At 39.4% G+C, this 57,671-nt stretch carries 54 protein-coding genes and 1 other RNA gene (2 of these 55 cut by a window edge); 22 read left to right on the top strand and 33 right to left on the bottom strand.

Features of this window, described 5'->3' with window-relative positions; genetic code table 11:
* Positions 1-601 carry the start of a DNA gyrase subunit A gene (gene gyrA, locus CJ263_RS15215; RefSeq protein ID WP_094998071.1) on the bottom strand. The gene continues 1,889 nt to the left of window position 1, outside the view, so the window shows 601 of its 2,490 coding nt (coding positions 1-601); it begins with the start codon at positions 599-601; its stop codon lies off the left edge, out of view.
* Between the two features lie 258 nt (positions 602-859).
* Here gyrA and CJ263_RS15210 point away from each other — a divergent pair, with 258 nt between their 5' ends.
* On the top strand, positions 860-3,412 hold the full coding sequence (locus tag CJ263_RS15210) for an ATP-dependent Clp protease ATP-binding subunit (RefSeq protein ID WP_094998070.1): 2,553 nt from the start codon (positions 860-862) through the stop codon (positions 3,410-3,412).
* Between the two features lie 211 nt (positions 3,413-3,623).
* Positions 3,624-4,025 carry an STAS/SEC14 domain-containing protein gene (locus tag CJ263_RS15205; protein ID WP_094998069.1) on the top strand — a complete coding sequence of 134 codons (402 nt, stop codon included), beginning with the start codon at positions 3,624-3,626 and terminating at the stop codon, positions 4,023-4,025.
* Between the two features lie 6 nt (positions 4,026-4,031).
* On the opposite strand, the gene CJ263_RS15200 is transcribed toward CJ263_RS15205, so the two are convergent.
* Entirely contained in the window at positions 4,032-5,579 is a 1,548-nt protein-coding gene (locus CJ263_RS15200) for an NAD(P)H-hydrate dehydratase (protein WP_094998068.1), read from the bottom strand.
* 268 nt (positions 5,580-5,847) lie between these two features.
* On the opposite strand from CJ263_RS15200, the gene thrA reads away from it, so the two are divergent.
* From thrA to thrC, 3 genes are read left to right on the top strand one after another with little or no spacing between them, the layout of a single operon-like run.
* Positions 5,848-8,289: a bifunctional aspartate kinase/homoserine dehydrogenase I gene (gene thrA / locus CJ263_RS15195; protein ID WP_094998067.1), complete on the top strand. Its 2,442-nt coding sequence runs from the start codon at positions 5,848-5,850 to the stop codon at positions 8,287-8,289.
* A gap of 2 nt (positions 8,290-8,291) precedes the next feature.
* The gene (locus CJ263_RS15190; protein WP_094998066.1) at positions 8,292-9,212 is read left to right on the top strand and encodes a homoserine kinase; all 921 of its coding nucleotides are present in this window, start codon (positions 8,292-8,294) and stop codon (positions 9,210-9,212) included.
* 32 nt (positions 9,213-9,244) lie between these two features.
* Positions 9,245-10,540, top strand: a complete 1,296-nt coding sequence (gene thrC / locus CJ263_RS15185; RefSeq protein WP_094998065.1) for a threonine synthase — start codon at positions 9,245-9,247, stop codon at positions 10,538-10,540.
* Here the strand turns inward: thrC and CJ263_RS15180 are convergent.
* Positions 10,537-12,147, bottom strand: coding sequence for an aminopeptidase P family protein (locus CJ263_RS15180; RefSeq protein ID WP_094998064.1), 1,611 nt, complete (start codon positions 12,145-12,147; stop codon positions 10,537-10,539). The genes thrC and CJ263_RS15180 overlap by 4 nt on opposite strands.
* A 125-nt stretch (positions 12,148-12,272) precedes the next feature.
* On the opposite strand from CJ263_RS15180, the gene gcvT reads away from it, so the two are divergent.
* From gcvT to CJ263_RS15155, 5 genes are all read left to right on the top strand, one after another.
* The gene (gene gcvT, locus CJ263_RS15175; protein ID WP_094998063.1) at positions 12,273-13,358 is read left to right on the top strand and encodes a glycine cleavage system aminomethyltransferase GcvT; all 1,086 of its coding nucleotides are present in this window, start codon (positions 12,273-12,275) and stop codon (positions 13,356-13,358) included.
* Positions 13,359-14,273: a glutaminase gene (locus tag CJ263_RS15170; RefSeq protein WP_094998062.1), complete on the top strand. Its 915-nt coding sequence runs from the start codon at positions 13,359-13,361 to the stop codon at positions 14,271-14,273.
* A 1-nt stretch (position 14,274) separates the two neighbouring features.
* Positions 14,275-15,096, top strand: coding sequence for a sugar nucleotide-binding protein (locus CJ263_RS15165; protein WP_094998061.1), 822 nt, complete (start codon positions 14,275-14,277; stop codon positions 15,094-15,096).
* A gap of 6 nt (positions 15,097-15,102) precedes the next feature.
* Positions 15,103-15,390: a 4a-hydroxytetrahydrobiopterin dehydratase gene (locus tag CJ263_RS15160; RefSeq protein WP_094998060.1), complete on the top strand. Its 288-nt coding sequence runs from the start codon at positions 15,103-15,105 to the stop codon at positions 15,388-15,390.
* A 79-nt stretch (positions 15,391-15,469) separates the two neighbouring features.
* Positions 15,470-16,183, top strand: a complete 714-nt coding sequence (locus CJ263_RS15155) for a YebC/PmpR family DNA-binding transcriptional regulator (protein WP_094998059.1) — start codon at positions 15,470-15,472, stop codon at positions 16,181-16,183.
* 81 nt (positions 16,184-16,264) lie between these two features.
* Here CJ263_RS15155 and CJ263_RS15150 read toward each other — a convergent pair whose 3' ends face one another.
* The 6 genes from CJ263_RS15150 to CJ263_RS15125 all read right to left on the bottom strand — a co-directional run bounded on the left by CJ263_RS15150 (position 16,265) and on the right by CJ263_RS15125 (position 21,501).
* Positions 16,265-16,807, bottom strand: a complete 543-nt coding sequence (locus tag CJ263_RS15150) for a lysophospholipid acyltransferase family protein (RefSeq protein ID WP_094998058.1) — start codon at positions 16,805-16,807, stop codon at positions 16,265-16,267.
* Positions 16,808-16,857: 50 nt separating this feature from the next.
* Positions 16,858-17,985: an iron-containing alcohol dehydrogenase family protein gene (locus tag CJ263_RS15145; RefSeq protein ID WP_094998057.1), complete on the bottom strand. Its 1,128-nt coding sequence runs from the start codon at positions 17,983-17,985 to the stop codon at positions 16,858-16,860.
* 9 nt (positions 17,986-17,994) lie between these two features.
* Complete coding sequence (locus CJ263_RS15140; protein ID WP_094998056.1) at positions 17,995-18,693, bottom strand: HAD family hydrolase; 699 nt, start codon at positions 18,691-18,693, stop codon at positions 17,995-17,997.
* A complete protein-coding gene (gene kdsB, locus CJ263_RS15135) occupies positions 18,684-19,397 on the bottom strand; it encodes a 3-deoxy-manno-octulosonate cytidylyltransferase (RefSeq protein ID WP_188669457.1) in 714 nt (237 codons plus the stop codon). Before kdsB ends, CJ263_RS15140 begins: the two co-directional genes overlap by 10 nt.
* 25 nt (positions 19,398-19,422) lie before the next feature.
* Complete coding sequence (locus CJ263_RS15130; RefSeq protein ID WP_094998054.1) at positions 19,423-19,992, bottom strand: DUF4126 domain-containing protein; 570 nt, start codon at positions 19,990-19,992, stop codon at positions 19,423-19,425.
* 75 nt (positions 19,993-20,067) lie between these two features.
* Complete coding sequence (locus CJ263_RS15125) at positions 20,068-21,501, bottom strand: ATP-dependent DNA helicase (protein WP_094998053.1); 1,434 nt, start codon at positions 21,499-21,501, stop codon at positions 20,068-20,070.
* A 100-nt stretch (positions 21,502-21,601) separates the two neighbouring features.
* Here CJ263_RS15125 and CJ263_RS15120 point away from each other — a divergent pair, with 100 nt between their 5' ends.
* The 4 genes from CJ263_RS15120 (at position 21,602) to CJ263_RS15105 (ending at position 24,812) form a co-directional block, all read left to right on the top strand.
* Positions 21,602-22,252: a hypothetical protein gene (locus CJ263_RS15120; RefSeq protein WP_094998052.1), complete on the top strand. Its 651-nt coding sequence runs from the start codon at positions 21,602-21,604 to the stop codon at positions 22,250-22,252.
* Complete coding sequence (locus tag CJ263_RS15115; protein ID WP_094998051.1) at positions 22,230-23,066, top strand: DUF3822 family protein; 837 nt, start codon at positions 22,230-22,232, stop codon at positions 23,064-23,066. The genes CJ263_RS15120 and CJ263_RS15115 overlap by 23 nt, the downstream gene beginning before the upstream one ends.
* On the top strand, positions 23,066-23,599 hold the full coding sequence (locus CJ263_RS15110; protein WP_094998050.1) for an RsmD family RNA methyltransferase: 534 nt from the start codon (positions 23,066-23,068) through the stop codon (positions 23,597-23,599). The genes CJ263_RS15115 and CJ263_RS15110 overlap by 1 nt, the downstream gene beginning before the upstream one ends.
* Positions 23,600-23,696: 97 nt before the next feature.
* Entirely contained in the window at positions 23,697-24,812 is a 1,116-nt protein-coding gene (locus CJ263_RS15105) for a DUF2914 domain-containing protein (RefSeq protein WP_094998049.1), read from the top strand.
* On the opposite strand, the gene rnpB is transcribed toward CJ263_RS15105, so the two are convergent.
* An RNA gene (gene rnpB / locus CJ263_RS15100) (RNase P RNA component class A) lies at positions 24,810-25,115 on the bottom strand. The genes CJ263_RS15105 and rnpB overlap by 3 nt on opposite strands.
* A 108-nt stretch (positions 25,116-25,223) precedes the next feature.
* Here rnpB and CJ263_RS15095 point away from each other — a divergent pair.
* Complete coding sequence (locus CJ263_RS15095; protein ID WP_094998048.1) at positions 25,224-27,074, top strand: DNA polymerase III subunit gamma/tau; 1,851 nt, start codon at positions 25,224-25,226, stop codon at positions 27,072-27,074.
* On the opposite strand, the gene CJ263_RS15090 is transcribed toward CJ263_RS15095, so the two are convergent.
* The 7 genes from CJ263_RS15090 to CJ263_RS15060 are packed head-to-tail and all read right to left on the bottom strand — an operon-like array spanning position 27,063 to position 33,830.
* Entirely contained in the window at positions 27,063-27,416 is a 354-nt protein-coding gene (locus CJ263_RS15090; RefSeq protein ID WP_094998047.1) for a transmembrane 220 family protein, read from the bottom strand. The two genes, CJ263_RS15095 and CJ263_RS15090, sit on opposite strands and share 12 nt — an antisense overlap.
* A 5-nt stretch (positions 27,417-27,421) precedes the next feature.
* Positions 27,422-28,798, bottom strand: a complete 1,377-nt coding sequence (locus CJ263_RS15085; protein WP_094998046.1) for an alkaline phosphatase family protein — start codon at positions 28,796-28,798, stop codon at positions 27,422-27,424.
* A 1-nt stretch (position 28,799) separates the two neighbouring features.
* Positions 28,800-29,993: a metabolite traffic protein EboE gene (gene eboE, locus CJ263_RS15080; RefSeq protein ID WP_094998045.1), complete on the bottom strand. Its 1,194-nt coding sequence runs from the start codon at positions 29,991-29,993 to the stop codon at positions 28,800-28,802.
* 7 nt (positions 29,994-30,000) lie between these two features.
* Entirely contained in the window at positions 30,001-31,161 is a 1,161-nt protein-coding gene (locus CJ263_RS15075) for a 3-dehydroquinate synthase (protein WP_094998044.1), read from the bottom strand.
* Positions 31,162-31,165: 4 nt separating this feature from the next.
* Positions 31,166-32,065 carry a UbiA-like protein EboC gene (gene eboC / locus CJ263_RS15070; protein ID WP_094998043.1) on the bottom strand — a complete coding sequence of 300 codons (900 nt, stop codon included), beginning with the start codon at positions 32,063-32,065 and terminating at the stop codon, positions 31,166-31,168.
* Between the two features lies 1 nt (position 32,066).
* Positions 32,067-32,975: a TatD family hydrolase gene (locus CJ263_RS15065; RefSeq protein ID WP_094998042.1), complete on the bottom strand. Its 909-nt coding sequence runs from the start codon at positions 32,973-32,975 to the stop codon at positions 32,067-32,069.
* A 6-nt stretch (positions 32,976-32,981) separates the two neighbouring features.
* Positions 32,982-33,830, bottom strand: a complete 849-nt coding sequence (locus CJ263_RS15060; RefSeq protein WP_094998041.1) for an EboA domain-containing protein — start codon at positions 33,828-33,830, stop codon at positions 32,982-32,984.
* Between the two features lie 99 nt (positions 33,831-33,929).
* Here CJ263_RS15060 and miaE point away from each other — a divergent pair, with 99 nt between their 5' ends.
* Positions 33,930-34,511 (top strand): tRNA-(ms[2]io[6]A)-hydroxylase, encoded by a 582-nt coding sequence (gene miaE / locus CJ263_RS15055; RefSeq protein WP_094999269.1) that lies wholly within the window; start codon positions 33,930-33,932, stop codon positions 34,509-34,511.
* 11 nt (positions 34,512-34,522) lie between these two features.
* Here miaE and ppk1 read toward each other — a convergent pair whose 3' ends face one another.
* The 9 genes from ppk1 to rpsA all read right to left on the bottom strand — a co-directional run bounded on the left by ppk1 (position 34,523) and on the right by rpsA (position 43,082).
* On the bottom strand, positions 34,523-36,595 hold the full coding sequence (gene ppk1, locus CJ263_RS15050) for a polyphosphate kinase 1 (protein WP_094998040.1): 2,073 nt from the start codon (positions 36,593-36,595) through the stop codon (positions 34,523-34,525).
* Complete coding sequence (locus CJ263_RS15045) at positions 36,595-37,080, bottom strand: SixA phosphatase family protein (protein WP_094998039.1); 486 nt, start codon at positions 37,078-37,080, stop codon at positions 36,595-36,597. Before CJ263_RS15045 ends, ppk1 begins: the two co-directional genes overlap by 1 nt.
* 13 nt (positions 37,081-37,093) lie before the next feature.
* Positions 37,094-37,741, bottom strand: a complete 648-nt coding sequence (gene pdxH / locus CJ263_RS15040; protein ID WP_094998038.1) for a pyridoxamine 5'-phosphate oxidase — start codon at positions 37,739-37,741, stop codon at positions 37,094-37,096.
* 101 nt (positions 37,742-37,842) lie between these two features.
* A complete protein-coding gene (locus CJ263_RS15035; protein WP_094998037.1) occupies positions 37,843-38,343 on the bottom strand; it encodes a hypothetical protein in 501 nt (166 codons plus the stop codon).
* A gap of 51 nt (positions 38,344-38,394) precedes the next feature.
* Positions 38,395-39,303 carry a ribonuclease Z gene (locus CJ263_RS15030; protein ID WP_094998036.1) on the bottom strand — a complete coding sequence of 303 codons (909 nt, stop codon included), beginning with the start codon at positions 39,301-39,303 and terminating at the stop codon, positions 38,395-38,397.
* A complete protein-coding gene (locus CJ263_RS15025; protein ID WP_094998035.1) occupies positions 39,300-39,632 on the bottom strand; it encodes a ribonuclease Z in 333 nt (110 codons plus the stop codon). Before CJ263_RS15025 ends, CJ263_RS15030 begins: the two co-directional genes overlap by 4 nt.
* A 5-nt stretch (positions 39,633-39,637) precedes the next feature.
* Positions 39,638-40,567: an aspartate carbamoyltransferase catalytic subunit gene (locus CJ263_RS15020; protein WP_094998034.1), complete on the bottom strand. Its 930-nt coding sequence runs from the start codon at positions 40,565-40,567 to the stop codon at positions 39,638-39,640.
* 6 nt (positions 40,568-40,573) lie between these two features.
* On the bottom strand, positions 40,574-41,113 hold the full coding sequence (gene pyrR, locus CJ263_RS15015) for a bifunctional pyr operon transcriptional regulator/uracil phosphoribosyltransferase PyrR (RefSeq protein WP_094998033.1): 540 nt from the start codon (positions 41,111-41,113) through the stop codon (positions 40,574-40,576).
* A 127-nt stretch (positions 41,114-41,240) separates the two neighbouring features.
* On the bottom strand, positions 41,241-43,082 hold the full coding sequence (gene rpsA, locus CJ263_RS15010; protein WP_094998032.1) for a 30S ribosomal protein S1: 1,842 nt from the start codon (positions 43,080-43,082) through the stop codon (positions 41,241-41,243).
* A 267-nt stretch (positions 43,083-43,349) separates the two neighbouring features.
* On the opposite strand from rpsA, the gene CJ263_RS15005 reads away from it, so the two are divergent.
* Positions 43,350-43,730: a LysM peptidoglycan-binding domain-containing protein gene (locus CJ263_RS15005; protein ID WP_094998031.1), complete on the top strand. Its 381-nt coding sequence runs from the start codon at positions 43,350-43,352 to the stop codon at positions 43,728-43,730.
* A 47-nt stretch (positions 43,731-43,777) separates the two neighbouring features.
* On the opposite strand, the gene cmk is transcribed toward CJ263_RS15005, so the two are convergent.
* From cmk to CJ263_RS14990, 3 genes are all read right to left on the bottom strand, one after another.
* Positions 43,778-44,473 carry a (d)CMP kinase gene (gene cmk / locus CJ263_RS15000; RefSeq protein WP_094998030.1) on the bottom strand — a complete coding sequence of 232 codons (696 nt, stop codon included), beginning with the start codon at positions 44,471-44,473 and terminating at the stop codon, positions 43,778-43,780.
* Between the two features lie 24 nt (positions 44,474-44,497).
* Complete coding sequence (gene lon / locus CJ263_RS14995; RefSeq protein WP_094998029.1) at positions 44,498-46,948, bottom strand: endopeptidase La; 2,451 nt, start codon at positions 46,946-46,948, stop codon at positions 44,498-44,500.
* Positions 46,949-47,157: 209 nt separating this feature from the next.
* Entirely contained in the window at positions 47,158-47,730 is a 573-nt protein-coding gene (locus CJ263_RS14990) for a sugar O-acetyltransferase (protein WP_094999268.1), read from the bottom strand.
* Between the two features lie 116 nt (positions 47,731-47,846).
* On the opposite strand from CJ263_RS14990, the gene CJ263_RS14985 reads away from it, so the two are divergent.
* The 4 genes from CJ263_RS14985 to CJ263_RS14970 are packed head-to-tail and all read left to right on the top strand — an operon-like array spanning position 47,847 to position 50,811.
* Entirely contained in the window at positions 47,847-48,401 is a 555-nt protein-coding gene (locus tag CJ263_RS14985) for an RNA polymerase sigma factor (RefSeq protein WP_094998028.1), read from the top strand.
* Entirely contained in the window at positions 48,401-48,964 is a 564-nt protein-coding gene (locus tag CJ263_RS14980) for a hypothetical protein (protein ID WP_094998027.1), read from the top strand. The genes CJ263_RS14985 and CJ263_RS14980 overlap by 1 nt, the downstream gene beginning before the upstream one ends.
* Positions 48,945-50,039 (top strand): DUF4097 family beta strand repeat-containing protein, encoded by a 1,095-nt coding sequence (locus CJ263_RS14975; RefSeq protein ID WP_094998026.1) that lies wholly within the window; start codon positions 48,945-48,947, stop codon positions 50,037-50,039. The genes CJ263_RS14980 and CJ263_RS14975 overlap by 20 nt, the downstream gene beginning before the upstream one ends.
* A 46-nt stretch (positions 50,040-50,085) precedes the next feature.
* Positions 50,086-50,811 (top strand): head GIN domain-containing protein, encoded by a 726-nt coding sequence (locus CJ263_RS14970; RefSeq protein ID WP_094998025.1) that lies wholly within the window; start codon positions 50,086-50,088, stop codon positions 50,809-50,811.
* A gap of 40 nt (positions 50,812-50,851) precedes the next feature.
* Here CJ263_RS14970 and CJ263_RS14965 read toward each other — a convergent pair whose 3' ends face one another.
* From CJ263_RS14965 to glgB, 4 genes are all read right to left on the bottom strand, one after another.
* Complete coding sequence (locus CJ263_RS14965; RefSeq protein ID WP_094998024.1) at positions 50,852-52,183, bottom strand: MFS transporter; 1,332 nt, start codon at positions 52,181-52,183, stop codon at positions 50,852-50,854.
* Between the two features lie 58 nt (positions 52,184-52,241).
* Entirely contained in the window at positions 52,242-53,051 is an 810-nt protein-coding gene (locus tag CJ263_RS14960) for a M48 family metallopeptidase (protein WP_094998023.1), read from the bottom strand.
* 41 nt (positions 53,052-53,092) lie between these two features.
* Positions 53,093-55,492 carry a glycoside hydrolase family 31 protein gene (locus tag CJ263_RS14955; RefSeq protein ID WP_094998022.1) on the bottom strand — a complete coding sequence of 800 codons (2,400 nt, stop codon included), beginning with the start codon at positions 55,490-55,492 and terminating at the stop codon, positions 53,093-53,095.
* A 98-nt stretch (positions 55,493-55,590) separates the two neighbouring features.
* The gene (gene glgB, locus CJ263_RS14950) at positions 55,591-57,489 is read right to left on the bottom strand and encodes a 1,4-alpha-glucan branching protein GlgB (protein WP_094998021.1); all 1,899 of its coding nucleotides are present in this window, start codon (positions 57,487-57,489) and stop codon (positions 55,591-55,593) included.
* A gap of 161 nt (positions 57,490-57,650) precedes the next feature.
* Here glgB and CJ263_RS14945 point away from each other — a divergent pair, with 161 nt between their 5' ends.
* On the top strand, positions 57,651-57,671 hold the beginning of the coding sequence (locus CJ263_RS14945) for a collagen-like triple helix repeat-containing protein (protein WP_094998020.1). 549 nt of this gene lie beyond the right edge of the window; the window shows 21 of its 570 coding nt (coding positions 1-21); its start codon is at positions 57,651-57,653; the stop codon falls past the right edge of the window.

Here is a 57,671-nt window from a genome sequence, read left to right as displayed (position 1 = left end):
CGTGGTTGTCGATATAAGCTACAGTGCCGTCAACTACTTCAGCGAGATTATGGGGAGGCATGTTGGTAGCCATTCCCACTGCAATACCGGAAGCACCGTTTACCAGAAGATTAGGAATCCGCGTGGGCAATACTGTGGGCTCCTGCAAGGAATCGTCAAAGTTTAACTGATGATCTACGGTATCCTTATCGATATCCGCTAACATTTCATCGGCAATCTTACGCATACGTGCCTCGGTATAACGCATGGCCGCCGGACTATCACCATCGACTGAACCAAAGTTGCCCTGCCCATCGATCAACATATAGCGCAAACTCCACTCCTGTGCCATTCTGACCATGGTATCGTAAACGGAGGTATCTCCATGAGGGTGATACTTACCTAGGACCTCACCTACGATACGTGCCGATTTTTTATGGGCACTTGTACTCCTCACACCAAGTTCATGCATTCCAAAAAGTACCCTTCTGTGAACAGGTTTAAGACCATCTCGCACATCTGGCAGTGCTCGTGACACTATGACCGACATTGAATAATCAATGTAGGCAGATTTCATTTCTTCTTCTATATTGATAGGAATCAATTTTTCTCCTTCAGCCATGGTAAATTTTTAAATGTTTTTTATTAGTAAAAAAGCATGCCAATATACGCAAAATCGAGGGGTCTGAAGAACCCTAAAAAGTATTTATTCAATATTTTATTAACATAAAACCAAGTCGCATCGGTTAATAATTATACGTATTGGGATTTTGATTTAGCGAACTTTTTTCGTCATTTAGAACAACTTTAACGAATATAGGTACGGTATTTGCCTATGATTCATTGATATTTAGTAATTTTATAGTTGATAACTCAATATATGGACGACAATTTTTCACCTAGAGTAAAAGATGTAATTGCTTACAGTAAAGAGGAAGCTTTAAGGCTTGGACACGATTTTATCGGCACCGAGCATTTAATGCTTGGGCTGTTGAGGGATGGAAGTGGAAAAGCAATAAGTATTTTGGATGCCTTGGACGTAGACTTGGATCATTTGCGGAGAAAGGTGGAAATACTTAGTCCTTCCAATCCCAATGCTGGGAACGTACAAAAAGACAAGAAAAATCTTCATCTGACAAGACAAGCGGAACGGGCCTTAAAAACGACCTTTTTAGAGGCCAAGCTATTCCAAAGTTCATCAATAAATACCGCTCATTTGCTGCTATGTATTTTGCGCAATGAAAACGACCCTACAACCAAATTACTTCACAAGCTGAAAGTAGATTATGATGGGGTTAAAGAGCAATTCAAGTTTATGATAACCAGCGATGACGATATAGTGGATTCCCCAACATCGGAATCGTTCCCAAGTGATTCGGATGAATCTAATGAAGGAAAGGAAAGTACTTTTGGAACCAACCCAGGAAACAAAAGCTCCAAAAAATCCAAAACTCCGGTGTTGGACAATTTTGGAAGAGATCTTACCCTTATGGCGGAGGAAAACAGATTGGACCCTGTCGTGGGAAGGGAGAAGGAAATAGAACGTGTTTCACAAATTCTTAGTAGAAGGAAAAAAAACAACCCTCTTCTAATTGGAGAGCCCGGCGTTGGTAAAAGTGCCATAGCCGAAGGGTTGGCCCTAAGAATAATAAACAAAAAAGTATCCCGTATACTTTACAATAAAAGGGTAGTCACTTTAGATTTAGCTTCCTTGGTAGCGGGTACGAAGTATCGTGGCCAGTTTGAGGAACGTATGAAGGCCGTAATGAACGAATTGGAGAAAAACGATGACGTAATCCTGTTCATTGATGAGATACATACGATTGTAGGGGCAGGAGGTGCTACCGGTAGTTTGGATGCCTCCAATATGTTCAAACCTGCTTTGGCCAGGGGTGAAATACAATGTATAGGTGCTACTACGCTAGATGAATACAGACAGTACATCGAGAAAGATGGAGCCTTGGAAAGAAGGTTCCAAAAAGTAATAGTAGAGCCTACAACAGTAGATGAAACCATAGAGATTCTACACAATATTAAAGGCAAGTACGAAGATCACCACAATGTTAGCTATACGGATGAAGCTATTGAAGCCTGCGTTAAGTTAACGAATAGGTATATGACGGACAGATTTCTACCGGACAAGGCCATTGACGCCTTGGACGAGGCAGGTTCCCGAGTCCACATAGTAAATATGGACGTTCCAAAACAAATTTTAGAACTTGAAAAGAAACTGGAAGATGTTAGGGAACTTAAAAATTCGGTAGTTAAAAAGCAAAAGTATGAAGAGGCTGCCAAATTGAGGGACGATGAAAAAAGACTAGAAAAAGATTTGTCCATTGCCCAGGAAAAGTGGGAAGACGAAAGCAAACTTCATAAGGAAACGGTTACTGAGGACAATGTTGCCGATGTAGTTTCCATGATGAGCGGTATTCCCGTAAATAGAATTGCCCAAACCGAAAGTAATAAACTTGCAGGGTTGCCCAAGCTTATTAAAGCCAATGTTATTGGACAAGATGAGGCGGTGGCCAAGGTATCCAAAGCTATTCAAAGGAACAGGGCAGGTTTAAAAGACCCCAACAAGCCTATAGGCTCATTTATATTTTTAGGACAGACAGGTGTGGGTAAAACCCAATTGGCAAAAGTAATGGCCAAGGAGCTTTTTGATTCCGAGGACGCACTTATTCGGATAGATATGAGCGAGTATATGGAGAAATTCGCCATATCAAGATTAGTAGGTGCGCCTCCAGGCTATGTAGGATATGAAGAGGGCGGTCAATTGACTGAGAAGGTTAGGAGAAAACCATATTCGGTGATTCTTTTGGACGAAGTGGAAAAGGCCCATCCAGATGTATTCAACATGTTGTTGCAAGTTTTGGATGATGGCTACCTAACCGATAGTCTTGGACGCAAAATCGACTTCAGAAACACCATAATCATTATGACCTCGAATATTGGGGCCCGACAATTGAAGGATTTTGGCCAAGGAGTAGGTTTTGGAACTTCGGCTAAAAAGGAACAAGCTGACACGCATCAAAAAGGGGTTATAGAAAATGCCTTGAAAAAGGCCTTTGCCCCAGAATTCTTGAACCGAATTGACGATGTCATTGTGTTTAACCCATTGGAAAGGGAACATATCCATCAAATTATAGATATCGAGCTATCCAAATTGTATAACCGAATCAAAGGAATAGGGTATGAATTAAAGCTTTCCGAAGCTGCAAAGGACTACATTGCTGAAAAGGGTTTTGACAAACAATATGGTGCCAGACCTTTAAAAAGGGCAATACAGAAGTATATTGAAGACGCCTTGGCAGAGGAAATAGTCAATTCCAAATTGAAGGAAGGAGATACCATAAACATGGATTTGGATGAGAAGAAAGAAGAGCTTACCATTAAAATCGATAAACCAGAGGAATCTCCAAAATCTGAATAAGAAATTTAAGTAATTGCAAAAATTAAGGAAGGGCATCTCATTCGAGATGCCCTTCCTTATGTTTAATTGAATACGTCAACAACCGTAAGAATTAAAATACAAAATAATAGTCCTCACGTATTACGTGAGATATTTACGCCTTTAATCTAATTATTTATCATCATCAGGAGGATCCATTTATTTTCGTTGCAGACACTATAATATACATAAAATGAAGGTAGGAGCTGTGAACAAAAAAATCATAGTACGGGAGTATAATCTCGAGGTTGGTAAAATTCAGGTTTTTGATGATTATATGGTATCCATTTTTGATGAAGGTGCCACTTTAACCCTAGAGAGAGCGTATCAAATAATAGGGATTTCTGAAATACATTTTAGAAACAAAAATTTTGGCTTTATAAGTCTTAGGAAAAATTCTTATGCCATTGACCCAACCATTTATAACTATTTAAAAGAGCTGGAGAACCTAAAGGCATTCGCCATAGTATCGGTCAAGGAAATAGATATGCACAATTTCAAAATCGAAAAGCTTTTTTACAAAAAACCTATGAAATTTTTCATAGAGTATGATAATGCGCTAAAGTGGATTAAACGAAGGATATCTTCTAAATAACGTGCTTTAATTTTCATTTGTCTCTACTTCTACCGGTGCTTCCTTTTCCGGAGAAGTAAACAAATCGATAAAAGCGCTACCCATACTTTCTATGATATCAGTGGCCGTTAAAGCCTGATACCCCTTATTTGCTATGGATAAATCTGCAGATTTACCATGGATATAAACCCCCAAAATGGCCGCATGTAGGCTTGGGTATCCCTGAGCCACTAAACCGGTAATAATGCCGGTAAGGGTATCCCCGCTACCCGCAGTAGCCATGCCAGGATTACCTGTGGTATTAATATAGCCCCTACCCTTAAAAAAGGTTATGGTATGGGCTCCCTTGATTACCATAACCACATTTTGTTTTTCTGAAAACTCCTTTACCTTTTTTAGCTTTTCAAAGTCATCCTTCCATTTTCCCACAAGCCTTTCCAGCTCCTTTGGGTGAGGTGTTAAAATGGATTCTTTAGGCAAAAATTGCAACAAATTTTGGTTCTTGGACAATATGTTAAGAGCATCCGCATCCACAACCAATGGCATTTTATTTACTTTTAAAAATTTCTCCAGGGCCTTGACCGTTTTATCCTCCGTACCCATACCGATCCCAATACCAATGACCGTTGGTTCTATTTCAAAGTCAATAGCTTCTATTAAGGATTCTCCATTAGTCAAAACCATTACTTCTGGAACCGAAGTCTGTACGATTTGATAACCACACTCCGGGACATAGGCCGTTACCAATCCACTTCCGGCTTTTAAGGCGGATTTACTCGCCAAGGTCACCGCACCAATTTTTCCATAACTTCCACCAATGATCAGGGAATGTCCATAGGTTCCTTTGTGAGAATATTTAGTTCTAGGCCGATAAAATTGAAGCACTTCATTCTTTGCTATCAGTTCATACTCCGTTTCGGTCTCCATTAAATAGGCCGTATCCAATCCAATATCCAAAACCTCCCATTGTTCAACATAAATTCCTGTTTGGGGAAGAAAAAAAACCAATTTTGGAACTTGAAAACTCAGCACATAATTGGACTGTATCACGGAAGCCGAATCTTTTGGAACGCTATCCGTAAAAAGTCCGGATGGAATATCAACCGAAAGTATAAAGGCCTTGGTCTTGTTTAAATGCTGAATCAATTGCGATACCCAATCATCGGGAGTTCTGTTCAGGCCTATTCCAAATATGGCATCTACAATAATATCATCAGGGCCAATACTTGGAAGTTCACTATCGGCATCCAAATAAACCGGCCAGATCTTTCGATCTTTTAACCGGTCCAAATTGGTTAGAAAATCCTTTGAGCGTTTTTCACTATACTTAACGACATAAACGGCAATGTTATAACCGTGTTCCCACAATTGCCTAGCCAAAGCAAGACCATCTCCCCCATTATTACCTATTCCGCAAAACAAATGAATCTTTACCGGTGCTCCTTGCATTCTCAAGTGCATCCAATTAAAAATCTGGGTTGCGGCCCTTTCCATAAGTTCATCGCTAGATATTTGTTGCCTTTCTATGGTTGCCTTATCGGCATTATAAATCTGTTGTGCGGTAAAAACCTTCATTTACTACTATAAATTGATTTAAAAAGTAACGATTCCATAAAAATTTGTGGAATCATTTGAATAGCTAGTCAAATGTACTACTTTTGAACCTCATCATTTTAAAAATGAATTGTACTAGTAAGGACACTATGTTTTTATCCACTTCATTAAAAGAACGTTTTAATGCACTTACAGTATTCTTCACCCCTATGGGGTAAGAAAATATGTACCTCCGTGACTGTGTTTTTTAACACGATTCCTATAAATTCAATTTACATCTTATTCTAGAATGAAAGTCTTGAAATTTGGGGGCTCATCGGTAGCTAGCCCCGAGAATATTATAAAAATCAAAAACATTCTGTCATCCTATGATGATAGAATTATTGTTGTAGTATCTGCCTTTGGTGGAATTACCGATCAACTTTTGCAAGCAGGGGATTTAGCTGCAAGACAAAAAACGGAGTATAAGGAGGTATTAAGAGAAATAGAATCCAGACATTTGGATACTGTTAAGGAATTGATTCCCATTACTTCACAAAGCAAAGCACTGAGCAAGGTTAAATCAGAATTGAACGTTTTGGAAACGTTGCTGGAGGGCGCCTATTTTATAGGTGAGATTACACCAAAACTATCGGATAAAATAGTAAGCTTTGGAGAACTACTTTCCTCATATATCATTAGTGAATATTTGATATCAGAGGAACTGGACGTTGTTTATAAGGATAGCAGGGACTTGATAAAAACATTTAAACTGGCAGGCAAAAACGTGGTAGACTTTGCCGTTACCGATTCCAACTGTAGAGATTTTTTTGCCACCAATACGGCCTCAATAAGTGTCTGCCCAGGATTCATAGCCACATCAAAAAATGATGAAATTACTACTTTGGGCAGAGGAGGTTCCGATTATACTGCAGCTATTTACGCCGCAGCATTGGAAGCGGATATTCTTGAAATATGGACCGATGTAAGTGGTATGTACACGGCAAATCCCAAGTTGGTGAAACAGGCAAAGGCAATTACCCATATTTCCTATGAGGAGGCGATGGAACTTTCACATTTTGGAGCCAAGGTATTATACCCCCCAACAATACAGCCTGTGTTGTCAAAAGGAATATCCATCATCATAAAAAATACCTTTAAACCTGATGAGGCAGGTACCCTAATTACAAAATCCAAAAACGACAGTGGAAAAACGGTTCGTGGTATAAGCCATATTGGAAATATGGCACTTCTATCTTTGGAAGGACCTGGAATGGTTGGAATTCCCGGGATTTCAAAAAGATTTTTCGAAGTATTATCGCAAGCGGATATCAGTGTCGTCCTAATTACCCAAGCATCCTCGGAACACTCTATTTGCGTTGGCATATCAGCCGATGATGTAGAACAATCAGTGGAAATCGTAAACGATGCCTTTGCCTATGAAATAGAGAGAGGTAAAATAAAGCAGGTAATCCCAGAAAAAGGACTCGCGATTGTGGCTCTGGTAGGTGATAATATGAAAAGTCATCAAGGACTCAGCGGTAAGATGTTCAGCACTCTAGGAAAGAACAATGTAAACATAAGGGTTATAGCACAAGGGGCCTCTGAGAGAAATATATCCTGTGTAATTAACGAAAAAGATGTAAAAAAAGCCCTGAACGCCCTTCACGAAGAATTTTTTGAGGAAAACGTCAAACAGCTTAATCTTTTTGTCATGGGCGTTGGCAACGTGGGTGCCAAATTTTTGAATCAAATAAAAGCACAGGAAAAATATTTGAAGAAAAACTTGAAGCTCAATGTACGTGTCATTGGTATGTCCAATTCAAGAACAATGCTTTTTGATGAAAAAGGAATACAGCTCGATAAATGGGAAGAAGTTTTATCCAAAGGTGAAAAAGCAGATAGGCAACTTTTTATACAAAAGGTAAATGACTTGAACTACCGCAACAGCATTTTTGTGGATAATACCGCAAGTGCCGAAATAGCGGAGACCTATCCTTCGTTTTTAGGCAATAGCATATCGGTGGTGACCTGTAATAAAATAGCATGTTCATCTGACTATGAAAACTATTCGAATCTAAAGTCCCTCGCAAGGGAATACAATGCTCCTTTTTTGTTTGAGACCAATGTGGGCGCAGGACTTCCCATAATAGATACATTGAAGAATCTGATTGCCTCCGGAGACAAAATACTTAAGATACAGGCCGTTCTATCTGGCAGTTTAAACTTTGTCTTTAATAATTTCAACGATACCACTACATTTCAGGAAATCGTAAAACGGGCGCAAAAAGAGGGTTATACCGAGCCAGATCCTAAAATAGATTTAAGTGGAATTGACGTTATGCGAAAAATACTCATCTTGGCAAGGGAGAGCGGATATGTTTTGGAAATTGATGATATCAAAAACGATTCCTTTTTACCCGAAGAAAGTTTGGCTACCAAAAACAACGAGGAGTTCTTTGAATCCTTGGCAAAATACGAAGCAGATTTTCAGAAAATATATGGTAATGCCAAGGCCAAGAACTGCAAACTAAAGTATGTGGCCCAATTTGAAAACGGTCAGGCCAGTGTTGGACTACAGGAAATTCCCAAAGGCCATGATTTTTACAATTTAGAGGGAAGTGACAATATTGTTCTGTTTTATACCGAAAGATATCCAAGTCTGCCCTTGATCATCAAAGGTGCTGGTGCGGGCTCTGAGGTTACCGCCTCTGGTATTTTTGCGGACATCATAAGAATCGGTAATTTTTAAGTATGGAAGAAGTAAGAGTGTTCTGTCCGGCGACCATTGCCAATATTTCCTGCGGGTTTGATGTCCTAGGTTTGGCCCTCGATTCCGTTGGCGACGAAATGGTCGTGCGAAAAACCATTAAGAAGGGAGTTTTTATTACCAAAATTGATGGACAGAACCTACCCCTTCAAACCGAAAAAAATGCGGCCGGTGTCGCGGGCTTAGCCCTACTGGAAAAATCAAACTATCCCGGAGGGTTTGAAATAGAAATCTATAAAAAAATAAAACCGGGAAGCGGTATTGGCAGTAGTGCAGCAAGTTCTGCAGGAGCGGTTTGGGCTATGGACTATTTATTGGGACACCCTTTCACAAAAACCGAATTGGTGACTTTTGCCATGGAGGGTGAACGCCTGGCCAGCGAGGTAGCCCATGCAGATAATGTGGCCCCTGCCCTATTTGGCGACTTTACACTGGTAAGAAGCTATACACCCTTGGACATTGTACCAATAAAGGCTCCGGAAGAATTATACGCAACCATAATCCATCCGCAAATTGAAGTAAAGACTTCGGACTCCAGAAAAATTCTAAAAACCACATTGTCTATGGAAACAGCCATCAAACAATGGGGAAATGTTGGCGGATTGATAGCTGGATTGCTTCAAAATGACTACGAACTGATAGGCCGTTCCTTAGAAGACCATATCGTAGAACCCATACGCTCTATACTTATTCCTGGCTTTGATAAGGTCAAAAAGGCATCACTGGAGGCAGGCGCTCTTGGCGCGGGTATTTCTGGATCGGGACCTTCCATTTTTGCCCTGTGTAGGGGAAGGGACAACGCGGAAAACGTAGCTAGGACCATGAAAGAAGTGTATGTGAATATTGGTGTGGAACATGATATTCATGTCTCCAAAATAAATCATGAAGGAGTGAGGCTCGTTTAATATAGTCCTAATTACAATTAAAAAATAGTACATTGAAATTTTACAGTCTACATAAAAAAGCACCGGATGTTTCCTTTAAGGAAGCCGTAATCAATGGTATAGCACCAGATAAGGGACTTTACTTCCCAGAACGTATTGAACCACTTCCAAAAAGCTTTTTTGAAAAAATTGAGGAACTTTCAAACCACGAGATAGCCTTAAATGCCATCCATCAGTTTGTAAGCGACGAAATACCTAATGAAGTGCTGCGCAAAATTCTTGATAATACATTGGATTTTGAGTTTCCAGTGGTTGAAATTGAAGATAACGTAGCAACCTTGGAACTTTTTCACGGTCCTACCATGGCGTTTAAGGATGTTGGTGCCCGGTTCATGGCCCAATGCTTGGGTTATTTTTCCCAAGACAACAAGACAGAGGTCACCGTTTTGGTGGCAACATCTGGAGATACTGGAGGCGCCGTGGCTAATGGATTCTTAGGGGTTGATGGTGTAAAGGTTGTTATCCTCTATCCGAGCGGAAAAGTAAGTGATATCCAAGAAAGACAATTGACCACCTTAGGTCAAAATATTACGGCATTGGAAGTAGAAGGTACTTTTGATGATTGCCAGGCCATGGTAAAAACAGCTTTTCTGGACGAAAAACTCCTGAAGAACATGAAATTGACCTCGGCCAACTCCATTAATGTTGCCCGTTGGTTACCGCAATTGTTTTACTTTCTTTTTGCTTATAAACAAGCTAAAAATCGGGGCAAGGAAATTGTATTTTCCGTGCCCTCCGGTAACTTTGGGAATATATGTGCCGGTATGGTCGCCCAAAAACTAGGAATGCCCGTAAAACATTTTATAGCGGCGACCAATGTCAATGATACGGTTCCCGAGTTTATGAAAACTCAATCCTATAAACCTAAACCTTCTACTGCAACTATCTCAAACGCTATGGACGTTGGAGACCCCAGTAATTTTGTGAGAATAAGGCATTTGTTTGAGGACGATTTTGAAACCTTAAAAGACCACCTCTCCTCCTACTCCTTTACCGATTCAGAAACTAAAAAAGCACTTTTGGATATCTATGACTCAAGTGGATATTGTGCGGATCCGCATGGTGCAGTAGGGTATTTGGGATTAAAAAAATATCAGCAAAACCATCCAAATACCTATGGCATATTCTTGGAAACGGCACATCCTGTCAAGTTTTTGGATGTGGTGGAAGAAACTATAGGTAAAAAACTTCCCTTACCACCTCAAATTCAAAAGGTAATGGACAAGGATAAAAAATCCATCAAAATAAAAACCTATTCGGATTTAAGTTCCTTCTTATTGAATCGCTAGTCTAGCTTAGGCAATTGGAAATCGTCCAACGGACTAGGTTGTTTCATCATGGCCTCGATGGCCTGGGTCGTTCTTGGAGCCATGGCGGAAAGATTTACCGGTCCTTTTTCAGTAATTAGGATGTCATCCTCAATGCGAACGGCGATACCCCACCATTTCTTGTCACAATCGCTTCCTTCGGGAATATAAATACCAGGCTCCACGGTAATGACCGTATTGGGTTGAAAGGGACGATAGGTTCCTTGGTCATGCACATCCAAGCCTAAGTAATGTGAAGTGCCATGGGGAAAATAGGTCCTTGCCTCACTAGCTTCTTTAATAATGCCCAAGGTAATCAGTCCATCCTCCACAACCTTTAATGCAGCCCTTCCCGGTGCCTGAAATTCGGCACCTACTACACTGGCTTTTATTCCTGCCTCCTGGGCATCATATACAACATCATATATGGCCTTTTGCTCTGGTGTAAATTTTCCATTTGCCGGAATAGTTCGGGTGACATCGGCAGTATATCCATGGTATTCCGCTCCCAAATCCATCAATACCAAATCGTTGCCAACTTCCATTTTGTTGTTCTCAATATAATGTAGAATACACCCATTATTACCTCCCCCAACAATAGAGGGATAGCCCTCATATTCAGCTCCATATTTTTTATAAACGTATTCATGGACACCTTGTATTTCCGTTTCGGACATGTTGGGGTGCATCGCCTTCATTACTTCTATTTGTCCAACAGCGGAAATTTCGATGGCCTTTTTCAATAATTTCATTTCCTCAGGTGTTTTGGTCTCCCGTATGGTCGCCATAATCTCGGAAATCATCTTGGAATCCAGATTGTTTGAAGCTAGGACCAGATTTACTTTTTCCTGAACTTCGATTCTTTTAAGATTGTCCGAAGCATTTACAAAATCGTTCAGAAATTCATCATTTTTAAGATTTTCATAATAATCAAGATATCTACTTACCGTCTTTGCTACGTTCGCCGTATTTTCCGGAGTTGCCGATTGAATCATCGCATATAGATTTTGCTTTATAGGATTATAATCGGATGGGTAATTGGCCTTTATTTTGAAGGTCTTTATTAAATCGAACAAATCGGCATCCCCACTTTTGTCCCTGTAGTCATTCTCAAAATCAAAGAAGGACACTTTGTCAAAAGAACCAAGATTTATAGGAAGATCCTTGAAATCCCCACCATTGAAAACATTTTCAAAACCAAGTTGTTCCTTTACCCCCTCAACACCTAATCGTTTTCCGGTCCATTGCTCCTCCTTGGCATTGCGCTCCTGAACATAGATCAATTCATCGAAATCTTTACCGTCCTTATCCTTTTGGGGTTCGGAAAAAATTAGAAGAACCGCATTAGGTTCCTTATAACCGGTGAGATAGTAAAAATTAGGATCCTGATGGTAAACGTAGTCCACATCGTTTGCCCGGTTTCTCTCCGCATTCGCAAAGAATACCAAAACACTATTGGGCGACATCATTTGGCGAACTTTTTCCCTTCTTTCTTTATGGAATTCCGATGATAAATAATCCTGAGGAAGGTTTTGGGAAGTAAGTGTTAAAAGGGAAAGCATGGCAATCCAGAGCATCGATAATTTCATAAACGTTCCTTTATATTAAAAAATTAAGAAGGTCAAGTTAAGATAAAATTTAAGTAAAACATAGCACTGCCATCCCATGTAATCCTATTTAATTCCTTTAAATTTGCGTTATATAAAGCAAATTCATGAAAAATACCGCCCTCACAAAGACACACGAAAAATTGGGAGCCAAAATGGTCCCTTTTGCCGGTTATAATATGCCCGTTTCCTACGAAGGAGTCAATGTTGAACATGAAACCGTAAGGAATGGTGTTGGTGTTTTTGATGTTTCTCACATGGGAGAGTTTCTAATCAGTGGGCCTAACGCCTTGGATTTGATTCAAAAAGTGACCTCCAACGACGCTTCCAAATTGACCATTGGCAGGGCTCAGTATAGTTGTTTGCCAAATGAAACCGGCGGAATTGTAGATGATTTGATTGTTTATAAGATAAAGGAAGAGCAGTATTTATTAGTGGTCAATGCCTCGAACATTGAAAAAGATTGGGAGCATATTTCAAAATACAATACCGACTTTAATGCCGATATGCGCAATTTATCCGAAGATTATTCATTATTGGCCATACAAGGACCAAAAGCTGTTGAAGCAATGCAGTCGTTGACGTCAATTGACTTATCAGCTATAAAATTCTATCATTTTGAGGTAGCCGATTTCGCAGGCATTGAATATGTTATTATCTCGGCAACCGGATACACGGGTTCCGGTGGATTTGAGATATACTGCAAAAATAGCGAGGTACAGCAAGTGTGGGACAAGGTGTTTGAGGCCGGTGCAGATTTTGGAATAAAGCCCATTGGTTTGGCCGCAAGGGATACCTTGCGATTGGAAATGGGCTATTGTCTATATGGGAACGATATCAATGATGGAACCTCCCCTATCGAAGCTGGGCTGGGCTGGATTACAAAATTCACCAAGGACTTTGTTAATTGTGAGGCCCTTGAAAAAGAAAAGCAAAAAGGTCCCGAAAAAAAATTAATTGGTTTTGAATTGGATGAACGGGGTATCCCTAGACATGATTATGATATCGTGGACGGTCAGGGCAAAAAAATAGGTGTCGTTACCTCCGGAACCATGTCACCGTCTCTTGGTAAAGGAATTGGCCTGGGTTATGTACCCGCTATTTTTTCAGAAACTGGCAGTAAAATACATATCCAGATTAGAAAAAATTCAGTTCCGGCCACCGTTATGAAACTACCTTTTTACAAGGGTTAAATGCCAGATTTTCAAAAAATATTAAATACCATATACGAGGAGACAAAGCATTTGTCCGATACTGGAAAGGTAGCTACCTATATTCCCGAATTAGCATCCATCAGTGGGAATAAATTTGGGATTTGCTTATTGGATATAGAAAAGAAATCATATCATATAGGGGATTTTGAGGAATCTTTTTCAGTTCAAAGTATTTCCAAGGTGCTAACACTGGCCATGGCCATGAGCTGCATAGGTGAAAAGGTTTGGGACCGAGTGGACGTAGAACCATCAGGAGATCCGTTCAACCATCTTTCCCTGTTGGAACAAGAAAATGGAATACCTAGAAACCCTTTAATCAATGCCGGGGCGATTGTCATTGCCGATATTCTGGTAAGCGAACTAAAAGAACCGAAAAAGGATTTTTTGGCATTTGTTCGCCAAATTAGTGGCGACCCTACCATCTCTTACGATGAAAATGTGGCAAAATCCGAAAAAGCTACGGGATTCAAAAATTATGCAGCCGCCAATCTTCTGAAATCCTATGGCAACCTTAAAAATGATGTTCTGGAAGTATTAGATTTTTATTTTTATCAGTGCTCCTTATCCATGTCCTGCTCACAGTTGTGCAATACATTCTACCTATTTATCAATCGCGGCAAATGTAGACAACAACAGGAATTTTTAACCGTAAATCAGGTAAAAAGGATAAATGCGTTAATGCTAACCTGTGGTTTTTATGATGAAGCGGGTGAATTTGCCTTTAGGGTCGGTTTACCAGGAAAAAGTGGTGTAGGCGGTGGAATCGTTGCCCTTTTGCCAAAAAACTTCTGCGTTGCCGTTTGGTCGCCGGGATTAAACAAAAAAGGTAATTCCACGAGGGGAATGGCCGTTTTGGAACGTTTAACCACATTATCCGATTTATCAATTTTCTAGTTTGGAAAAGAAGAAGGTCTTAATATTAGGAGGAAGCGGGTTCCTGGGCAATGCCATTTACAAGGAACTCTGCAACTATTTTGATACCTACGGTACATACTTTAATTCCAGAAGGTCATTTGAAGGCAATAAGCAGTTTTTTCATTTCAATATGGAAGAAGATGACATTTTTGAAATATTGGATGCTGTTAAACCCCAGGTCATCATTTCTGCACTCCGGGGGAATTTTGCGGCCCAAATCATAACACATCAACATTTAGCGGAATATGTAGATGAAAAAAACTGTAAAATTTATTTCCTTTCCTCTGCAAATGTTTTTGATGCTTACAGTAAATATCCATCATACGAAACTGACAAAACGCTATCTGAGAGCATCTATGGTAGGTTAAAAATAAAGATTGAAAACATGTTGATGCGCTTGCCAAAAGATAAAATGGGTATTTTAAGGGTACCCATGGTCTTTGGAAATAGTTCTCCACGTATTCGGGATATGAAAAACCTGATTTTAAATAACGAACCTATAGAGGTTTTTCCTAACTTAATCTTAAATGTGACCGATGATGACAAGCTAACGCAGCAAATTCATTATCTTATCAATAGGAACAAAACTGGTATATTTCATCTTGGCAGTACCGATTTAGTGCATCATGAGGACTTTGTGAAAGAGGTTTTGGAACGAGTGGGAAAATTCAACCCTCTTATCAAAAGGGTATATACGACCAATGAGGATAGGTATTTGGCTGTACTACCAAAATCCAACCTATTGCCAAAGAACTTGCGATTTACATATCAAGAAATTATAGATCATCACATTATAAAATAATTTAAAATGGAAAAATTTACAGATAAACAAATAGAAGACTATTTGGGCCAATTGGATGGCTGGGAATATGTGGATGGAGCAATTGAGACTACCTTTGAATTTAAGGATTTTAAGGAAGCTTTCTCGGTCATGACCAGAATTGCTTTCGAATGTGAAGCCCAAGGACACCACCCTGATTGGAGCAATGTTTATAAAACCGTAAATATTCGTCTAAGTACCCATGATGCCAATGGGGTTACTGAAAAAGACTTTGTGCTCGCAAGAAGTATCGAGGACATTATAGAAAGTGATTAAGCTTAAGGATTCATAAATCAGTTTCGATATTATCGTTTGGGAATTTTGCTAAATTTGCCTGCATCAAAAAAATAAAATTATGGGAAGAGCTTTTGAGTTTAGAAAAGCACGTAAAATGAAGAGATGGGCAGCAATGTCCAAGGCATTCACCCGAATAGGGAAGGATATTGTAATGGCCGTAAAGGAAGGAGGTCCAGATCCGGATTCGAATTCAAGATTAAGAGCTGTTATACAAAATGCCAAGGCAGTGAACATGCCCAAGGACAATATTGAGCGAGCCATTAAAAGAGCAAGCGATAAAAGTCTTGGGGATTATAAGGAAGTGCTTTTTGAAGGCTACGGCCCACATGGAATAGCCATATTAATAGAAACGGCCACGGATAACAATACGAGAACCGTAGCCAACATTAGAAGCTATTTCAATAAATGCGATGGAAGTTTGGGAACCTCCGGATCTGTTGAATTTATGTTCGACCATACCTGTAATTTTAGGATTCCGGCTGAGGGTATCGACCCTGAAGAGCTGGAACTGGAAATGATAGATTTTGGGGCTGAGGAAGTATTCGTAGATGATGATGGTATACTGATCTATGCTCCTTTTGAAAGTTTTGGTGCTATCCAAAAGGAATTGGAAAATAGAGGAATCGAAATTCTGTCATCTGGTTTTGAACGCATACCTCAGGTCACCAAACCCTTGAGTGAGGAAGAGGCAGCCGATGTTGAAAAATTACTCGAGAAAATCGAGGAAGATGATGACGTTCAGAACGTGTATCATACTATGGAAGAGAACTAAATAGCTAAAGCCGCTTGTACCCGTTTATTTTTGGTTAAATACAACATTCATAATCCATCTCTCAAATACTGAACTTGTTTGTCATGTAATCGCCCTATCAACCTTACCTTTCACGCCTTTGAAATAAGCGGTATATTGTTCCATATCCACTTCCCGATGTTCCGTAGGCATTTGAGGCTCCGAAAACCTGACCTCTTTCTTCCCATAATCAAAGGCGACCATGACAATGGGAACGTTGGCCTGTTTGGCGATATGATAAAAGCCCGTTTTCCATTTCTCCACCTTTTTGCGGGTACCTTCCGGAGATAAGGCCAACCTAAATTTTTCTCTTTGGCTAAATATATTTACAATGGCACTGACCGTATCATTGCTTTTGCTTCGGTCTATAGGTGCTCCACCGGTCCAACGAAAAAACCAACCAAACGGTGAGTCAAAAAGACTTTTTTTTCCAATATAATTGATTTCTTCATTCAATACCTTTCTAACCAAAAGTCCAAGAAGGAAGTCCCACCAACTTGTGTGCGGTACTACGATAAGCACAAACTTGTTCAGGTGGGAAGGAAATTCCCCTTCCATTGTCCATCCTAAAAGTTTGAAGTAAATAAAATGGGAAAGTTTTTGCATTTAGAATGTATGGGTTTTTGAAATTGGCGAGATCAACCTACTCAAAAAGCTTAAATCTTCCGGTAAATTGATTTCAATTTAGCCGGTGTTATCAAATTTCTCCAGTTTTGACCCAAAGCATTTTCCCAAAGAGGCTCCATGCCCATAGCTATGGAAATCATAGCGTCCATTTCATGTTCATCCAGATTCCTGCAAATTCCTTTAGGTAACTCTATTTGATGTTTTTCCATCATTTGCTTGAAAAGTTGAACACCATCTGGATAAAATTCTTCTAAATATTGAAACACCAAACAATTGCCCAAACCATGTTTTATTCCCAATTGATATCCCAATCCATAGCTCATGGCATGTGCCACCCCTACCTGCGAATAAGCAATACTCATACCCCCATGCCAAGAGGCCATCATCAACTTATTTCGGGATTCTTCCTCGGATAGATTGCCCAAAAAAACCTCCTTACAAAGATCTAATGCCTTCTCCCCATAGCTCTGACTGAACGCATTGAGGTACGTGCCCTTGAGAGATTCTATGCAATGGATAAAACAATCCATACCGGTATAAAACCATTGTTCCTTGGGAACGCCATTGGTCAACTCCGGATCAAGAAGCACTTGATCGAAGGTGGTGTAATCCGAGTTGATACCCAATTTTTTTTCTGGACCTAACAGCACCGTTGTCCTGGAAACTTCGGCCCCTGTGCCACTTATGGTAGGGATTCCTACGTGATAGATGGATTTCCTCTGAACAAGGTCCCAGCCCTGATAGTCTGCGGCGCTACCCTTGTTATTTAGCAGTATGGCAACGGCCTTTGCCAAATCCAATAATGTTCCGCCCCCAATACCAACAATGCCGGAAGGAAGTTCCGAAAAATTTTCCCTTATCATTCCCACAAGTGTATCTACTTGTTGTGTCTTGGGTTCTTCATTCGCTGAGACATAGATGATTTGATCTGAAAATATTTGTGGTATTCTTGAAGATAGCTGTGAGCCTTCAAAAACATCATCGACCAAAAAAATGACTGGAGCCTCTGAATGTTTCCTCTTGGCCAATAGTATATCACCCAACTGGTCAAAACTACCATTACCAAAAACTACCCGGGGCACCATGGGGAAGTTTCTATACTTTTCCGAAGCTTTTGTTGGGATATTCTTCAATGCTATTTCTTTTTTAGTCTCCATTCGTTTTTGTTAAAGATACTCCAGCACGTCCGTCAGTTTTGAAACGGTCATATATCCTTTTTTCTCTATTGGTTCCTCTACCTCCTCATGTTGCCAGGTTGTATGAAAAGGCACATGGACGGCCTTTGCCCCAATATTTACCAAAGGGAGTACGTCTGATTTAAGGGAATTGCCTATCATTAAAAAGTGCTTAACATTTATTTCCAGATGGTCCAACAAATCCTGATAGTTTTTTTCCTTTTTGTCACTGAGCACCTCTACATGATGAAAATATTTAGAAAGGTTAGATCTTTCCAACTTTCTTTCCTGATCCAAAAGATCACCTTTGGTCAATACAATCAGCCGATATTTACCCTGTAATTTTTCAAGTACATCCACTACCCCGTCCAAAAGTTCTACCGGATGCGATATCATCTTCTTACCGACATCTAAAATTTCTGAAAGTGTATTTTGGGATACCCCGTTGTTGGACAATTCCAAGGCTGCCTCTATCATGGAGAGCATAAATCCTTTGATACCATACCCATATAGCTCCAAATTTTTGATTTCCATTTTAAAGAGCTCTTGGTCTATTTTATTTTTGGTCTCGTACTGTTCTAACATCTCGGCAAACTTCTCTTCGGCGTCCCTAAAGTAAGTTTCGTTTACCCAAAGGGTATCATCGGCATCAAACCCTATTACTTTTATATTGTCTAAATTCATTTCCATGCTGCCTTTGCTCTCTCCAAGTCCTCAGGTGTATCTATTTCTATTCCTGTCACGATAGTTTCTACCATTTTTATTTTCTTGCCGTATTCCAAATATCTAATAGCTTCAATTTTTTCCGTTGCCTCCAATTGCAACATGGGCAAATGCTGAAAGTCCATTAAAGCTCGCTTTCTAAAGGCATAAATACCCTTATGCTTATAATATATAGTATAATCGTCTTTAGCCCTTGGGTAAGGAATGGGCGATCTAGAAAAATAAAGTGCAAAGTTTCTGTTATCTACAATAACTTTGACCGTATTGGGGTTTTTTATTTCTTCCTCATCCCCTATTCTTACCATTAAAGAAGCTAAGTCTATTTCCTTTTCGGTATCGCTCTTAAAAACTTCTATTACTCCTGCCAAACTTTCCCTATCTGTAAATGGTTCATCACCTTGAACGTTAACTATAATGTCCACCTCCATATCAGCCACGGCTTCGGCAATTCTGTCGCTTCCACAATCATGCTCTTTTTTACTCATAAGAACCTTGCCCCCTTCATCCTCTATGGTTTGATAGATGACCTCGCTATCCGTAACCACATAAACCTCATCAAAAAGACCTGTTCTTACTGCAGCTTCATAAGTACGTACAATCACGGGCTTACCGGAAAGATCTTGCATCAATTTGGCGGGAAATCGGGAAGCCGCATAGCGGGCGGGTATCATTGCTATTATTTTCACGTAAACTATATTATGTTTTTGTCTTAGGTCTGAGACCCCTGTAAATACGAAAGATGATAATCAATATGATAATGACCAAAACGGCCGCCAAAATAGGTGCAAAAATAGATGCTATGCTCACTACCGTGGCCGTACCTGTTTCCACAGTAGCCAAAATGGGATTTGCCAATCCTCCAGTTGATGTGGTCGAGGCAAGTCGCCCCGTTGCTCCCGCACCTTTAATTGCCGTGGCCGTACCTCCTCCTGCAATAATGGCCAAAGACCAGGTTACAACGGGATTCAAGTCTGCCACCGTAGACACCATGACCGCTGTGCCCGCAATGGCAGCAAGGGGTACGGCAAAGCTGTCCAGTAAATTGTCTACCCAAGGTATAAAATAAGCGAATATCTCTACTACAGTAGCTACCCCCAAAGTAATCAGTGCGGCCAAACTGCCTATCCATTCCCAGTTTTCATTCAACTCCCATACATTAAAATATGAGGCCAGACTTAAAGCAAACAAGGGCAAGAAGACCCTAAATCCTACCGATGCTGCCAACCCCACTCCAAGGAAAATACTTATAATGCTATCGGATGTCATAAATCATGATTTTTAGCTTTCCGATGGAAATTAAATTTAAAACTACCTTAATTCCTTCACTAAAGTAAAGGTTTCCTATTCAAGAAAAAAATCACTTTTGAAGCCAATAAGGTAAAGTTTTTCCTTGGCCCTGGTAACTGCCGTGTAGAGCCATCTTAAATACTCCTTATCTGGACCATTGGGCAGATAAGGCTGTTCCACAAATACCGTATTCCATTGGCCCCCTTGGGATTTATGGCAGGTAATGGCATAAGAAAACTTTACTTGGAGGCCATTGAAATATTTATTGTTTTTAACCCCTAGGAATTTCTTGTATTTCGATTTTTCATTTGCATAGTCTTTCATTACCTCTTGATACAACCGATTACCGTCTTCATAGGAGAGTGATGGGGATTCCGCCTTTATGGTATCCAACAAAAGAACGGTCTCAAAAGGCTTCATGTTTGGGTAATCTACCATTTGAACTTTTACTTCTGCAAATTTGAAACCGTATAACTCTTTAAATGCAAAGATTTCCAAGATTTCTATAATATCACCATTGGCAATAAATCCTGCTTCTGAATTTGGTTTAAGCCAGAAATAATTATTTTTAACGACCATCATAAAATCACCGGGCGCCAATTCATGTTCTAAAAATAGGATACGTTCCCTAATATTAAGGTTATATAAATTGGCCCTTTTATTGGACCTAACGATGATTGCAGTCTCTTCCTTTCCGTTTTGGGAATAGGACTCATCTATCGCCTCTTGAATATCATGACCATCTATTAGGCGAACAATATCTGAATATGGCCCAACATCAAACTTGAAACTATCAAAATAATCTCCATGCAATTGTTCTCGGAGCATTGTCGCATTCACCAAAATACCGGAGTCTTCTGCTTGTCTAACCACTTCATCCAACTCCAAACGAATCACCTCCTTGTTATAATTCAACGAGAGCTTGTCCTCATCCAGGGCAGGACTTAAATCCAAGTGCACTGGGGGTAATTGAGCAGTGTCACCTATTAGGAGCAATTTGCAATTATGGCCTGAATATACAAACATCAACAAATCATCCAAAAGTGATCCATTCTCGAACAATTTCGAATCTGCAGGGGTGTCCGGTATCATGGAAGCCTCGTCCACTATAAAAATAGTATCCCTATGTTTATTTGGGGCCATAACAAATTGAACACCTCCACCACTTTGCTTCTTTGGAAAGTAGATTTTTCGATGAATAGTAAATGCCTGTGTTCCGGAGTAGTTGGACATTACCTTTGCGGCCCTACCGGTAGGTGCCATTAAAACGGATTTCATTCCGGTTTTCCATAAACTATTTACCAGTGTACCCACCAATGTAGTTTTTCCCGTACCCGCAAAACCTTTGAGAACGAAAACCTCATCCTTATTTTTTGACAGAACAAAGGCCGATATTTTCTCCAGTGCAACCTGTTGTTTTAGGGTTGGTATATGTGGAAACTTGGTTTCCAACTCTTTAAAGAAAGTAGCCGGTGTCTGTAACTTCATGGAACCCCAAATATAACAGGATTTTTAGGGGAAAAACTTTTGCGATTAAAAAAAAATTGTAGATTTGTGACAACCACTAAATTAAATTAACACTTAAGAAATGAAGACCATAATACAGATTGTACTTTGGATTGCATGTATCGGTTTAGGTTACATGATATACAATTCCGTAACCGGACCCATTAAGTTTAACGAAGCGAAAGTAGAGCGATTTGGTAAAGTAATTGCAAAACTAAAGGATATCAGAAATTCACAGGAGGCATATAAGAGCGCAAACGGAAAATATGCCAATGATTTCCCAAGCTTGATCAAGTTCATAGATACAGGGAATTATGTAATTACCCAACAAAGGGACTCTTCTTTCATGAGATATGATAAAACATACCAAATTGACTTACAACAAGACACGGTAATCGTGGATACACTTGATTTCGTTTCCGTAAAGGATTCCTTGTTTAAGAGCGATACCAGATATAAGGATTTGGCAACAGTACCTACAGCACCAAATGGCGAAAAATTCACCATGAAAGCTGATATAATAGAAAAAAGCGGTTACAGGGCTCCCGTATTCGAAGCCAAGGTTGCGAAGGACGTTATTTTGTATGACCAACCAAAAGATTTATTGACACGTGAAAATGCACAAATGAGCGTGGAAGAGGTGAATGGATCTGAAATTAAAGTAGGTTCTCTAACCGAAGTTAGTACCAGTGGTAACTGGCCTCCAATCTATGACAAAAAGAACGATCAATAAAGATTTAGATATATCCGATAAGAATTTTAAGAAATTGTCCATTCAGGTTAGCTTGAATGGACTTTCTTTTTGTATTGCGGATACTGTTTCGCATAAAGTTTTATTATCTGGAAACAAAGTCTTTCCGGAAGAACTCAATCCACAGGAATTACTTAAGCAGGTAAAACTACTTTTAACAAAACATGGATTGGATACCATGCTCTTTGACGAGGTCGTGGTTATTCATAAAAACAACCTCTTCTCTTTGGTTCCCAAACCACTTTTTGAGGAGAAAGAACTAGAAAACTACCTAAAATTCAACATAAAACTCTTAGCAACGGATGCCATTGCATTCGATGAACTGGAGAACCATGAAATGATGAATGTATATGTTCCCTATATGAACATCAATAATTACATCTATGAATTGTTTGGTGAATTTACCTATGTGCATAACGGTACCGTACTTATACAATCATTATTGGATCACTATAGCAACCAGAAGAATCCTATTTGTTTTGTACAAGTGGGTATAAAGCAAATGGATGTCCTCGTTTTAAAACAGAAAAAACTTTTATTATACAACAGTTTTATGTTTGAAACCAAAGAAGATTTTGCCTACTACCTTCTCTTTGTCATGGAACAGTTAGATTTGAATACGGAGTCGGCAGTAGTAAAGTTTTTTGGGCATATTGAAGAGGATGATGATATCTTTCAATTGTGTTATACCTATATTAAGAATGTATCCATTTTTATACCTACTTCGCCCAATCACTTGGATTTGGGAGAACCAGAATCATCATCGATTGATTTTACCGTAATAAGCACACTCTAATGCGCATCATTTCAGGAAAACACAAAGGAAGGCGACTAATGGCGCCCAAGAACCTCCCTGTAAGGCCAACAAAAGACATGGCCAAGGAAGGACTTTTCAATATTCTGCACAATCGTTATTATTTTCCCGACCTAAAAGTTTTGGACCTTTTTGCCGGAACAGGCAATATAAGTTATGAATTTGCCTCCCGTGGAGTTCAGGATATTCTATCAGTTGATGTACACCAAGGTTGTATTAAATACATTGACAAAACAGCAGAGGAACTGGATTTGAACATACGAACGCTTAATAGCGATGTTTTTACCTTTTTGGGAAGGAGTACGGAAAAATTCGATATTATTTTCTCAGATCCCTTTTACAGCATGGATTTGGAGGATTTTGAACAAATTCCTTCATTGATATTTGAAAACAATTTACTCTTAGAGGATGGTCTTCTTGTCATTGAACACTCCAAACAGACCCATTTGGAACATCTGCCCTTTTATGAAAATTCCAGAAAATATGGGAGTAGTGTCTTCAGCTTTTTTAAGTGAACCTTTGGGAATCCTACATATTTTATAGGTAAAATTCATAGGTCAAGAGCAAAAAGGCAAATTATAATTGGTCTATATTTAAGCTTCAATTTTGCCCATGAAAAGAACCTTAGTCCGTTTTAGGAATAGTGCTTTACGAAGATTTATCAGAAGGCATGAAAAATATGCCCCAATACTCTTCTTCATAGGCGGTTTTATATTTGACATGCTTACTCTGGGCCGTATTGACAGAACGTATGATCTGGTAATGCTTTGTTTGCATATGACCAACCTAAGCATCACCCTTTATCTCTACAATTTAGCAGATGATGGAAGATGGAAGAGAACCTTTCTGGAAAGGTTCGAAGAATACTTTCCCTTGGCCATTCAATTTTTTTTTGGGGCATTGTCCAGTGCCTATGTTATTTATTTTTCGCGAAGCGTATCACTTTCAAAAACCGTTTCCTTTTTTATAATTCTCATTTTTTTATTGATTGCCAACGAATTTCTAAAACAGCGGATATCCAATAAATACCTACAGTTTAGTGTCTACTTTTTTATCAGTTTTACTTTCTTCACCTTTATGATTCCCGTTTTAATTTCAGAAATGGGTACGACCATTTTTTTTATATCCGGACTTATAAGTCTAGGGTGCACATTAACCTTGATCATGGTTATCTATAGTGTAAGTCCCAGCACCAGAAAGGAAATACATCTAGGCAAACTTATCTCTATAATCCTTTCTATTTACACCATAATCAATATATTCTACATTTTTAGATTGATACCCCCTGTTCCTTTAGCCCTGGATGATGGGATTGTCGCCCACTACGTTGAAAAAAATGGAGACAATTATACGGTGACTTATGAAAAAAACGACTCAAATATTTTTTGGAGGGAATACCGGGACAAGTTTGTTTTTAAGCCTGATGAAAACGTTTATATCTACTCTTCCGTATTTGCACCTACAGATTTGGTAAAATCCATAATTCATCGTTGGAAATGGTATAACGAAGAGACCTCGGAATGGGAACTGGTAGAGGATATCTCATATGAAATTACGGGTGGCCGGAATGATGGGTTTAGAGGCTATACCTATAAGAACAATATTTGGCCAGGTCTCTGGAGGGTCGAGGTCATTACCACAGAGGAGTTAGTTCTAGGGGTGATAGATTTTGAAATATTGATAGATGAAAACCTGGAACCAAAAAACTTGGTGGAAAGAACATTTTAAAAAAGCAGGCCATAAGCCGGATTCTGTTTTCGTATAACGAACCCTTATCATTTATCTAGGCCACTGGTTACCCAATGGCTCCAACCGCCTACCCTTCGGCTCGGGCGTGCAGCCCTCGATCACCGATTTACATGACGTTTCACCGTATAGAGTTTACCTGATTTCACTACAGCCTAACTGTACTTGCTTTCTGTTGCACTTGTCCTCGCTTCTCAGCGGACGGGCGTTACCCGCTATACCGCACTATGGTGTCCGGACTTTCCTCTCCCAATACATATTGGCAGCGATAAGGTGGCCTGCTTGCCGCAAATGTACTCCAATTGTTGATAACTAAGGATGATCTCCGTTTTAAATGTCCTTTCAAATGCACCGCTATTTTTATATTTGTAACAAGTCAAATCTGTATCGATTTTGGAACCTTTTATTGTATCGGCACGTAAATATAGACCTCAAACATTTAGGGATGTTGTTGGGCAACAGGCCATTACCAATACGCTCCAAAATGCCATCGAAAACAATCATTTGGCACAGGCCCTTTTATTCTGTGGCCCCAGAGGTGTGGGCAAGACAACTTGCGCCCGTATTTTGGCCAAACAGATAAATTCTGATGGAGGCGAACAGGAGGGCGAGGACTTTGCATTCAATATATTTGAATTGGATGCGGCGTCCAACAATTCCGTAGATGATATTAGAAACCTGATCGATCAAGTCCGTATTCCACCACAAGTTGGAAAATACAAGGTTTATATCATTGACGAGGTGCACATGCTTTCCCAGTCTGCTTTTAATGCATTTTTAAAGACACTGGAAGAACCTCCAAAACATGCCATATTTATTTTGGCCACAACGGAGAAGCACAAGATTATCCCAACCATACTTTCTAGGTGTCAAATATTTGATTTTAAAAGAATTACGGTAAAGGATGCCGCTGATTACTTAAAGTATATTGCAGAAAACCAAGGTGTTAACGCAGAAGATGACGCCCTGCATATCATTGCACAGAAGGCAGATGGGGCCATGCGCGATGCATTATCGATATTTGATAGGGTCGTAAGTTTTTCCGGAAAAGAACTTACCAGAAAGGCGGTTACCGAAAACCTCAATGTATTGGATTACGATACCTATTTTGAGGCGACAGACCTAATATTGGAACATGACATTCCACAATTGCTTATACTTCTAAACAAGACACTTGCGCTTGGTTTTGATGGACATCATTTTATTGCGGGTCTCGCATCCCATTTCAGGGATTTAATGGTATGCCAGCACCAAGATACCATCTCCCTGTTGGAAGTTGGGGAAAGTGCTCAGGAAAAGTATCGGGAGCAATCCAAAAAAACATCTAGTGGTTTTCTATTGCGTGCTTTGGAGTTAGCCAACGATTGTGACTTAAAATATAAAACCAGTAAGAACCAACGTCTTTTAGTGGAACTTACCTTAATGAAACTGGCCTCTATCGATTTTGATGGAGAAAAAAAAAATCCTGAATCCCTAGCACTTCAAAATCAAACCATTGATTTTATAGCTCCTGCTTCTTTCTATCAAAGTATTCCTAGAAAACCAAAGGAAGGTGGACCAATTTCACAATCAGGCTACAAGCAAGGTGAAAAGGATTCCACAAAAACAAATGAGGATTATAAGGACAGTGATCAAAAAGATGACGAAGAGCAATCCCCTGTATCTGAAAGTAGTAGTATTCCTTTGCCAAACACATCAGATGAGCATAGTGAAACCCCATTAGAACCAATATCCACCGTTCAAGAACCGGAACCTAATAAAATTGACATATCCCCGATAAAAAAACGGGTTTCAGGGCTTTCCCTTTCAAGTTTAAAAGCAAAGAAGGAACATGAACTAAACAAAATTGAGGTAATCATCGACGAGGATGATTTGCCCAAAGATGATTTTTTAGAAACAGATTTACAAAAACATTGGGCCGATTTTGTGGAGCAAGTAGATAAAAAAGGACAAAAAATCCTTGCCTCAAATCTCAATACGGATACCCCAAAACTTGGAAAAGATTTCAGCATTCACATTGAGCTACCCAATAGCACAATGAAAAAAGAAATAGAACGGGAAAGTTTTGAGCTAATGGGATATCTTAGGAGCAAGCTCAACAATCATTTCATTCAGCTGAATATCAAGGTGAATGAATCAAGCGCCAAAAAATTCGCTTTTACCCCAGAGGAGAAATATGAAAAGCTACGGGAAAAGAACCCCGCTATTGATTTACTGAGGAAAGAATTTGATTTAGACCTTTAGTTGTCTTCTCAAGCGAACCGTATAGAAGAACATTACCAAGGCAATTATCAATAGTCCAAAAGCTTCCCTTCCCAATTCTACGGTCTTTATATCGCCATCGTCCAAATCAAAACCCTGAAAATCATTTGGATATAAATACATAAAACCTATAAAGCAGGCCGTTCCGAGAAGCAGAGTTATTACAGATTTCATTTTATTCAAGGAAAACAACAGGGAAACAATGGCCGCTATTACGTAGATTATTATCCAAAATAAAGCATCCGGATCGTTATATTGCACTGCGGCGCCAAGGGCAAAGAGTACGGCGAACAAATATCCAAAAGTCTTAAAGAACAAATTCATGGAAATTATTTTAAAACATGGTTTTTAATCAAATCATGGACCTCAACAGCCTCTACTGCCTCTGCATCCACCATTTTAGTGTGATTATTGGTAATAAAAATAGGAAAGTCGTCACTGTCTTCCGTTTTTCTACCGTGAGACCCCTTTATTAAGGTAGCATCTAAAGGAATAATATCCAAAACGGTCCTAAATCCCAGTTTCTTTTTTAACAGCTTCCAGCCCACTTTGGCCATTACAAGCCTATCCTTGGGGTCCGTCATCATTTCAACGGGGTCATAGCCGGGTTTTTTATGAATGTCAACCATTCTGGCATAATCCGGCGCAACGGCATCATCCAACCAAAAATAGTAGGTAAACCAAGAATCCGAATCCGCGACCACGACCAAATCACCACACCTTTCATGGGAAATATGTTCTTTTTCCAATTCATCTCCTGAAAGTACCCTTTCGACCCCGGGTACCTTTTCAATCAATTTCTTTACTTTATCGAGATTGCACCCATCCTTTACGTAAACATGTGCCACTTGATGATCTGCCACGGCGAAGGCCTCACTAGCTCCTGCATCCAGAAGTTCCAAGCCTCTTTCTATCCTAACGTTTATATATCCTTCCCTTCTTAAAATACGGTTTAAATGAATGGGGGTTTTAACATTGGTGATGCCGTATTCGGATAGTAGGATAACATGGGTATCCTTCGTTTCATAATGCTCTACTAATTGCCTTACAACCTCATCTATTTCATTTAAATCTTTGGAAATTTTCCTGAAGTCCAATCCATGGCGCTGAAGATTATAGTCCAGATGTGGAAGGTATATCAGCGTAAGCGTAGGGTCATATTTTTCATCTGTTTTGATAGCCCCATTGGCAATCCATTTTGAGGAATTAATCGTTGTCTTTGGCCCCCAAAACTCAAATAATGGAAATGTGCCCAAATCTTTTTGTAGTTCATCCCTGAGGTTTGCCGGATAAGAATATATATCCGGTATCTTTCTTCCATCCGCCAAATAATTGGGCCTCGGCGTTATACTGTAATCCACATTGGAATACATATTATACCACCAAAAATGATTGGCGCAGGTAAATTTGGAATCCAACGCCTTTAACGCATCCCAAATTTTAGGTTGTTGAACCAATCTATTGGATTGTCGCCAAAACTTTACTTCCAGCTCGTCCTTAAAATACCATCCGTTTCCTACTATTCCATGATCCGAAGGCCATTTTCCCGTAACATACGTAGATTGGACGGAACAAGTAACCGCAGGAAGCATAGGTTTAATAAATGTGGATTTCCCACGGCCCAAAAAAGACTTTATAAAGGGGGTGTGCTCTCCTATTAACCGTTTTGTTAGACCTACGACATTAATTACGACGGTTTTCTGCATATTACAAATGGGATTTTAGCCAGTTTATTTCCCTTATAATTGAGCTGGATAAGTTTTCCTTTAACGCTTCCGGAAGTACATCCCAAGTATAGGTTTCTATCTCTAAATGTTCAGATATAGGGTCCGTTCTCAAATACTCCAATGTCTTAAGAATTTGATCCTGGGTAGAATATAAGGCTTCAAATTGTTCTAAAAAAATAGGTACATGGAAATGTGCCCTTAGTTCCTTTGCGCTATTTTTTTTCTCCAAAACTACCGGCAAATCATTGTAGGTTTTAACCCCATCTCCAGACTTTTCCGTTACCTGATGCAGGTATGTAGGTTCATTGAACTTTTCCAATAAGTCCCATACCTCTTGATTGTCACCTTGTTCAAAAAGAATTTTCAACGCAGCACTCACTTGTATTTTTCCAATTTGAATGCCGGCCTGTTTGAACTTTTTGAACGTTTCAGTGGGTTCCTCATAAGCCAGTGAAAAATGGCAAATATCGTAGCATATAGTGATATATCGCCTAACCAGATTCTCCAGTTCATCTGGATCCAAATTCAAGTCCTTGGCCAATATGTCCCGTCCTGCGGGAAACAAATAATCTTTATAGAAAGAAAGCACCTCATCGGTATTTTCCAAAAAACCGTCCGGCTCCGGTTCAATATCCAAATGCAGATATTTACCGGTGGATTTCTCCAATTCAAACAATTGTTTGGCAACTAAGAGCATCTGCTTAGCCCCTTTTTTGAAGGCGGCCTGTTTTTCAACCTCGGATTTAAACCAATGCTTATAACTGATTGGAGAGGTCGATATTCCTCCATTGATGCCCTCTGGAATCAATTCTGCCAATTGATGAAACAATCTTTGTGTATAGGCCAAACGTTCCTTGGTGGTCCAATCCGGGGTGTGAACATCATCCTTTACCCTTTCATTGTGAAAGTTCCCATAAGGGAAACCGTTCATCGTGAAAATATAAACATCTTGATCCTGTAACCATTTTTTGAATTCGTTCATTCGATTACCTTTGGCCAATTCTTCGCTAGCCTTGTTGGAAAGTCGCAATCCAAGACCAAAAGGTTGGTCCGGGGACACAGCACTTTTGATGCCGGGAACGTATTCCTTTAGACTATTAAGGGTACTTTCCCAATCCTGTCCAGGATGTATGTTGGTACAATAGGTAAGATGGTATTTATTTTCAAGAAGCATAAATTTTCTACTTTACGGCCATTTGATGATTCAGATGCTCAATGGCTTGTTTCATTTTGGACATGTCAATTTCATGAACATCATACTTTTCGCCCAATCCTGAAATTAGGGTAATGGTGAGTTGTCCTCCCAAATGCTCCCTAAACTCCTCAATTCCGGCCAATAATTGTTCCACTTCAACTTCGGATGCCAATGGGAGCGATAAATCAAAGCCTATAGCCTTCATAACTTCCAAAATTGTATTCAATTCATCAGGGGTAATTAGGCCAATCAACTGGGCATACGTTACGTCCAAAGCGATTCCCTTGGCAACGGCCTCGCCGTGTCTTAATTCATAATTGGTCATAAACTCCAGTTTGTGGGCAGCCCAATGACCAAAATCCAAAGGTCTGGAAGAACCGGATTCAAATGGGTCTCCTCCTTGGGAAATATGCTGCATGTGCATCTCCGCACATTTGTAAATGACATATTGCATAGGTTCCAATTTCCTTTCCTTTAATGCTAAAACATTATCGGCAATATATTGGAAAAACTCCCTGTCCTTAATCAAAGCTACCTTAATTGCCTCGGCGATTCCTGCAATCCAGTCCCTTTGTTCTAAAGTGGCAAGGAAGTCGCTATCATTTATAATGGCATAGGGAGGGGCAAAAGTTCCCAAAAAGTTTTTCTTTTTAAAGATGTTTACGCTATTTTTTACGCCTACAGCAGAATCGTTCTGAGAAAGTACCGTTGTAGGTATCCTAATCAATTTGACTCCTCTATGTGCTATGGCCGCCGCATAACCTACCATATCTATTACTGCACCTCCACCGACGACCACAACGAAGGAATGACGGCAAATCGCATTTTCATTTATTCCCCTTAAAACCAAATCTATATACTCCGAATGATTCTTCGATTGTTCACCACCATCGATGACCAAACTTTGGGTAAAGTTCAAATGCCTCGGATGACCCGCGCAATATGAGCTGATTTTTTTCAACAACAGGGGGTGACTTTCGGCCACACCTTTGTCGACCACAAAGAATAATTTTACTGGTTCGTGGTCCTTGTAATTTTTTATAATATTTAAAAACAGGGGATTCTCCTTATGAAACAAATCCTTTGTAAAATGGAGTTGATAATCATATTGAACCGAGAAAGACTGTTTGATAGGCTTTAATTCCATATTCTTAAGTAACGGCAAAAATTCTAGAAAGAAGTAATGATAAAGGCAAAAGTAATAAAACTAGTAGTGCAACGTACCAGTTGGCAAAACCAGCCACCCAGCAGGCATCCATGACCACTAAAGATAATACACCGGCCATCACCGCCTTTTTTATATTCTGCGGCGAGTTGTTTTTATAAGCTTCCACTAGCGGTTTAAAAACCAAAAAGGCAAATAAAATCAAAAAAGGTATTGACATCAATAAGTTGTTCGTTATTAAGCCAATGCTTATTCCGATAAAGGTTACTACAATGGCATACAACAAACCTGCAATTGTGATATGGCTTCTATTGTTACCATGTACTTCTCCCCTACTGATCAAGGTAATGGCAAAAATATAGATTAGAGGTGCCAATGAAATCCACCATAAATCTAGTCTACCAATAATGGACATACCCAATAAAAGGTTAAGTCCTCGACAGATACCCATTACCAAAGGCCCAAAAAAGAAATGTTTTTTTGCCAAAGCGTCGTAGGTAATAATTGCAATAATCAAAATAAGAGCGATGATTGCGCTCAATGTATTTACGGTAAATGCCATATAGAGCCCTAGAACAAATAACAATGTACCCCATACAATGGCTTGAACCTGTGGAACAAGTCCACTAGGTATGGGTCTCTCTGGGCGTTCTACGGCATCTAACCTTGCATCAAAAACATCATTAAACACAACCCCTCCCGCATAAAGGAATACCGAAGCAAATACTAAAGACCATATACTTCCACCATTTGCTGAAAAAAATTCAGGAATTTTTACATTCAAAGAAAAAAGTGCCAAACTGATACCAGCAAATATATCCGCGGCGGCAGTGGGTAAGTTGGCAGGTCTTGCCAATCTGGCAAAACCTATGATTTTTTTCAACATCCTAAGAGATTTGTTCGGAATCTATCCGAGGTGTTTGCCCTCTTAAAACGCTATTATCATTAAAAAGTTGTGATTGATCTATTCCTTTTGGTGCCAACCAATGTTCCTCTTTCATTCTTCCGTTTTTGCTGAACGCATCCAAGGCATTTTGATAACAGGTTTTCACGACATCTTCCCGGGAAATTCCTCTTTTTAACATCAAGGAAGCAGTCTTTGGTACTGCCAACGGATCACTTACACCCCAGTCTGCCGAGCTATCAACAATAATATTATCGCTACCAAACTTGCGAACTACTTCTACCATTCTTTCATTGCCCATTTTAGTTTTAGGATATATAGTGAACGCTGCTATAAACCCCCTATCCAAGACCTCCTTTACGGTTTCCTCATTATTATGGTCAATAATTACATTTGCCGGATCTAATCCGTGCTCCAAGCATACCTCCATACTTTTGATAGTCCCAGCTTTTTTATCCCTATGAGGGGTATGTACCTGGACAGTCATATCCAATTCTTTGGCCAATTCCAATTGCATCCTAAAATATTTGTCCTCTGCGGGAGTTTGGTCGTCATATCCAATTTCGCCTATGGCAACTACATTCTCCTTATGCAGATAAAGTGGCAACAGTTCAACTACTTGTTCCGCCAAGGCCTCATTATTGGCCTCTTTGGAATTTAAACCGATAGTACAGTAGTGCTTTATACCAAACTGGCTTGCCCGAAAAGGTTCCCAGCCCACCAAGCTGCTAAAATAGTCTTGAAACGACCCCACTTGCGTCCTAGGTTGACCCAACCAAAAAGAAGGCTCTATTATTGCTACGACACCTGCCTGTTGCATTGCTTCATAATCATCCGTTGTTCTGGACGACATATGTACATGTGGATCGATTATCATCAAATTATCTTCCATATTTATTTAATTCTTTAAATTTTTCCAAGTTAATTTACCTTCTTCTATTTGTTGTTTCAAGTCCGATTTGCGATTTAAAATCTGCATAGCCTCTTCTTTGCCAGAATGATAACAACATAATGCCCCAGCCTTATTTTCCAATGCATCCTCACTGTCTATCAAATGTTCCATATCCCTAAGTAAAACAGGATTCAAGAACCCGGAGACTGGACGCCAAAACATGGGGTCAATCTTTCGCGAGGCCGCCCATCGTTCATGGGCATAATCGGAAATAATTCTGGCGAGATCTGCATTGGCCCTTTCATCTACCGACGGTATTTTGGAAAGATCACGCTCCATAAAAGCGGCCTTTAAATACATTTGGTTCCATTGTTGGTCATTAAAGTACTTAGCGGGATAAGGATTGTTCAAAGTGATAGCATCAAAAATTACGGAGATATTTGTACGTAGGGCCTCCACTGCAGTGAATCTGAACATTTCCGGATAAGGCAATAAATCTAAAAATTTCAGAAAAGTTTCAAGCTCGGTTATATCCGCAACTTGAATAATATTGGCCACTTTTGGTCCATAAAAATCCCTATCTATTTCCAGGACTTTGATTAAAAGGTATATCCTAGCGACCTCCAAGAGATTTGCATTGTGCGAAGTCAAAAAAATTAGGGCTTCACTATCTGAGTTTTGAATCTGAAGTTTGGAGCCCTTATCAAATTTCGACGCCAGTAAACTGTACGACATAAATAAATCCCTCACGGATTTATCTTCTTCCAGTTTTTTAATTTTTTCATTTAACCATTTCAAGGAACCTTGATCCGCCTGGGCTTCAAGCGCATCCTTAATACGTTCGCTTACTTGCATTTTGTGTATATTCTAATTTCTCTTTCCCCAAAAATAATTATTAAAACCCACAAAGCCTTATTTTTACAACCTAAACAAGGTTAATAAGCGTTAAAAATGATGTTAGGTTTAAAATTGCCCACAGACCCCAGATGGGTAAATATTGTTGAAAAGAATATCGATGAAATCTTAACGGACCATGCCTACTGTGAGCAAAAGGCTGCAAGTACCGCCATATCCTTAATTGTATCCTTCCCGGAATACACAGAACTTGTTGAAGAAATGGTAGCACTTTCCAGGGAAGAAATGGGGCACTTTAAGATGGTTCACGATCTCATTTTGGAAAGAGGGCAAAAATTGGGGAGGGACAGAAAGGATGAGTATGTATTGGAACTTTTAAAATTTTTTCCAAAAGGCGGAAGCCGAACCACACAGTTGGTACATCGGCTTTTATATGCAGCTCTGATAGAGGCTCGTAGTTGTGAGCGTTTTAGGCTTCTGTCCGAGGAACTTCCTGATAAAAAACTTGCAGACTTCTATCACAAACTGATGATCAGTGAAGCCGGACATTACACAATGTTTCTAAAATTCGCCCGAAAATACGGTGATAGAAAAGAAGTAGACCAAAAATGGCAGGCCCTACTTGATTACGAAGCAGAGATTATGAAAAACCTCAGTAAATCCGAAAAGGTACACGGGTAAAAAGAGACCTCCTATTTATCGCCCTTTATCTTATTCACATAGTAATCATAGGTCTCAAACTGTGAGCGATGCTTGGGTGATTTTGCCTTCCTATAGGCATTGTCCTGCTTCTCCGAAAAAACCCTGGCCTTTAGGTTATCCCTCCAGCAGATTTCAAATGTGTCCATTAATTCCTGTTTGATATCATCATCATAGATTGGGCAGCCCACTTCCACTCGATAATCCAGATTTCTGGTCATCCAGTCCGCAGAGGAAATATACACTTTTGGATTACCGGCATTGGCAAACACAAAAAGCCTGGTATGCTCCAAGAATTTATCAACCACACTAATGGCCTCAATGTTCTCGCTCATACCCTTGACTCCCGGTACCAAACAGCAAATTCCACGAACAATTAATTGAATTTTGACTCCCGCCCTACTTGCTTCGTACAATTTATCAACCATTTCATAGGAAGTGAAACTGTTCATTTTTATTTTGATGAAAGCTTCCTTTCCCACAATGGCATTGGCAATTTCCTGATCGATCAACTTATGGAATACCTTCTTGGTATAATGGGGAGACACAATCAAATGTTTGTATTTGTTTATTTTATAAGTTGTTTCAAAAAAATCAAATACCTTGTTTAATTCCTTAAGGATCGGTGGATGGGAAGTAAATAATGTATAATCTGTGTAAATGCGGGCCGTGGACTCATTAAAGTTACCCGTGCTTATAAACCCATATCGTTTAAGGCCTTCATCTTCTTCACGTTCTATTAAGCATATTTTACTATGTACCTTAAGTCCAGGTACACCAAATATCAATTTAACTCCCTCGGCCTGCAATTGTTCCGCATATTCAATATTGGCCTGTTCATCAAAACGTGCCTGTAGTTCTATCTGAACCGTAACCTGCTTTCCATTTTTCACCGCATTTATCAATGATGCAGCTACTTGGGAATTGTTTGCCAAGCGATATACCGTTATCTTAATAGTCTTTACCTTGGGGTCTAATGCAGCCTCCCTTAAAAACTTCAGAATATAGGTGAATGTGTGGTAGGGTGTATACTGCAAATAATCCTTTTGGCTTATGCTTTCCAATATACTACCCTCAATGCTCAATCCCTTTACTGGTAGGGGTTTGATTTTATCATACAACAAATCGTTTCTATCCAAACTCGGGAAGCCCATGTAATCCCTTTTATTGTGATATCTCCCACCTGGGATTACACTATCCGTATCCTCTATTTGCATTTTTTCCTTTAGAAATGCGAGCGTATCCTTGGCTATACTTTTATCATATACAAAACGTACCGGATCGCTTATTTTTCTGTGCTCTACACTTGAGGAAATTTTCTCGATGAAACTCTTGCTAAGGTCATTGTCCATATCCAGCTCTGCATCCCTTGTAATCTTAATCATATGTGCAGAAATGGATTCGTATTCGAACATGGTGAAAATATTAACCAAACAATATCGAATTAGATCATCCAGAATTATGATGTAATTTTTATCACCCTCCTTTGGTAGCACGACAAAGCGATCTATTCCTTTGGGAATTTCAATAAGTGCAAAACGTTTCTCCTTATTGGTTTTATCGCTTTTGATTATCATTTTAATAGCCAAATATGCAGCCGTATCCTTTAGGGTAGGAAAACGAGTCAAATCATTAAGGATGATGGTCATGAGCTGTGGACTCACATTTTGCAAAAAATACTGCTTTACAAATTCCTTTTGGGTTTTATTTAAGGCGGTTTCCCGTATAATAAAGATGTTTTCCCTTTCGAGCTCTTCTTCAATACTCTTTAAAATAACCAAACTCTTGGCCTGTTGCTTTATTACGATTTCCGTAATCTCCTCTAGAAGGTCCTTCGCTTTTTCACCTCCCAAAACACTTTTTCCCGTTTTGCCCGCTTCCACTATTCTTTTCACGGTTGCATATCTAACCTTGAAAAATTCATCAAGGTTGTTAGAAAAGATTCCCAAGAAACGTAATCGCTCAATAAGTGGCACATTCTTATCCGCACTTTCCTGTAGTACGCGTTCATTGAACCATAACCAACTAATTTCTCTATTAACGTACTGATTATTAAATTTTACCATTATTTTAAATGCTTTGGGAAAACGGTTTCTATTGTTCGGCCTTGGGAAATATCGGACCAAGATTCTTCATTAAATTGTATGTGGACAAAGCCACTTGTTGGAACATTGTCAATATAGGAATCTCCTAGAGAATTTACCAAATGGGTAAAGGCATTATTGTGTCCAAAAATCAAAATAGTATCCAAGACATCATCTGTTTTCTTTATGAAATCCAATACTTGATCTCCCGAAAAATCATATAAATCTGTCGAAACTTGAAATCGGTCCATGGGATATTTTAAATTCCTCAAGCAAATCATGGCGGTATGCAACGCCCTATTTGCAGGACTTGAAAAGACAAAGTCAGGTTTAATGTTCCCTTTAAAAAGCCTCCTTCCTACCAAGTGTGCATCTGTTATACCCCTTTGGGCCAACGGCCTGTCTTGGTCGCTAACGTCAAGATCCCAAGATGATTTGCCATGACGCATGAACAATAGATTTTTCATTCTTTTTTAATAATTAAGGGGCCAATCGCTCCATTTTCCAATTCCAATCCTCTTGCAAAGTATACCTGATTCTATCATGTAACCTATTTGGCCTACCTTGCCAAAACTCTATGGATAATGGCTTTACCAAATACCCGCCCCAATAATCCGGCCGTGGCACTTCTTTGTTTTCATATTTTTTCTCTAATTGTGAAAGCTCTTTTTCCAATACCGTTCTTGAAGAAATAACATTACTTTGATTGGAAACCAATGCCCCTAACTGACTGCCTTTAGGGCGAGATTCAAAATAACCGTCGGAAAGATTGTTGGCAAGCTTTTCCGCCTTGCCCTTAATGATGACCTGCCTCTCCATGTTGGGCCAAAAAAAGGATATACACATGTTAGGGTTGCTTGCAATGGCCTTTCCTTTCTCACTGGTATAATTTGTATAAAAAATAAAACCTTCGTGAGTAAATTTTTTCAGCAACACTACCCTGTTTTTGGGAAATCCGTCCAAACCTATTGTAGACACGGTCATCGCATTAGGTTCATCCACACCATCCGATTCTTCTACTTCATGGAACCACGTTTTAAATAGCTGCATGGGATTATCGGAGATACTGTCCTCCATTAAGGCACTTTTCTCGTAAGATTTCCTGTAATTACCTAGGTCTTTCTGCATATTCTAATCTAAAAAAACAAGATACTCAAAGATCAATAAAAATAACAAGACCCCAAAAGCTTTAATCACCTTTGGGGTCTTATTAAACAATTAATTTTAACCTATTCAACCCTTTTAAAACTCATTTGGGTCTGTACTGGTGCATCGGCAGGATATGAAATATAATACAAAGTCAATGTTTCGTTCTTTATAGTAAACCGATTCCCATAGGCCTCTCCATTTAATGGGATGGTCTCAGGCTTCGGCTTAAATCCTTTTTCCCAAGAAGTATTTTCAAAAACCCTCATGAAAACACTATCGTTGTTAACTTCAAAAGTTCCTTTATTCTCGGATTGCCCCATTAGTTCATTTGGGTTCTCATCCTTAAAACCATAGTAATTCACTTTATAGGTGTAGGTTCCGTCCAACTCGAAGGTATGCAAAGTCTCCACATCGAAATACCGATAATCCTCCCGTATACCGCCACTAGGTATTTCATCTATATGGTTCCAAGTACCGATGATAGCATTACCTCTTAACTCCGAGGTTATTCCATCTTCTTTTTCACAAGAAATCGATGTGAACAATAGAAATATAAAAGTCAATAAAATGGTATTCTTCATGTCAATATTTATAAGAAGATATTGCTATTAACCTTTGGTTGCGTGCTTGTTTTAAATAAACTCGAAAGATTTGCCATCATCTGCCAATTCCACCTGATCAAAAACTTGGCTAGCCTCTTCCTTAAATAATTGGATAGAAGGATATCGGGTAGAATAATGTCCCAAAATCAATTTATTTACCGAGGCTTCCTTTGCAATTATTGCAGCCTGTATTGCGGTGGAGTGTTTGGTCTTTTTCGCCAAATGAGTTTCGGATTCCAAAAAGGTAGCCTCATGGTATAAACAATCCACTTGTTTGATAATTGGTACAATTTCAGGTTTATAGGCGGTATCACTGCAAAAGGCATATGAAGTGGGTTTTGGTGGATCAAAAGTCAACGCCTTATTGGGAATTATTTCACCTATTTCCGTGACGATATCCCTTCCCCTTTTAATATTATTATAATACGCCTTGTCAATTTCATAATACCTAACCGCCTCTATGTTCAACTTTCTTTCACCCAACTTTTCCTTGAATAAAAATCCATTGGTATATATCCTATGATCCAAGGGTATCGTGTGTACCGTAATTTTATCATCTTCATAAACAAGTTCACTTTCCCCTGAACTTAATTCATGGAATCGGAGTGGGTAATTCGTCCATGAATCTCCAAGTTTTAGCAACATGGTTATGGCCTCTTTTATTCCTTTTGGGCCATAAATGTTGAGTTCCTTTTCTCTTCCCAGTAAACGAAATGTTGAAACCAATCCCGGAAGCCCAAAGAAGTGATCTCCGTGAAGATGGGAAATAAATATGTGGTTGATCCTGGAAAACTTGATTTTGTGCTTACGAAGCTGAACTTGGGTACCCTCGCCACAATCTATCAAAAACATATGGTTTTTAACTTCCAAAACCTGTGAAGTAGGATTGGTCAAGGTCCTTGGAGTGGCCGCATAACAACCAAGAATGGTCAATTTCACAGGTCAAGGTCTCTTTCGATTTCCTCCATTTCAATGATATCCTTGGCTTCCTGAAGTGTTGGAGCCACAATTATTTCATCGGGAACCTCATCATAAGTCACCTTATCCGTAACTATAACAAAAGATTTCCCTGATTTCCTATGGAGGTTTGAAATGTCCAAAAACTCAAGTACATCGCCTGAAGTTAACTTGTCAAATGTGAATAAGTTTATGATGAGGTTATCATTTTTAACCTCTTGATAACGTTCATCCAAATTTTTTAAAAAGATGGACAGCGATTTCTTTTCCTGATCAATTATGGTCGTAGTTCCGTCCTTATCAAAAATCATACATCTTATTTTTTAATTTTTGAAGCTAACAAATAAATTACCGCCATACGAATGGCAACACCATTTTCTACCTGGTTAAGAATGATGGATTGTTTGGAATCTGCCACATCACTGGTAATTTCCACCCCCCTATTTATAGGTCCTGGATGCATTATTACGATTTCCTTGTCCAAACTATCCAATAATTTTTTATTTACACCAAATTGTTGGGTGTACTCCCTTGTCGTTGGGAAATAACTGATATCCAACCGTTCATTCTGAATGCGAAGCATGTTGGCCACATCACACCATTCCAAAGCCTTTCTTAAATTCATCTCCACACCAACCCCCAATGAATCTATGTATTTGGGTATCAGAGTCTTTGGACCACACACTTTAACATTTGCCCCCTGTAATTTTAAAGCAAAAATATTGGATAGGGCTACCCTTGAATGCAATATATCGCCAACGATGACCACGTTTTTTCCAGTGACATCTCCTAATCTTTCCCGAATGGAAAAAGAATCCAGCAGAGCTTGTGTAGGGTGTTCATGGGCTCCATCACCGGCATTGATTATGGATGCATTTACATGTTTGGAAAGAAAAATTCCGGCACCTGGATTGGGATGTCTCATGACCACCATATCCACTTTCATGGATAAGATGTTGTTCACAGTATCAATAAGAGTTTCCCCCTTTTTAACAGATGATTGGCTTGCCGAAAAGTTCAGTACATCCGCAGAAAGTCTTTTTTCTGCGAGTTCAAAGGACAACTTGGTGCGTGTACTATTTTCAAAAAATATATTGGCAATAGTAATGTCCCTGAGTGAAGGCACCTTTTTTATGGACCTATTGATGACCTCTTTAAAATGATCTGCTGTTTCAAAAATGAGCTGAATATCCGACTCGTTCAAATATTTAATCCCTAGCAAGTGATTTACACTCAGTTCGCTCATTTTCTATTACCTGTTTATCAAATAAATTATATCCTCACCTTCGTTCTCCTCCCACATCACCTTTACCTTTTCATTATTTATGGCATCCACCTGTCTTCCCCTATAATTGGGCTGTATGGGCAAATGTCTACTAAAGCGCCTATCGATCAAGGTCAACAACTCAACCTCCTTTGGTCTACCAAAGGACTGTAAAGCCGTCAATGCCGCATTAATGCTTCTGCCAGTATACAGAACATCGTCTATCAGTACCACTTTTTTGTCCTCGACCAAAAAATTGATCTTGGTCTTGGTCGCTTCCAAGGTCTTCTCGCCTCTTCTAAAATCGTCCCTGTAAAAAGTTATATCCAAAAACCCTAAGTCTATGTGCTTGACCTTGTACTCCTCCAATAAAATTTTGGTAAGCCTTTGAGCTACGAATATTCCTCTTGGCTGTATCCCAATAAGTACGGTATCCTTAAAATCCACATGATTTTCAAGCAGTTGACAAGCCAAACGATGAAGGATGATATTAATTTCCTTAGAAGAGAGTAAGACTTTTTGACTCATAGTTCGTCATACATGCTTTAAGCTTCACAAAAATAGGGAATTCTACCTAATTATCTTTGCAAGATTTTAGAAACAGAAAAGCCCGGTAAATTACCGGGCTTTATAAAATATTTACGATGTAAATGGATTACTTCTTCTTAGAATCAGCTTCCATTTTATCTTTCAACGCCTGTAAAGCATCGTTAGCATCACCCAAAGTTGGTTTTGCCTCGTCAGCAGCTGCAGCCTGTCTTTTAGCTGCCGCTTTTACATTGCGTTGTTCCTCTTCCCTAAAGATAGCGGTGTGGCTAGCTACAACACGCTTGAAGTCTTTATTGAACTCAATAATCTTGAATTCCGCTTCATCGCCTTTTCCTAGTTTTTTGCCATCTTCCTTCTCCAAGTGACGCTGTGGAATGAATGCAGTTATATCCTCGTTAAAGTCTATGGTTGCACCTTTATCCACCACATCAGTAATAGTAGCTTTATGTACAGTACCTACTGCAAACTCATCCTCATATTTATCCCAGGGGTTTTCAGTAGTCTGTTTGTGTCCTAAGCTAAGCTTACGTCCTTCAACGTCCAACTCCAACACCTCAACCTCTAAAGTATCACCTACATTGGTGAACTCAGATGGATGCTTAATTTTCTTGGTCCAAGAAAGATCAGAGATGTAGATCAAACCATCTATACCTTCTTCCAACTCTACAAAAACACCAAAGTTTGTGAAGTTACGTACGATACCTTTATGTCTTGAACCTACAGGATATTTAGAAGTAATATCAGTCCATGGGTCTGGTGTCAATTGCTTGATACCAAGGGACATCTTACGATCTTCCCTATCCAAGGTCAACACGACTGCCTCAACCTCATCCCCTACTTTTACGAAATCCTGAGCGGAACGCAAGTGTGTAGACCATGACATTTCGGAAACGTGGATAAGACCTTCAACACCTTCAACAACTTCAATAAATGCACCGTAGTCTGCAATAACAACTACTTTACCTTTAACCTTGTCGCCTACTTTAATTTCATCGCTTAGCGCTTCCCAAGGATGTTTTTCCAATTGCTTAAGACCTAATTGAATTCTGGATTTGTTTTCATCAAAATCTAGAATTACAACGTTCAATTTCTGATCAAGTTCAACAACCTCGTTCGGGTGGTTGATTCTGCTCCAAGAAAGATCGGTGATATGTACAAGACCATCAACACCACCAAGATCGATAAAGACACCGTATGAAGTGATGTTTTTAACAACACCTTCCAATACTTGTCCTTTTTCCAACTGGCTGATAATCTCTTTTTTCTGCTCTTCGATATCTGCTTCGATCAGAGCTTTATGCGAAACAACAACGTTCTTGAACTCATGGTTGATCTTAACCACCTTGAATTCCATTGTTTTGTTTACATATTGATCGTAGTCCCTAATAGGTTTAACGTCTATTTGAGAACCTGGCAAGAATGCCTCAATTCCAAATACGTCAACAATCATACCTCCTTTGGTTCTGCACTTAACATAACCGGATACAATTTCCTCGTTGTCATGGGCAGCGTTAACCCTGTCCCAGGCCATAATAGTACGCGCCTTTCTATGGGACAATACCAACTGACCACTTTTATCCTCACGGATATCGATCAATACCTCTACCTTGTCACCAACCTTTAAATCTGGATTGTAACGAAATTCATTCAAGGAAATTACACCTTCAGACTTAGCGTTAATATCAATGATTGCCTCTCTATCGGTCAAATAAACTACCGTTCCTTCAACTACTTCCTCATCGGCAGTATCCACGAAATTTTCGGCAACTAATTCTTCGAATTCCTTAAGCTTGGAATCATCTACTCTTTCGATTCCTTGCTCGTATTTTTCCCAATTAAAATTTTCTAAAAACTCTTGTGGGTCCTGCTTAGGGGTTTCCTGTGCAGTCTCTTGTGTAGTAGCTTCCGTAGTTTCTTCTACTTCCGCAGTTGTTTTTTCTTCAGCCATTTGCTGATTTAAAATTTGTATCTCATAATCCAATCAAGAATTAAGCAATGATTATGAAAGTTATTATTTATTCGTTTTTAGCACCCTGTTTCCTCTTGATATACTTGCCGAAAAAAGGAGTGCAAAAATAATACTAAATTAATTAATACACAAGAAGTTGTATTGCTATTGGACCACACATTATTCTATTTTAATTTTTTCAATAGGTTTTAGTCAAATATTAGTACCTTACACGCTCAATATATTAACCATTAAATCGAGTAAATTATGAGCGTTAAAGCGAAATATCAGCCAGTTCTAGACCTTGGGGAACAACTTGGAATTAAAGATGGAAATGTTTCTGTTGAAGGGGACATTCTTAAAGTTAAAGGAATGGCAAAAACTCAATATGAGAAAAACATTATTTGGGACAAAATAAAAGAAATTGGAGGGGAGCACCCATCCGATATAAAGGCTAATATTACTGTAGAAGACGAATCTGTCTACCATAGACATATTGTGAAAAGTGGCGAGTCTTTAAGTAAAATTGCCAAACATTATTATGGAGATCCTATGAAATACAAACAAATTTTTTCTGCCAATACGAACATACTTAGCAATCCCGATGTAATTCATCCAGAACAAGTATTGGTCATTCCAAATTTGTAAGAATTAAATTTTATGAAAAAACCCGTCATTTTCAGTGACGGGTTTTTTTATTGATGTTTTTCAATGACCCGAAGGGCATGTTCATAAATCCGCTCAAATTGTTGGACCAATCCCATATCACTATTATCAAACTCTATGGCGCCTTCGGCCTTCTTTAGAGGGGAATTTTTTCGATGGGAGTCTATATAGTCCCTTTTTTGGACATTTTCGAGGATATCGTCATAGACAACGTCCTCCCCTTTGTCAAGTAATTCCTTATAACGTCTTACCGCTCTTTTTTCCGGGCTTGCGGTCATGAATATTTTAAGTTCGGCATCAGGAAATACCACGGTTCCAATATCCCTACCATCCATTACCACACCCTTGCTCTTTCCCATATCCTGTTGTAAGGAAACTAATTGCGTCCTCACCTCCTTGATTTCGGCAATTTGACTTACATTTTTGGAAACCTCCAAGGTTCTTATTTGTCTTTCTACGTTTTCATCGTTCAAAAACATTTCGGCAAAACCTAGTTTCGGATTGAAAACAAATTTTAATTGGATTTTGTCCAAATGCTTTGTGAGGCCAACTTTATTTATATCGCCATTAACTATAAACCCATTTTGCATGGCATATAGAGTTACCGCCCTATACATGGCCCCTGTATCCACATAGACATATCCAAGCTTTTCGGCCAATTGCTTTGCCAAGGTACTTTTTCCCGTGGAAGAAAAACCATCAATGGCAATAGTGATTTTATTCATGTTATAAAGATAACTGAAAACCTTTTATAATTTCTTTGCCCCTTTCACATTTTGGTTCGTTAATGCTATATCTATAACCTCCGACATTTCGGTAACGTAATGAAACGTTAAACCTTTTAGATAGGATTCCTTAATTTCTTTGATGTCCCGCTCATTTTCTGCACAAAGAATAATCTCCTTAATGCGCGCCCTTTTGGCCGCAAGTATTTTTTCTTTGATTCCACCTACCGGTAACACCTTGCCTCTCAAGGTAATTTCACCGGTCATGGCCAAACTTTTCTTTATTCGCTTTTGGGTGAATAAGGATACCAAGGATGTCAACATCGTAATTCCGGCACTTGGCCCGTCCTTTGGAGTTGCACCTTCCGGCACATGAATATGAACGTTATATTTCTCAAATACAGAGGGGTCAATCCCAAATCTATCTGCATTGGATTTGATATACTCCATAGCAATCGTGGCAGACTCTTTCATTACTTTGCCCAAGTTCCCAGTAATACTCAAATTGCCTTTACCTTTTGACAAAATAGATTCTATGAATAAAATGTCACCCCCAACACTGGTCCAAGCCAATCCTGTAACTACACCGGCCACTTCGTTGTTCTCATATTTGGTACGCTCCATTTTTGGCGAGCCCAAAACCTTCTCAATATCCGCATTGGTGACCTTAACATCATATTCTTCATCCGTGGCGATTGACTTTGCAGCGTAGCGGACCATTTTAGCAATTTGTTTCTCCAAAGATCGCACACCAGATTCCCTAGTGTATCCTTCAACAATTTTCTCTAACTGGGGTTTTCCTATTTTCAAGTGGCTCGAGTCCAATCCGTGTTCCTCCAACTGCTTGGGCAACAAATGCCTTTTTGCTATTTCCACCTTTTCCTCTATGGTATATCCGCTTACGTTGATAATTTCCATTCTGTCCCTTAAGGCAGGCTGGATATTTCCCAAGTTATTAGCAGTCGCCACAAACATCACTTTGGATAGGTCATACCCCATTTCCAAGAAATTATCATAGAAATCGTTGTTTTGTTCCGGATCCAAAACCTCCAGCATTGCCGAGGAGGGGTCGCCTTGATGGCTATTGGACAGCTTGTCAATTTCATCCAAAATAAAGACTGGATTGGAAGTCCCGGCCTTTTTAAGGTTTTGAACAATCCTACCCGGCATAGCCCCTATATACGTTTTCCTATGCCCGCGAATTTCGGCCTCGTCACGTAGACCTCCCAAGGACATACGCACATATTGTCTACCCAAGGCTTCCGCAATGGATTTACCCAAAGAGGTTTTACCTACACCCGGGGGACCATAGAGACAAAGAATAGGTGACTTCATATCATTTCGAAGTTTTAGAACTGCCAAATATTCTATAATCCTTCTCTTTACATCCTCTAATCCGTAGTGATCTCTATCCAGAATTCGCTCAGCACGTTTTAAATCGAACTTATCCTTGGAATACTTGTTCCATGGTAAATCCAACAGAAGGTCCAGATAATTTCTTTGAATGGAATATTCTGCCACCTGCGGATTCATACGTTGCATCTTGGCAAGTTCCTTTTCAAAATGCTCCTTGACCTTTTTACTCCATTTTTTCTTCTTTCCACGCATACGCATTTCCTCCAATTCCTCATCATAGGAAACACCACCAAGTTCCTCTTGTATGGTCTTCATTTGCTGGTGAAGAAAATATTCACGCTGCTGTTGGTCCAGATCACTACGTACCTTGGATTGTATATCGTTCTTCAACTCCAATTTTTGGAGTTCTATATTCATATATTTAAGGGTGGCCAACGCCCTATCCTGCAAACTTCCTATCTCGAGAAGGTCTTGCTTTTCCTTTACTCCTAAATTAAGGTTTGAGGACACGAAATTTATCAAAAACGAATCGCTCTGAATATTTTTAATCGCAAATGAAGCTTCACTGGGTATGTTGGGATTATCCTTGATAATTCTCAAGGCCAAATCCTTAATCGATTCTATAATCGCAATAAATTCCTTATTGCTCCTATCTGGCCTAATTTCTTCCGTTTCGCGTACGGTAGCAGTTATATATGGCTTTTTGGTAAGTACCTCTGCTATTTCAAAGCGCTTTTTACCCTGGATTATGACCGTGGTATTGCCGTCTGGCATTTGCAAAACCCGTAGAATTCTAGCCACAGTTCCTAGTGTGTTGATATCCTTAATATCCGGATTTTCCGTTTCCTCATCCTTTTGGGATACCACACCAATAACTTTACTGCCATTATTGGCATCCTTTATCAATTGGATGGATTTATCCCTTCCCGCTGTAATAGGTATTACCACTCCAGGAAACAGGACGGTATTCCTAAGGGGTAAAATAGGCAGGGTTTCCGGCAACTGCTCACTATTCATTTGCTCTTCATCCTCGGCGGTAAGCAACGGAATTAACTCGGAATCCTGATCGATGCCCTGTAAAGACATATTGTCAAAATTTGAAAATTTAGAATCTCCCATACTCATATATCAGTCATTCTGTCATTAAATGGACAGTAATTTTTTTTCGTTAAAAATTTAAAAACCCTTGAAAGACCTTGCTTACAGGGTTTTTATCGCTTTTTAGTCTTTCTACACTTTACTTTATTCAATTCCTGTGCCATATGTGGCAAGAAGTAAACTGTACATGAAAATGGCCTTAAAAGCATTCAAATCTTTATTCCTAAACGTTATAATTCCCGTATGATTTTGCAGGGGTTACCAAAGGCAAGGGTGTTATCGGGGATATTCTTTGTCACTACGCTACCTGCACCAATGGTTACATTATCACCAATAGTTACTCCGGGACAAATGACGGAATTCCCTCCTATCCATGCTTTATTCCCAATTTTTACCGGCTTGCTTGATGTTAAATAGGATGCACCATCATTACGTTCAACAATCCTTTCAGATGCCTTTAAAGGGTGGGAAGCGGTATAAATTTGAACGTAGGGTCCTATGAGCACATTTTTTCCAATACTAATCTTATTGTTATCCAAAAAAGCACAGTTCATATTTACAAAAGTGCCATCCCCAATGGATAAATTATTACCGTAATCACAAAAAAATGGAGCTTCAATCCAAACACCTTTCCCTACGTATTGAAAAAGCTCAAATAGAATTTCCTGTTTTGCCTCTAAAAGGTGGGCATCAAGGTTGTTGTACTTTTTGAGAAGCTCTCTGGCAAAGAAGTATTGTTTTAACAACTCAGGATCTCGCGAGTCATAATCCTTTCCCTGTAACATTTTTTCCCTCTCGGTCATTTTGGTTATATTTTTTGGCCCTTCTTTACCTATAATTTCACTCAATTTATAAAATCTTTTTCTCCAAACTGTAACAATCGGTAAATTGACTCATCTTTATACAAACCAATCACTTTTTGAGCCAAAGTAAGGTACATATTGATGATTTATTACAATCGTGCAAGGAAGGTAAGCAAAGTGCACAAATGGAAGTTTACAATCGGTACTACAAAGCGATGTACAATACAGCTTTGCGAATTGTAAAACATAGTGCGGAAGCCGAAGACGTTATGCAGGAATCGTTTTTGAACGCGTTTACGAAACTGGATACTTTTAGAGGTGAGGTTACTTTTGGCGCATGGCTAAAAAGAATTGTAGTAAACAAAAGTATTTACCATTACAAAAAGCAACGTAAAAAAAATGAAGTTGCACTGGATGATTTAATGTACAAGGTCGAAGATAATGACGGAATTGCTTCGGATCATGTGTTTGCTGAACAAAAGGCTCAAAAAGTAATGGAAACCATGAAACGCTTAAAAGATAATTACAGAATTTCTTTGACCTTACATTTGATCGAAGGGTATGATTATGAAGAAATTAGTTCTATTATGGATATAAGCTATGCCAATTGTAGAACTACTATTTCCAGGGCGAAAGAAAGTCTTAGAAAACAATTATTAATTGAAAACTGATGGAAAAAGAAAATTTAGAAGATCTGTTCAAAAACCTTCAGGGCCAATTTGATACAGAGGAACCGGTAACAGGTCACCAAGAAAGGTTTTTTGCAAAACTTAATAGTAACAGCGACAAAACTGTTTCTTTAAGCAAAACGCATTTTAATTGGTGGAAACCTTTGTCCATTGCCGCATCTTTGGCGCTCTTGGTCGCATTGGTGTACGGGCAATTGGACTTAAACCCAAGTTTGGAAGAACAAGTGGCAGACATTTCACCTGAAGTAGCAAATACCCAATTTTACTTTGCCAGTTTAATCGAGCAGCAAGTGAAAGAATTGGAGGCAGAAGAAAGCCCCGAAACAAAAAAAATCATTTCCGACACCATGGACCAGCTTAAAAAACTGGAGCGAGATTATAAAATTTTAGAAAACGAATTGTTGGAAGGTGGCAATAGTAAACTAATCCTTAGTGCCATGATTACCAATTTTCAAACAAGGATCGACTTATTGAACGATGTCTTGAATCAAATCGAAACCATAAAGAATTTAAAAAAATACGATGATGAAAACTTTACTATTTAAATACAGCATACTATTATTTTTATTTTGCCCTATGATTATTTTAGCGGACAATGGGGGCAAACTAAATGGCAAGTATACCAAGGAAAAAACCATTAAAAAGGAGTTTAATGTAAATTCTGATGCCCTTTTGAAAGTGGACAACAGCTATGGTAATTTGAACATTACTTCATGGAACGAAAATAGGATAATGATCGAGGTCCATATTAAGACCAATGGCAACAACGAGGAAAAAGTACAGCAAAAACTGGATGAAATTTCAGTAAATTTTGATGCAAGCAGCTCTATTGTATCCGCAGAAACGGAATTTAACGACCACAAAAGTGGTTGGGGATGGAATTGGGGCAAGAACAACAATGTCAACATGCAAATCAACTATACTATCAAACTTCCCGTTAAAAACAGTGTAAACCTGGATAACGACTATGGATCCATCATTTTGGACCGTATTGACGGACATGCCAAAATAAGTTGCGACTATGGAAGGCTAGAAATTGGGGAACTGATGGGCAGAAACAACCAGTTGAACTTTGACTACACCTCAAACTCTACCATAGAATTTATGAACAGTGGTGAAATTAGGGCAGATTATTCCGGTTTCACTGTGGAAAAAGCAGGTGACCTTAAAGTAATTGCAGACTATACCAATGCCAGAATAGACCAGATGGATAATTTGGATTATAGCAGTGATTATGGAAAAATGGAAATTGGAAGTGTTAAAAATATAAATGGAAATGGCGACTATATTACCATAAAAATGGGAAGCGTTCATGGCAATGTAGATATTTCATCGGACTACGGATCAATAAGGATAGATGAACTGGCCGAGGATGCCGGAGACGTTGATATCAGAACAGATTATACTGGTGTCAAAATTGGATATAGTCCCAATTATCATTTCGACTTCAATATTACTACAAGCTACGCTGGAGTAAGTGGCAAGGATGATTTTGTAGTCAACATAAGTACTGAAAAATCTTCATCAAAACACTACGAAGGGTATTATGGAAGCCAAGGCAGCGGAAATATGGTTACCTTGAACAGTGATTACGGAGGTATAAGTTTTACTAAAAATTAATATCAATCAAAACCTGAACAGTGTTCAGCTTAAAATCAATTAAAAAATGAAAAAAATCACAACACTAGCCATCGTTTTGGCCATGACAGTTTCATGCTCCGCTCAATGGGGTAAAAGAATAAAAGGAAATGGAGATGAAGTAACTATCAACAGAACAACAGAGGACTATGATGCCATAGGGGTATCCGGTTGGTTCGATGTTATTCTTGTAGATGGAAACGAAGGAAAATTAACGTTAACAGGAGAATCCAACTTGTTGGAATACATAATTACGGAGGTGAGAAATGGAAAATTGGAAATCAAGACAGAAAGAGGTGTTAACCTAAAACCATCCTCTTGGAACAATGGTATTACTATAACCGTTCCCGTTGAAAGTGTAGATGCCATAGCACTGTCCGGTTCAGGGGATATTGTGGGCAAGACCACAATAAAAACGGATAAATTGGATACGGCCATGTCCGGTTCCGGGGACATTACCTTGGATGTGGACAGCGACTCCGTTAGTGCAAGTATGTCTGGATCCGGGGATATTACATTGAGCGGCAGCACGAAAGATTTTGATGCTACCATATCGGGTAGCGGAGATATAAAGGCGTTCGATTTGGAAGCAGACAATGTAGATGCCACCGTTTCCGGTTCAGCAGACATTAAAGTTACGGCCAACAAAATGCTAAAAGCAAGAGTATCCGGTTCTGGGGATATTTCCTACAAGGGCAATCCGGAAAAAGTGGACACCAAAAGCTCCGGTTCCGGTGACATTTCAAAATATTAAAATCAGAAAAACGAACAATCAACTACTGGAAGGCCCCTTATTAAAGGGGCTTTTTTAATGGCCTTACCCTAGTCAGCAGCAACATTCCCACTAGAAAGAAGATTCCCAAAAAAATTATGGCACTTCTCATGCTTCCGGTGAACTGGGCAATGAATCCATACAGAAATGTTCCAATGATTATTCCTATTTTTTCGGCAACATCATAGAAACTGAAAAACGAAGTGGTATCCTTGGTTTCGGGTATGAATTTGGAATACGTGGAACGCGATAAGGCTTGGATACCACCCATGACCAATCCTACACATCCGGCAGCGATATAAAAATCGGTCGGCGTAATCAAAAAATAGGCATAGATACAAATGACCACCCATAATGCATTTATCACTATGAGTGTTTTGATATTCCCGAAATTTTTGGAGGCCCAAGCTGTAACCGAAGCCCCAAAAATGGCTACGATTTGAATGACTAGGATACTAATGATTAAACCTGTAGTTCGTTCTGAATCCGAGCCCCATCCTATTTCTTCCTCGCCAAAATAAGTAGCAATGAGCATTACCGTCTGTACCGCCATACTATAAACGAAGAATGCGCCTAAATACCTTTTTAACCGGGTTTGGTTTCCTAACTGGTGCCAAACCATTTTTAGTTCATTAAATCCGTTCAAAATAACATTTGTTCGTACACCTTCCCTTTTGTTTCCCTTAGGGAGATAGTAAAAACTATATTGAGCAAAAACTATCCACCATATTCCAACGGACACGAATGAATATTTCATCGCCTTTATTTCAGCTACCCCATTAACATCCGTAGTAATACCAAATAGCTCAGGTTTCATTACCATGGCCAAATTCACCAATAACAGCAATACACTACCAATATACCCTAAAGAGAAACCTTTTGCGCTTACGGCATCTTGTTGCTCCGGATATGCCACATCTGGCAGATATGAGTTGTTGATGGCAAAACTTACCCAGAAACCCACAAGACCAAAAAAATAACATAGTAGCCCGAAATATATATTTTCAAGTGAAAACCAGTTTAAACCGATACAGGACAATCCTCCAAGATAGCAAAAGAACTGCATGAAGATTTTTTTGTTCCCTAGATAATCAGCTATTCCTGAAATTAATGGAGTGATAATGGCAATAAATACGAAAGCAAGGGATGTTGTATAACTAATAAGTGGGGCCCTTGCAATTTCTCCCCCAAAAACAGTCACTTTTTCAATTTCCGCCACCCTGAAAAGTGCCCCATAAAATATGGGGAAAACCGCGGACGAGATTACCAAGCTATAAACCGAATTGGCCCAATCATAGAACGCCCAAGCGTTCAATAGCTTTTTACTTCCCTTTAAAACCAATATTCTTGCCATCCAAAAAAATAAAAGCCGTTCGTTGGAACGGCCTCAATATACAATAAATTGTGATGATCTATTTAAAACTTGTCACCCCAAATTTGGCAGCTTCGGCCGCTGCTTCAGGTGCCCAAGCCGTTAAGTTGTTTATCCTAGTGTCATTGGACGGGTGTGTACTCATAAATTCTGGTGGTGCCTGCCCTCCACTTTGGGCCTTCATTCTTTTCCAAAGTTCAGCCGCTTCGTAAGGGTCATATCCAGCAATGGCCATTATCTGTAGCCCAATACGATCTGCTTCCGTCTCATGGCTTCGGCTAAAAGGTAACATAACCCCTAACTGGGAACCAACACCATAAGCTTGGTTAAACATATTTCTTTTTTCTGGGTCTTGAATGGCTATATTTCCAGCTACGGCGCCAATTTGTTGCAAAGTTCCTGCGCTCATCCTTTGTGCACCATGATCGGCCAAGGCATGGGCAACCTCGTGTCCCATTACTACAGCTACACCTGTTTCGCCTTGACAAATGGGAAGAATACCCGTATAGAATACAATTTTTCCACCTGGCATACACCAAGCGTTCACTGTTTCGTCCTTTACCAAATTGTACTCCCACTTGTAGTCATTTAAATAGCCAGGATATCCATTAGCAGCCAACCAACGTTCTGCAGCCGATGAGATTCTTTGCCCTACCCTAGTTATCATATGGGCTTCGGATGTTCCTTCAACAACCTTATTTTCTCCCAAAAATTGATCGTATTGGGCAAAGGCCATTGGAAAAATTTGACTATTTGGATAAAAATTCAATGTTTTTTGCCCGGTAAACGGGTTCACCTTACAAGCTGAAACCGCTAAAAAAAGGGTCAATATTAATACTATTCTTTTCATGGTTCTAGTGTTTTACTCTATCATCGAAAATTACAAAATTTTTATTTTGAGGTTATGTGCAAAAGCGTAAAGTTTTTGTCTATCAACATTGAATTCTCCTTGATTGAATCCATTGACTTCAAATCTACTTCCTCATTATCCACATGAACCTTTCCAATCTTAAACGGTAATCCATAAAAGTTGAATTTTAGTTTTTCATAACTAGTTACAAAGCTACCATCCTTGAATTGCTGTATGGTCAAGGATTTCTCCTTTCCTGTCAATTTAAAATTTCGAAGCGAATACCTGCCCTTTTTATAGTCGAAACCATCCTGTGCATCCTCATATACCTCCGATGTCTCAATACCCAACTTAAAATAGGTATCCAATATGAGTTCCTTTATCACCATTTGCCCTACATACTGTTGTACGGGATATTTTGGTATGACCGAACCTGCTTTTACATAAATGGGTATTTTATCCAACTCAGCGGTTACCCAACGTTCCTTACCTCCATTCAGAGTTTCCTGAGTCCAAAAATCATACCACTTCCCTTTTGGGAAATACATTCTCCTACCTTGGGCATTTGGTTCTTGTATGGGACACACCAATATTTGATTTCCAAAAATAAACTCGTCCGTTCTAAAATGCGTTTGGGTATCCTCCTGATCATAATAGACAAGTGGCTTCAACATAGGAACATGATCCTTGCTGTACTTATAGAACATGGTATATAGGTAGGGCAATAACTGATAGCGTATTTCCACGAATTTTCTAACGATATCCGTAATATCCGACCCAAATGACCAAGGTTCTTGATCTCCATGGTCGCCACTGGAATGAACCCTACAGAACGGATGGAACACACCCAGTTGAATCCATCTTGCAAAAAGTTCGCCGTTGGGTTGCTCTGCAAACCCCCCTATATCCGACCCCACGAAGGAATAACCACTCATACACATTCGTTGCACTTGAACGTTGGCAATCCATAGATGCTCCCAAGTGGCAACATTATCCCCCGTCCATGTGGAAGAATATCTTTGGGTCCCTGCAAATGCAGCTCGAGTAATTACAAAAGGTCTTTTAGGATATACATACTTCTTAACACCTTCATAAGTCGCACGAACCATTTGCATGCCATAGACGTTGTGGGCCTTTCTGTGGGTACAGGGATGTCCGTCGTAATTGTGTCTCGTATCCAGAGGAGCTGTTTTGCTAGGCACCTCCATAACGGCAGGCTCGTTCATGTCGTTCCAAACAGCATGTACACCGATGTCCGACATAAATTCCTTGTATAGCTCCGCCCACCATTCGCGTACCTCGGGATTTGTAAAATCAGGAAAATTACATTCTCCCGGCCAAACTTTCCCGTGCATCAATGGACCATCCCCACGTTTACAAAAGTAGTCGTTCTCCAAAGCCTCCTTATAAATCCAGTAATCCCTATCAATTTTGATACCCGGGTCGATCATTACCACCGTCTTGAAGCCATCCTCCTCTAATTCGGAGATCATTTTTTTTGGATTAGGAAAATGGTTTTTATCCCAAGTAAAACAGCGGAAACCATCCATATAATCAATATCCAGATAAATGGCATCACATGGTATTTTATTTTCCCTGAATAGCGCTGTAATTTCTTTAACATTACTCTCTGGATAATAGCTCCATTTGGATTGATGAAAGCCCAATGCCCAAAGAGGTGGAAGTTCCGGGGTACCCGTTAAATTGGAATAAGCCGACACAACTGTAGACATATCCGGACCATAGAAAAAGTAATAGTTCATTTCTCCACCATCCGCCCAGAAACTTGTAACGTTCCTGCGCTCATGGGCAAAATCGAAATGGGTCTTAAAACTATTGTCAAAGAAAATGCCATAGGCTTTTCCTTTATTTAGTCCTATAAAAAAAGGAATCGCCTTATAAAGTGGATCTTGGTCCTTACCATAGGCATAGGAATCCGTTACCCAATTCTCGACCCTTTTACCCTTTAAATTGCTATGTGTGGATTTGTCTCCCATACCATAGAAACTCTCACCAGTCTGAGTCATTTTACTCATTTTAACCGTATTACCACCATACTCATAATTTTCCTCCCAATGGAAGCCCGCCTCGTCCTCGTTGATAATATTGCCTTCCAGATCGGAAATCTGGGTGCGCAGGGTCATTTTATCTACCAAAAGTTGTAATCTGGCCGTTTTAATGAGATATTCAGTTTCGTTCTCGGTTACGTCCAGTATACTATACCCCAAGGATGCCTCCTCGTCAATGGCATAAGAAAAATCCGGTTCAAAGACATAGTTAGTGGCATACCTAAAACGAATTACACTTCCTCGTAGAATGGTAACCTGTAGAATTACACCGTTTTCCGAAGTAAAATATAGTTTATCGTTGTCTTGTTTGAATTCGACAATGTGATTGGGATACAAATTTCCTTTATATTCCAGCTCCGTATTTGTAATCATATCATTTTGGTTATTGATATCCGCAAAAGAAGAACAATAAAGGATAATTATAAAACATTATCCTAAAATAAACTTATATGGCAAGTGCCAATTTTTTGCTACTTGATAATGACCACCCCTAAAGGTGGAATGGTTATCTCGATGGATTTTTTATGCCCGTGCCAAGGTTTGGTAGAACTCTTTATATTTGGATTTGTTCTACCCGTTCCACCATATCTAACATCATCACTATTTAAAACTTCCTTTAATTTCCCTTTTTTTGGTATCCCTATTCTGTAGTTCTCCCTAACCACCGGAGTGAAGTTACAAGCAACTATAACGTCGTTCTTGGTATCATGACCTTTTCTTATGTAGGTAAGTACAGAATTTTCATGGTCGCCATAGTCAATCCATTGGAAACCTTCCGGGCTAAATTGCTTTTCATACAGGGCGGGAGAATTCTTGTACAATGCATTCAAATCCTTTACAAATTGCTGCACTCCTGTATGTACCTCATATTGCAGGAGATGCCAATCCAAACTATTTTGAAAATTCCATTCAGAGGTTTGGCCAAATTCCCCTCCCATGAACATTAATTTGGTGCCTGGGTGGGTAAACATATAACCAAATAACAACCTCAGGTTCGCAAACCGTTGCCATTCGTCACCCGGCATCCGGTACACCAAGGATTGCTTGCCATATACTACCTCATCATGGGAAAACGGCAACATGAAATTCTCGGTAAACGCATAGGTCATACTAAATGTCAAATCGTTTTGATGGTGTTTTCTGTAAATAGGCTCTTTCTTAAAATATTCCAAGGTATCGTGCATCCATCCCATCATCCATTTCATGCCAAACCCCAAACCTCCGTATTCAACGGGTCTGGAGACACCGGAAAATGCAGTGGACTCTTCGGCAATGGTCTGTACCGCTCCATTAAAACTAGCGTTGACCTCTTGGTTCAGTTCCCTTATAAAGGACATGGCCTCCAGGTTCTCGTTATTACCGTACATATTAGGCTCCCATTCGCCATCTTCCCTAGAGTAATCCAAGTACAACATAGAAGCGACAGCGTCTACCCTTAATCCATCTGCATGGAACTGTTCCAGCCAAAAAAGTGCATTACTGATTAAAAAAGCCCTTACTTCGTTTCTACCGTAATTGAATATCAAGCTTTTCCAATCTGGATGATATCCTTTTCTCCTATCAGGATGTTCGTATAAATGTGACCCATCAAAAAAACCGAGACCGTGGGCATCCTCTGGAAAATGGGATGGCACCCAATCCAAAATGACCCCAATGTCGTTCTGATGAAATGTATCCACCAATAATTTAAATTCCTCTGGTGTTCCAAAACGGGATGTTGGTGCAAAATAGCCTGTTAATTGATATCCCCAAGAAGGATCATAGGGGTATTCCATAATAGGCATAAACTCTACATGGGTGTATCCCATTTCTTTCACATAGGAGACCAGTTCATCTGCCAATTCCTTGTAAGTTAGAACGTTGTTTCCAGGGTTTCTTTTCCATGAGCCTATATGAACCTCATAAACTGAATAAGGCCTATCCAAACCATTCTTATCCTTTCTGTAATCCATCCAATCGGTATCCTTCCACTCATAGTCGGCAGACCATACAACAGAAGCCGTTTTGGGAGGATGCTCGCACAAGCGTGCAAAGGGATCGGCCTTTTCCGTCCAAATATCATTATTATGGGATTGTATTTTATACTTATATTTTTCGCCCTTGCCTATTTGTGGAATAAAGCCTTCCCAAATTCCACTGGCGTCCCATCTTACATTTAACTTGTGGTCATTAGAATTCCAACCATTAAAATCGCCGACAACCGATACGGATTTAGCCGATGGTGCCCATACCGCAAAATAGGTCCCTTTTTTTCCGTCCACTTCAATGATATGGGAACCCAATTTATCATATAAACGATAATGTTTGCCACCTTTAAAAAGATCGATATCAAAATCCGTGAATAATGAATGAGGAATAACTTTAGACATATTTAGTTTTTGGTAACCGTAAATCTAAACAACTTTAAGGGAACAACCGCCCAAAATCAATTTCAGATTTTTAGGATATATTTCCTAAAATACTAAAATTGGAACGCTTTTTGAATAACTTGATTAAAATTAATTGTGATAAACCATAAAATCTTTATATCATGAAAAAAATATCTATTCTT

This window comes from Maribacter cobaltidurans (assembly GCF_002269385.1).
Lineage (GTDB): Bacteria > Bacteroidota > Bacteroidia > Flavobacteriales > Flavobacteriaceae > Maribacter > Maribacter cobaltidurans.
This window is presented reverse-complemented; position numbering and strand designations above follow the sequence as displayed.

What these genes read in the sequence shown, in the direction of transcription:
- CJ263_RS15025 (WP_094998035.1), bottom strand. Translation starts at nt 39,632, where the DNA reads ATGATTTTTGATAAGGACGGAACTACGACCATAATTGATCAGGAAAAG.
- CJ263_RS15090 (WP_094998047.1), bottom strand. Translation starts at nt 27,416, where the DNA reads ATGAATTTGTTCTTTAAGACTTTTGGATATTTGTTCGCCGTACTCTTT.
- CJ263_RS14960 (WP_094998023.1), bottom strand. Translation starts at nt 53,051, where the DNA reads ATGAAAAGAATAGTATTAATATTGACCCTTTTTTTAGCGGTTTCAGCT.
- CJ263_RS15190 (WP_094998066.1), top strand. Translation starts at nt 8,292, where the DNA reads ATGGAAGAAGTAAGAGTGTTCTGTCCGGCGACCATTGCCAATATTTCC.
- CJ263_RS15005 (WP_094998031.1), top strand. Translation starts at nt 43,350, where the DNA reads ATGAGCGTTAAAGCGAAATATCAGCCAGTTCTAGACCTTGGGGAACAA.
- CJ263_RS15130 (WP_094998054.1), bottom strand. Translation starts at nt 19,992, where the DNA reads ATGACATCCGATAGCATTATAAGTATTTTCCTTGGAGTGGGGTTGGCA.
- CJ263_RS15140 (WP_094998056.1), bottom strand. Translation starts at nt 18,693, where the DNA reads ATGGAAATGAATTTAGACAATATAAAAGTAATAGGGTTTGATGCCGAT.
- CJ263_RS14975 (WP_094998026.1), top strand. Translation starts at nt 48,945, where the DNA reads ATGAAAACTTTACTATTTAAATACAGCATACTATTATTTTTATTTTGC.
- CJ263_RS15160 (WP_094998060.1), top strand. Translation starts at nt 15,103, where the DNA reads ATGGAAAAATTTACAGATAAACAAATAGAAGACTATTTGGGCCAATTG.
- thrA (WP_094998067.1), top strand. Translation starts at nt 5,848, where the DNA reads ATGAAAGTCTTGAAATTTGGGGGCTCATCGGTAGCTAGCCCCGAGAAT.
- CJ263_RS15060 (WP_094998041.1), bottom strand. Translation starts at nt 33,830, where the DNA reads ATGCAAGTAAGCGAACGTATTAAGGATGCGCTTGAAGCCCAGGCGGAT.
- miaE (WP_094999269.1), top strand. Translation starts at nt 33,930, where the DNA reads ATGTTAGGTTTAAAATTGCCCACAGACCCCAGATGGGTAAATATTGTT.
- CJ263_RS15065 (WP_094998042.1), bottom strand. Translation starts at nt 32,975, where the DNA reads ATGGAAGATAATTTGATGATAATCGATCCACATGTACATATGTCGTCC.
- CJ263_RS15085 (WP_094998046.1), bottom strand. Translation starts at nt 28,798, where the DNA reads ATGCAGAAAACCGTCGTAATTAATGTCGTAGGTCTAACAAAACGGTTA.
- CJ263_RS15045 (WP_094998039.1), bottom strand. Translation starts at nt 37,080, where the DNA reads ATGAAAAATCTATTGTTCATGCGTCATGGCAAATCATCTTGGGATCTT.
- CJ263_RS15170 (WP_094998062.1), top strand. Translation starts at nt 13,359, where the DNA reads ATGCCAGATTTTCAAAAAATATTAAATACCATATACGAGGAGACAAAG.
- lon (WP_094998029.1), bottom strand. Translation starts at nt 46,948, where the DNA reads ATGGGAGATTCTAAATTTTCAAATTTTGACAATATGTCTTTACAGGGC.
- CJ263_RS15180 (WP_094998064.1), bottom strand. Translation starts at nt 12,147, where the DNA reads ATGAAATTATCGATGCTCTGGATTGCCATGCTTTCCCTTTTAACACTT.
- gcvT (WP_094998063.1), top strand. Translation starts at nt 12,273, where the DNA reads ATGAAAAATACCGCCCTCACAAAGACACACGAAAAATTGGGAGCCAAA.
- CJ263_RS15110 (WP_094998050.1), top strand. Translation starts at nt 23,066, where the DNA reads ATGCGCATCATTTCAGGAAAACACAAAGGAAGGCGACTAATGGCGCCC.
- CJ263_RS14990 (WP_094999268.1), bottom strand. Translation starts at nt 47,730, where the DNA reads ATGACCGAGAGGGAAAAAATGTTACAGGGAAAGGATTATGACTCGCGA.
- CJ263_RS15125 (WP_094998053.1), bottom strand. Translation starts at nt 21,501, where the DNA reads ATGAAGTTACAGACACCGGCTACTTTCTTTAAAGAGTTGGAAACCAAG.
- CJ263_RS15145 (WP_094998057.1), bottom strand. Translation starts at nt 17,985, where the DNA reads ATGGAGACTAAAAAAGAAATAGCATTGAAGAATATCCCAACAAAAGCT.
- CJ263_RS15210 (WP_094998070.1), top strand. Translation starts at nt 860, where the DNA reads ATGGACGACAATTTTTCACCTAGAGTAAAAGATGTAATTGCTTACAGT.
- CJ263_RS14970 (WP_094998025.1), top strand. Translation starts at nt 50,086, where the DNA reads ATGAAAAAAATCACAACACTAGCCATCGTTTTGGCCATGACAGTTTCA.
- CJ263_RS15155 (WP_094998059.1), top strand. Translation starts at nt 15,470, where the DNA reads ATGGGAAGAGCTTTTGAGTTTAGAAAAGCACGTAAAATGAAGAGATGG.
- cmk (WP_094998030.1), bottom strand. Translation starts at nt 44,473, where the DNA reads ATGAATAAAATCACTATTGCCATTGATGGTTTTTCTTCCACGGGAAAA.
- ppk1 (WP_094998040.1), bottom strand. Translation starts at nt 36,595, where the DNA reads ATGGTAAAATTTAATAATCAGTACGTTAATAGAGAAATTAGTTGGTTA.
- glgB (WP_094998021.1), bottom strand. Translation starts at nt 57,489, where the DNA reads ATGTCTAAAGTTATTCCTCATTCATTATTCACGGATTTTGATATCGAT.
- CJ263_RS15120 (WP_094998052.1), top strand. Translation starts at nt 21,602, where the DNA reads ATGAAGACCATAATACAGATTGTACTTTGGATTGCATGTATCGGTTTA.
- CJ263_RS15035 (WP_094998037.1), bottom strand. Translation starts at nt 38,343, where the DNA reads ATGAAGAATACCATTTTATTGACTTTTATATTTCTATTGTTCACATCG.
- CJ263_RS14955 (WP_094998022.1), bottom strand. Translation starts at nt 55,492, where the DNA reads ATGATTACAAATACGGAGCTGGAATATAAAGGAAATTTGTATCCCAAT.
- CJ263_RS15150 (WP_094998058.1), bottom strand. Translation starts at nt 16,807, where the DNA reads ATGCAAAAACTTTCCCATTTTATTTACTTCAAACTTTTAGGATGGACA.
- eboE (WP_094998045.1), bottom strand. Translation starts at nt 29,993, where the DNA reads ATGCTTCTTGAAAATAAATACCATCTTACCTATTGTACCAACATACAT.
- CJ263_RS15020 (WP_094998034.1), bottom strand. Translation starts at nt 40,567, where the DNA reads ATGAGCGAACTGAGTGTAAATCACTTGCTAGGGATTAAATATTTGAAC.
- CJ263_RS15115 (WP_094998051.1), top strand. Translation starts at nt 22,230, where the DNA reads ATGACAAAAAGAACGATCAATAAAGATTTAGATATATCCGATAAGAAT.
- kdsB (WP_188669457.1), bottom strand. Translation starts at nt 19,397, where the DNA reads ATGATACCCGCCCGCTATGCGGCTTCCCGATTTCCCGCCAAATTGATG.
- eboC (WP_094998043.1), bottom strand. Translation starts at nt 32,065, where the DNA reads ATGTTGAAAAAAATCATAGGTTTTGCCAGATTGGCAAGACCTGCCAAC.
- CJ263_RS15200 (WP_094998068.1), bottom strand. Translation starts at nt 5,579, where the DNA reads ATGAAGGTTTTTACCGCACAACAGATTTATAATGCCGATAAGGCAACC.
- CJ263_RS14980 (WP_094998027.1), top strand. Translation starts at nt 48,401, where the DNA reads ATGGAAAAAGAAAATTTAGAAGATCTGTTCAAAAACCTTCAGGGCCAA.
- pyrR (WP_094998033.1), bottom strand. Translation starts at nt 41,113, where the DNA reads ATGAGTCAAAAAGTCTTACTCTCTTCTAAGGAAATTAATATCATCCTT.
- pdxH (WP_094998038.1), bottom strand. Translation starts at nt 37,741, where the DNA reads ATGCAGAAAGACCTAGGTAATTACAGGAAATCTTACGAGAAAAGTGCC.
- CJ263_RS15205 (WP_094998069.1), top strand. Translation starts at nt 3,624, where the DNA reads ATGAAGGTAGGAGCTGTGAACAAAAAAATCATAGTACGGGAGTATAAT.
- rpsA (WP_094998032.1), bottom strand. Translation starts at nt 43,082, where the DNA reads ATGGCTGAAGAAAAAACAACTGCGGAAGTAGAAGAAACTACGGAAGCT.
- CJ263_RS14965 (WP_094998024.1), bottom strand. Translation starts at nt 52,183, where the DNA reads ATGGCAAGAATATTGGTTTTAAAGGGAAGTAAAAAGCTATTGAACGCT.
- CJ263_RS15075 (WP_094998044.1), bottom strand. Translation starts at nt 31,161, where the DNA reads ATGGAATTAAAGCCTATCAAACAGTCTTTCTCGGTTCAATATGATTAT.
- CJ263_RS15105 (WP_094998049.1), top strand. Translation starts at nt 23,697, where the DNA reads ATGAAAAGAACCTTAGTCCGTTTTAGGAATAGTGCTTTACGAAGATTT.